Consider the following 57,671-nt stretch of genomic DNA (forward strand, 5'->3'; position numbering starts at 1 on the left):
TCTTTAATGTCGATATCATTTATCAAAGCGGCCGTGTAAGCATGTATATCCATCCCGTCTTTGAACGCCTTAAGCAATTTCTCGTCGCCGGATAAATGGGCCAGCACCCTTAATTCAATCTGTGAATAATCACAGGAAAGAAGCAGCCAGCCCTCTCTCGGAATAAATGCTTTCCGGATTTTTTTACCGTCTTCTGTTTTGACGGGTATATTCTGGAGGTTTGGATTGCTTGAACTTAAACGGCCTGTCGCTGTGCCGGTCTGATTAAATGTCGTATGAAGCCTGTCCGAGGCATCCACCAGCTCCGGCAAGGCGTCAATATAAGTCGAGATAAGTTTTGTCAGCACCCTGTATCTTCTTATATGTTCGACAACAGGATGCCTGTTTTCAAGTTCTTCAAGTACTTTATCGTCTGTGGAAAAACCGGTCTTGGTTTTTCTCGATATCGGAAGTCCCATATCCTCAAAAAGCACCTTGCCAAGCTGTTTTGTCGAATTAATATTGAATTCCCGGCCCGAGAGGCCAAAAATTTTCTTCTTTAAGACACCTACTTCTGTTTTCATTTCGGCGGATAAATCCTTTAAAATATTCCTGTCTATCCTTATCCCCTCGGATTCCATATCCGCAAGAACCGGTATTATTTTCAACTCGATATCTTTGTATAATCCGGTCATTTTTTCTTCTTTAATCAGGCATGACATGACATCACTCAGCTCCGGCAGCAATTCAAGGCATAAACAACAGTACGCGGCATCTCCCGATTCTCCCGGGATTAATGCCTTCTCCGGCATATATTTGAACATTATGCTGTCTATGGAATAACTTTTTAATGAGGGGTTTAACACATAAGCCGCAATTTCAACATCGGATTCTATCCCGTTAAGCCCGATACCGGATTTTCTTAACTCGATAATATCGTTTTTTAAACCAAAGCCCGTTTTTTTTATTTTTCCGCTTTCTAAAATACCCCTGACCGCCCTGGTTACCGGTTCCCCGGCGCTGCCGCCAAGCGCAAATGATACAGGGTCTGTAAGCGTGTTATACATACATAATACGGTAAATTTATCCGATTTATCTCTCAGGGTCTTAAAATATATTTTTTCAAGTCCCCTGCAACTTTCCAGATACTGCAATATCTCTTCCGGAGATGACAGCGATTTACAGTCTTTATGCTCATCCCGGCGCGTCCCGTATCTTTCCGCCAGCTTCTTAAACTCATATTGCCGGAAAAGGGTTGAAAGTAAACTTTTATCCGGCTCGGTCAGGGAACATTCGGAAAAATCAAACTCAATGGGAATATCTTTATCAATCCGGATCAAATCCCTCGAAAACAGCGCTTTATCTCCGTTATCCCTGAATATTCTCTGCTTCGAAGGACTTTTTATCTTATCTATATTATTAAGGATATCATCCAGTGAACCGAAATTGTTTAAGAGCTCCCGCGCCGTTTTAATACCGATACCCGGAACACCCGGTATATTATCCGAAGCGTCTCCCGCCAGAGACAGCAGATCCAGTATCCTTTCGGGATTTACTCCGAATTTTTCCAAGACTTTATCAGGGTCATAAAGGATGTTCTCCTTGATTCCGGGAGACAGGACGAATATATTTTTGCCGTCTACAAGCTGCAGCATATCTTTATCACCCGTCGCGATTAAGGCCCTGACGCCCGCCGATGAACTTTTCTTCGCCAAAGTGGCGAGAATATCGTCGGCTTCATAACCGGGACACTCGAATATCTTTATATTATATGCTTTTAAAACCTGTTTTATGGGGCCGATCTGAGGTATGAGGTCATCAGGTATGGGTTTTCTTGTAGCTTTATATTCCTCATACTTCTTATGCCTGAATGTCGGTTCTTTTGTATCGAAAGCAACGGCGATATAATCGGGCGGGTAATCCTTCAGGAGCCTTTCAAACATATTCACAAATCCGAAAATCGCGTTTGTCGGAAAACCGGAAGCTGTTTTTAAATCCCTTATGGCGTAAAACGCGCGGTAAACGAATGACATTCCATCAATCATCAAAAAAACTTTGTCGCGCATAATACGGATTTTTCCGATCAGATTAAACTAACTGTTTCATCCATTGGATAGAAGTGAGATTTATGAACTTGCCGGCCCGACTCCGGCCGGCAAGTATTATAATTTTAAAGATTTATTGTTTTACAAGCGGTTTTAAATCAACGCTGCTTTCTTCCGTTTCACCCATATATTCCCTGAGAAGGTCGCCGCGCGGAGTAATCAATTTTGCGGTCACGAATATAATAAGATTCATCTTCTGGTTAGACTGGGTCTCATTCCTGAAAAGCCTTCCCAGAAGAGGGATATCCCCTATAATAGGCACTTTATCATCCGTCCCTGTTTTTTCTTCCCTGATAAGTCCGCCCATAACAACCGTATCCCCGTCATTGACAACCACGCTTGTGCTTACATTCCTGGTCTGAAAAGTCGGCTGTCTTGCGGGAAGGGCTGTTGTTCCGTAGTTAATCCACCCGGTAAGGTCGCTCACTTCGGGTATCATCGCAAGGGTTATTGTTTTCTTGTCATTACCTACAGTAGGTATCACGCTGAGTAAAATCCCGATTTCCCTGGTTTCAAAAGCGCTCGGAATAATAACCGCGGGTGTAATAACCGTTCCCGCATCGTTGGTCGAAGGAGGAGTTATTTCAAACTCGGTAGGATAAATTATCTCATCTACAACCTTTATCTGAGCCTGGCTGTTGTTAACCGTCGTAACTCTCGGTGAAGAGAGAACGTTTACATCGCCTTTCTGATCCAGCGCATGCAGTATTGCCGAGAATTCGGCAACCCCCAGTACGGCTGATATTTTCATTATGTTGCCCGAGGGTTCTCCCGTTGTATCTTCGAGAAATCTTACACCCTTTGTCACGCCTTCCCTGCCCCAATTCGCGCCATACTGCCCGAATTCCGGATTACCGATGGAATCGGCCCACGGCCTCGGGTCCGCTACCAGTTTCTTGTCATGCTGCTTGAATAAAGTCATCTGGTCTGTCAGCATCCATTCAATACCAAGTTCTTTTGCCGTATCTTCGGTCAATTCAACAAACTTAGATTCAATCTCAACCTGATAAGGAACAATATCGAGTTTCTGAAGGACATCTTCGATTATACTCAGGTTTCTCGGGGTATTCCTTACGATAAGGATACCTGTCCTTTTATCAAGGAATATCTTGCTCCCGTCGGGGAAAGGAACACCCGATTCCTCAAGGACATCCTGTATTGTCTTTGTCGATTCAACTCCCGCCGCGCTTCCCATTGTAGTAGTTTCCCCGGCTTCTTCGGCAAAACTCGTAGTAAATGTCGAACCGCTTGTGACGCCGGAAGACAGCTGGTAATACCTTGTTTCCATTTCTTCATCTGAAACGTTCGCCGCGTCGGTAATTATCACCGCGTAATCGTCAATCCTGTAAACCAGCCCTTTTGCCCTTACAATATATTTTATGGCTTCCATAAGAGGGATATCGGTAAGAGAAATTGTTATGGTCTGATCCTCCATTCCCTGGGCGGCCGGGTCAAGAAGTATATTGACGCCGCTCAAACCGGAAAGGTGCTTGACTACGTATTTAAGGTTAGCGTCTTTAAGCTTGATTGAAGGGACAACCTGTTCAAGCTCCTTTTCCATCTTCAGTTTTGCGGCAGATTTTCTTTCCTGTTCGGATTCAGATACTTTTTTATAAGTTTTGTCGTCGCCTATCATTTTCTTTTTAACCATCCAGTGTTCTCCCACCTGGTTAAAATAAACATCCTTCTCATCATCCCATATCTTGTCTGTGGTCTGCCTGACATTGGCAAGAGACATCTTAAGATGTCTCGCGGCATTGGCGTGGTCGGGATTCAATTCAAGCGCTTTTTCAAAGAATGGGATAGATTCCTCATATCTCCGGTCTTTAAAATATAAATATCCTTCGGCGTAAAGCTGGTCTGATTTCTGAATATTATCCAGCACGATTTTTTCGCCCTCTACGGTTACTTCTTCTACTCCGAATTCGCTTTCCGCAGACAGCGCCGCTCTTGACTTTGCCATATATTTTATAGCCTGTTTATTGCTCGGATCTTTATCTATCACATCCTCAAAAATATTGACCGCATCGGCATAATTCCCTTTTTTATATTCATTTACGCCTTTGGACAATTTACCGGAAATTTCCCTTTTCATGGCTTTTTCTATGCCGGAATCAAGCTTTGACAACCTGACTTTCGCGTCTTTATTGCCGGGTTCAATTCCCAGAACCTGCTCGTATTCCGCCTTGGCCTCAATAAGCATCCCGCGGTCCTCATAATCAGCCGCGGCCTGCATATGCCGTTCCACTTCGGCTTTTCTCACCTGATTTTCCAACTCAAGCTCCCTTGCGTGCTCATTGGCAAGCCTTTCCGCTTCCATCAGGGTCCGGCTGTCAACCTGAGCAAAACCCAAACCTGCCGCAGATGCTATAAAGATCATAATAACCGCTAGTACCAGCGAATTTTTTATTGCTGTATTCATGATATTATCTCCCTTTTTCATGATTATTCCTGCTCCGCAGCAAATGCCTCGCCGGTAGGCGTGAGCAGATTTGCAGTTACAAATATAATAAGGTTTCTCTTGCTGTTCGATTCCGTTTCATTTTTAAAAAGCCTGCCAAGGAAAGGAATATCTCCGAGTATCGGCACTTTATCATCCGTTTCCTGCGCCGTCTCTCTCATTAAACCGCCCAAAACTATGGTTTCCCCGTCATTTATAATTACATTGGTGGTAACCAGCCTTGTGGATATTACAGGCTGGGGCAAATCAACATTGTACCCGATGATACCGTAATTAATCCAATCGCTTAATTCGCTCACCTCTGGAATAATCGCAAGGTTTATCGTTTTATTATCGGCGCCGACATTAGGTATTACCTTAAGTATAACTCCTATTTCGCGTGTTTCAAAACCTCCCGGGGCAACACCGGCGGACGTGATTTCCGCGCCTGTATCATCCCATGTGGGAGGAGTAATCTCATACTCGGTAGGATATATGAGTTCAGTTACAACCCTGATCGTGGCTTCCTGGTTATTAAGCGTTACGACTCTCGGCGACGAAAGCACATCGGCGCGGCCGTCCTGGGAAAGGGCATGTATTACGATCTGAAACTCCGGGCTCGTCAAAACACCGGAAAGGCTCAGCACATTACCGAGCGGGTTCCCCGTTGTATCCTGAAGGAACCTTAAGCCGCGCGTTATGCCGTAACCCGATGACGCGCCGCCGGGATATTGTCCGAAACCGGGGCCTGCCGCAATCTTATTAGTGGCGGGTATATTCGCCGGAAAAAGAGAGTTGGCATCCATGGTTACGCCCCTGCCCTGCCCGTCGGTTGTCAGGTGCCAGTCATTGGTAAGCATCCATTCAAGCCCGAGTTCCGATGCGTCAACTTCATTAAGGTCAAGGAATTTAGCTTCAATTTCCACCTGCAGCGCCGTAACATCCAATACCCTTAAAATATCATCTATTATCGCAAGATTAGTCGGGGTATTCCTCGCGATAAGCGTGCTTGTTCTCTCATGCAGGAATATCTTGCTCCCCTCCGGCCACGGCACCCCGCTTTGCTCAAGAACATCTTTAATGGACATCTGTTCGGTTGAAACATTACCGCCCATCACGTTCTTTTCTCCCGCTTCAGAATCCCCTTCAGTATGTATAAATGAAGTGAAAGCGCCCGTTCCGCTCTTAAGATGATAGTATTTTGTCTCCATCTGTTCTTCGGTAAGGTTTTCAGGGGTAGAAATAACCACCGCATAATCATCAACCCTGTATTTCAGGCCTTTGGCTTTAACAATATATTTCAACGCTTCCCTTAAAGGTATATTCCTCAGGGAAATAGTGATGGTATCATCAAAAACTGTTTCGCCTGTTCCTTTTTCAACTGTCTCTGTTTCTGTTACATCTGTTTCTCCTACTTCCTCGGCAAGCAGGGCTTCAAGTTCCGCAAGTTCCTGGGCATCTTTATCTTCAAGCAGCTGTTCCGCGGTCATATCTCCCTCAAGTATCACTTCTTCCGGGGATTTTTGTGTAGGAAAAACGCTTTCATCGAGGATAATGTTCACGCCGCTCATACCCGAAAGAGAAGTGATCAAATCCCTCAGATGAGCATTCGTAAAATCAATCAAAGGAATTATCTGGTCTAATTCTTTTTCTATTTTTTCCCTTTCAGCGCTCATTTCTCTGGGTTTTTCCTCATCAAGGCCCTCGGGTATTTCCTCTTTGCCGTAATCTTTCTTCGGGAACCATGATTTTCTCAGGGTTATCATTTCTTCCTTATTCAGGGTTATCTGGTTGTCATCAACTATGGTCCGGATTTTTTCATTACAGGCATCGATGTATCTCATGGCCGGAACATGGTTGGGATTATAGGCTATGATTTCCGAAAATGTGTCCCTTGCCTCTTCATATCTTGAATTCTCGTAAAGAACCTTCCCTTTTTCATAAATCTGATCTATTTCCTGAACGGTAATGCCCGGATATTTATCGGATGCGGCCTGCTTCTCCATAAGGACTATCTGGTTATCGCATTTCTGCAGGTATTCCTGGGCGCCGGGATATTTCGGGTCCGCATTCAAGATTTCAGTGAATAATTCGGCTGCCCTCTTGTAATTTTTCGCTTTGTAATTCGAAACACCGGCTTTGAACTTGTTCTTTATCAGGTATGTCTGGGCCTTGGCCAGTTCTTTCTCTACCCTATCCATATATTTCTGCGCATCCCTGTTTTGAGGATCAAGCTGAAGAGCTTTTGAGAACTCGATCTTTGCGCCGTCAAAATCTTTATTTTTATAAAGATCTATCCCATTGCTGACCGCGTGCTCAGCGGCAATGTTTCTTTCCTGCCGCCTCAACGCCGATTCAGTCTCAGTATCCAGCGATAAAGCAAAAGGCTGCGCCGACAATACGAAAGCAATCGCCATCCCTAAACTTATAATTTTAATTTTTGACCTTTTGGAAATACTCATATCAGTCTCCTTATTTTTTCAACTTTAAAATATACTGCTCGCCTTTTTTATTTAATATTACTTCATCCGGCCTGATTTCGACAATCTCAAAATTCAATTTTTTATCGCTTAGATTCATCCCGGCATTCCACATTATTTCTTTCTTTGTGATTTTATCGTAAACACGGGCAAAATATTCCTTGCCCTGTGTGACTTTTCCTTTCCGCAGCAGTATGGGGTCATCCCCTTTCATTTGTATAACGACTTCGGATTCATCAATTTCTTCGCCGGCGGGACGTCCGGGCCTGGGAGGCAGTATCCTGATTTTTATATCACACGACACAACCCAATAACCCTGTATTCTCCCTCTTGAAATAATATCATATTCATCTTTGAAAAGGCCCTGCGTTTCCCTGTAAAATAATATTGCGTCAGCCAGCCGCTCATCTCCGAAGAATTTAACGATATCCTTTTTGCCCGCGCTGTTCAGGTCCAGTTCAGCCGACAGAATATCTTTGACTTCCTGCAGCCTTGAAACCGGGACTTTGGCAATTTTCAGGAATTCCTTCAAATCCGTGAAGAAGCCGTTGTTTTCCCTGTATTCAACAATTTCCCCGGCGTTATCTTCGCTGACTTTTAAAAATGAGGTAAACTCATCCCGGGATAAGCTATTGACATTAGCTTCTACCGTTACTTTATCCATGAGTATTTCCGTTTCCGCTTTTGATATCTGTATAATATCCGCGACATCGGATACATTTTTGATAATTCCTTTATCGCGATAATCTATTATTGCCTGGACTATAGTGTAATCTATCTCGGGAATAATCAGGAATTTGTTTATTTTGCTCGCGTTAAGGCTCGGTTTCCCGACACTCAACCTGTCTTTTATCTCATTGAATTTATCTTCGGTAAAATGGAACCCTTCAAACGCGTCGGGTTGATTTTCGCTTATCCTCCAGACCCTGGGGAAAAGGCTCACATCACGCCAGTTAATCTGAAGGTCCAGATACTCCGGGCTCCACTGTGTATATCCCATAAACAACAGAGAAACGTTTTCGCGTGAAATATTACGCAGAGTATATCTCTGCAGCAGGTATTCCAATCCTTCGGGATTGCTTCTGGGGTTTGTCGGGTCGGTGCCCGCCTGATATTCCTGAAGATTTGTATAAGTATCTTTATCCATATCTTCAATGGCGTCGGAAGCTTTCCTCGGGTTCAATCCGTATTTCTTCTCCCACTGGTCAGGCATCCCGTCCTTATCCGTATCTACTATTTCAGGAGCCGTGATCCGGGTATCAACCTTCCTGTAACTTTCCTTGCTGAAAAGATCGCTGGCAATCCTGTCATCAATATCAGAATATCTGGTCTTCAATGTTTCGATATCGGACACAAGTCGGTCATAACCGCCAAAACCGATTTCACCACCCGCCGCCTGGTCCGTCTTCAGAGGCTGAAGCGGCCTGGTCTTAATATTTTCCCTGAAGAGTTTCAATACACAATTAATCAAAATAAAAAACCACATTATCACAAGGAAGAAAAAGACCACTTTTTCAATATTTTTCACCAGGTTATCAATAAATTTGAACCTGAATAAACTCCCCAGATTAAAATTTGATATGTCAGGTAGTTTCATTCTGTTCTTTAATCCTGTTAAAGTTAATCGCTTTTAAATATATGGTCACATTATTGGTTTTATCCGCTGTTACGGACATATCGTCAATTATCAGGAAAAATTTCTGGGATTCAAGGCCTGCCATAAATTTAATCAATGAATCCGTAGCGCATTCCATTTCAATCTCAAAATTAAGCTCTCCGCACAGGTCTTCTATCAACCTGCACTGTGTCATTTTGGTTTCTTTTCTTATGATTTTGGAAACTTTGTTAACCTTTGTTCCGATAAAGAGGTTCACCACCTCTTCTATTATATCCATTTGCTGCATTAAAAGAGGTATGTCCTCCTTTTGGGGGAGTGTGACGCCTTCATACTCTTCAAACCCGAGATTCTTCGGCAGCTCTACGCCCTTGGCCGTTGCCCTGTTAACCAATCTGGTTTCGTAAGACAACAGCGCGTCTTTAAACCTTATAGGTTCAAGGAATTCCACTTTTGCCGTATCGGCTCCATTGGAAAGAAGGGTTACCGCCCTGTCTCTTATTTCCTTAAGCCGTTTTTCCTGCTTCTTCAATAACGATACGGTGGCAACGGAAATATTGTCCGGGCTCCTTAAAAGCACTTTATATTCGGTAATCTTCTTTTGCAGCTCATCTTCCTTCGCAGACCTGTCGGAAATAGCTCCTTTTAAAATAAAGAGGAACACTATCATAACAACACACAATACGCCGAGCGTTATATAAAGCGTGACATCTTTTTTAATCTCTATCATTTATCCGCCTGTTCGCCGTTTTTTGAAAATTTTAACTCAAAGACGAATTTTCTTATATCTGTGCTGTGTTTTTCGGCTTCCACGATCCTCGTCCCCGCATCATCCATGAAGAAACCCGATTCTTTCAATTTGTTAAAATATTTATTAACATCATCAAAAACGCCTGTCGTATTGCCGGTTAAGACAAGAACATCTCCTCTTTCCCTCCCCGTTTCTTTTCCTTCTGAATCTTCGGCGCCGGCGCTCTGGGTTCTCCTGCTTCTTCTTGCCCTCGAAGTATTTTTCTCTTCTTCGCCCGCAACGCCGGTTTTGACAGACATTTTTGATATCCAGATGTTTTCAGGTGTTATTTTCTCAAGTTCAAGTATAAGATCTATCCAGAAAACACGTTCATCAAACAGCGACTTGTAAACCTGTAACTGGTTCTCATATTTGCCGATTCTGTCTTTCTGGTCATTTATCTGCTTGCGAAAACCCTGCATTTCTTCAATAAGAAGCACGTATTGGTTTGTCCTTGCGCTTATCATCCAGCTTACACCCTTCGAATAAAAAGTTAAGGTAAGCATGATTATATAAATGACCACGGCGGATAAAATGATATAACCTTTTCTTCTGGCGATTTCCCTCTGCCTGGCGATTTTTCTGGGCACAAGGTTAACCTGTATGGCGCACCTGTGGACTTTCCTTAAAGCAAGCCCTACCGCTTCGGAAAACATATGTTTTGAAGAAGCTAATTCCTCAAGGCCGAGAAAAGGATCTATTTCAAGCTGGCTGAAAGGTTCTACCATTTCGGTTGCAACATTAAGTTTTTTGCCGAAATAATCCTTAAGGTTCCTTAATTGGCTGGTTCCGCCCGCAAACACAAGTTTCTTTATTTCCGAACCGCCCGACTGGGTCCTGTAAAAACCTATCGAACGTGAAATTTCCGCGTACAATCTTTTAACAACTCTATCGATGCACACACCGACCTTTTTTTCCCTTTCCGTAAGATTTTCCTCATTCCCCATTAAAACAAACCCTTCGGTTCTTTTTAATTTCTCCGCTTCGGCATACGGAAGGGCAAACTCCTTCTGCAGCTCTTTGGTAATCATATTGCCCGCGATGGGAATGCTTCTTGTCCACTCATTATCGCCTTCGATAATAACAAAATTGGTTGTTTTGGCCCCTATCTCGAGAACACCGGTGCAGTCGCCGGAAATCGTCTGTTTCTGATTGAATATTATGCTGTTGCATAACGCCAGCGGCGCCACATCAACTATATCGGTATCAAGTTTTGCCACGGAAACGGATTCGATTAATTTGGATATTATTTCGGCTTTTATGGCTACAAGCACCACGTTTAATTCGGGGCTGTTTTTATCGCCTATTATCTGGTAATCCCATACTACTTCGTCTATAGGGAAAGGCACCTGCTGCTGGGCTTCGTAACTGATTATCTGGTTTATTTTATTTTCTTCTACGGCGGGCAGTTTTACATATCTTGTAAAAACCGACTGGCCCGGAACCGCGATAACCACCTGGGACGGTTTGATATTATTTTCAGCCAGCATATTCTGGATGGAAATTATTATCTGGTTGGTCTGGTCTATTGATTTGTCTTCGGGATCGAAATCGAATTCATGGATGGCGCAATTGACAAGCTTTACTCCTGTGGGTGTTTTTCTGAGTTCTACCAGTTTTATCGAGCTTGTGCCGATATCAAGCCCCAGAACAGGCTTATAAGGATTTAAAAAATCTAAATTAAAATTCATTGTTCCCGCACCAGTTCATATTCATTGAAATTGTCAAGCGCAAACGGACTCTCTTTTTTCGTTTTTAACAACCCTTTAAGCAGTTTTTTTTCTTTCCACCACTGTTTACCGCCCGCAAACCTGAAATTCTGGCTATCCTGCAGTTTATTCCGGTAATATATGTCAACTGTAATCTTCTGCACATCCCCGTACCTTGCCAGAACCTGCGGCGGAACATATATTACAGCTTTATGAGAAATACCTTTTTCCACATTCGCATAATTTTCTTCACCGTAAAGAATCTCAGACTTTGAACCGGCGCCAAGCGCGACATAATATACCAGCTTTACATCATCAGCCCACAGGGGAAGGCTTCTGTAATTTACGTATATTGCCGCCCAGAAATGCTTTTTGCCCAAAGATGTAACCGAATTAAGCCCGCCTGAACGCTGTCCTATTTCTTCGAGCTGCAGGTTAGTGTCAACCCATATTTTACGGATTTCAAAATCCTTCTGAGCCGAAACAGAGAAAGAACATATAATAACCGCCGGAAAAACAAAAAACGCTTTTAATCTTTTTAGCATTGAAAAATTTAACTTTTAACAAAGTCAATATCGATATGCGGTAACAAACGTTACCTATCCACCGGATGTGAAAACCGGTAACCCCGGCCCATTTTTGTTTTAACTATATCTAACTACAATTTAATTTGGGAAAGTATAACACCTTATTCTCTGACCTGTCAAGCCATAAATAGACGCTAACTATTTGAAACCCGGCAGTTTTTAATTTACATATTCCGGTAAAATAGTTTAATATTTAGCTTGATTTGAGGTAAGATACCTCATTTTATTGATCTTAAGATTAAAAAATAAAAGAATTTAAACCACAGATAACACAGATTTACACAGATAGGGAAAAGCATTAAATAATTAAAGAATAGAAACAGCAAAAAAGATAACTGTAAATGAATATAAGTTATTAAAGTTTTTTCTGTATTAAAATGGTATTTATCCCCGCCAAAGGCGGGCAAGTCTGATTATCCCTGCCTGCCGGCAGGCAGGTGTGTTATCTGTGGTCAAATTAAGTTTTTTAAAGTTTTATCCCCGCCAAAGGTGGGTAAATGTGGTTTAAGAATATTTTAGGCTGAAAGCAATGAAAATTATAAATGTTATAGTAGAAATACTGGTTCTGACCGGCGTAATCTACTTTTCTTTCCGCTGGTTCGAATGGAAACACATATTCTACCCTGATAAAAAGATATCGGATATCCCAAGTGATTTCGGCTTAAAATATGAGGATATCACCTTCTATTCCATTGACGACAAAAAGCTGAACGGCTGGTTTATCTCCGCCAACAAGCCCCTCGCCACAATAATCTACTGCCATGGGAACGCGGGTAATATTTCAGACAGGATAGACATAGCGAAACTGCTCCATTCCATGGGCTTTAACGTGTTTTTGTTCGATTACAGGGGGTATGGCAAAAGCAGGGGTATACCCGGAGAAAAAGGCCTTTATCTTGACGCCGAAGCCGCATATGACTACCTGTCCATGAGGAATGATGTTGATAAAGGCAGAATTGTCTTGTACGGCGAGTCCCTGGGCGGAGGCGCGGCCTGCAATCTTGCGCTGAAAAGAAAAGTATCCGCTGTAATAACTTTCGGCGCGTTCGCGTCCATCGCGGACATGGCCGATGTCGCTTTCCCTAAAATACCGCTGAAATATTTCATAACGATGAAATTCGACAACATATCAAAAGTAAAAGATATCAAATGCCCCAAACTTATAATTCACAGCGCCGATGACACAACGGTTCCCTTTGACCAGGCAAAAAAATTATTCGAAGCGGCGTCACAGCCGAAAGAATTTTTCGAAACTTCGGGCGGGCACACTAACGATGCAATCCTGGACAATCCCCTGGCCGCAAAAAAAATCAAACAATTCATATCACAATAAAAAAGTCCGAAAAAACAAATAAAAATATTAGCGACCACAGATTTGCTCAGATACACACAGATAGAAAAATAAAAAACATATAAATTATCAAGGCTTTTTTAATAGAATCTAAAAATAGTATTTATCTGTGATTATCTGTGTTATCTGTGGTTATAAGAGGTTCTTAGTTTTTCTATTGATTAGCGTACCACATATTTCCGGCAAGTGTCTGTCGTAATGTAAACGACTGGACATGGCCGTCAAGCAGCAGATAATTTGCCCTGTTTGCCCTGTGCCGTTCCGTATCGGCATTATCCCAGTTCGGAGCGATAGAAGCCGGTATGCATGCTCCCCATTCGGAAGCATCGGGCGCCGTCCTTTTTACAGGCCCGAGTAAAATGGTGGTTTCCCATCTTCTGTGGTATGAAGCTTTATGAAAACCGAGAGAAGTGCTAACGGGAGCCAAACCTTTATTACGCGCCCAGTTGCCGCTCATACCGTAAGTCGTCATCAAGGGAGCGCCGGGATCCTGGGTATATTCATAATGGTCGGTGATATACTTAGGGCACATTACGAGCTCTGATTTTTTTGTAGTCCATTCAGCCTGTATATAAGGATACATTTTCTGGTCCCAGCCGATACCACCGGCATTCTCGGGAGGAAGATACATCCTGTTTTCCTGCATATACATCTGAAAAGCAAGCCCGAGCTGTCTTAAATTATTTATGCATGTCGCCTGATGAGCCCGTTCTTTTGCCGCCCATATTCCGGGCAAAACAAGGCCGGCTATAATGGTTATTATAGCCATTACAACCAGCATCTCCATCAATGTATAAGCTTTACGTCCCACGTTTTTCGTCCTTCGTTTTTCTTATCTCTACTATTGCCACTCAAAATAGTTCCCCGCCTCCGCCGGAAGCAGCGATTCCACATGTCCGTCAATAAAAATATAATTCGCCCGGGGATCATGTCTCGTCCACGCGACATGGCCCCAGTTAACATTATAAACCGATTCCCAGTTATCGGCAATCTCAGTCCCTTCGTTCGCTTCCGCGGCAAGTATCGCTTCCGCGTAAGGAACCCTGCACCACTGCTTTTTTACATGTATGTCATTCGATGCCGCATCCCATGTCCCGTCACCGCCGGTTTTCCTCATAGAAGCGTTCATCCCGTAACTCCTCTTGATTGTGGCGCCCTGCCTTTTAGCCATTTTCAGGTGCCACGGGCAGATGAAAAGTTCACCGGGAGCCGCATCAACCGCGATATTCTTGTTGCTCACGTTGACATACCCTTTCCGAACGAGAAACACATCCCATCTGTAGTTGCTGCCCCCATCCGCGTTATACCTTATTTTGGGGTAAAAATAATTGCTGTCCAGGGTATAGAGCTCAAGAGCGCTGTGTATCTGTTTAAGGTTTCCTATACAGGCAACACTGCTGGCTCTTTTCTGGATAACAACGGTTGTGGGTATGATTACGGATATTAAAATAAACACGATAACAACCACGACAAGCATTTCTATTAATGTATAACCTTTCATTTTCCGTCCTTCGTCTTCACGTCCTACGTTTTTCGTCCTACGTTTTTCGCGTGAGCGACGTTGTCGCCCCGTGAGAGGGGCGTTGCCCTCAACGGGGGCTCACGTCCAACGCGACTCACGTCGTCCTTCGTTTCAAAGGCGTCCTACGTCGTCCCGCGTTACCCCGCGCGGAAGCATCACAGCCCATCATAGTCCGGCCATCCTCTTTTGTTGGGCCAGAAAACAACCGTCCCGTCAACAAACAGATAATTCCTGCCGTTACCGTGATATTCCTCCGTGCCGGTCAGAGGGTCATCATACATCAGAACTCTCTTTGAATCTATTTCATGTTCGGGACAGAACGGCATTCCCGCGACACCGTCGTCGCCTCCGGTGGAAGGATAATATTTTGCCATAACAACCTTTTCATTAGCGTCCATTTGCGCGGGGGATGCGGAAAAAGCGGGGTTTACCCTCGAAAAATAACTGTCATAATTATTCTGCGCGTCGGTAACATCAAACGCCGAAGGAATACCCGTGTAGACGTCCCTGAGCCCGTCTGAAGGACAAATGTATAGTTCAGGGGCTGTTATATACCCCAGCGGATAAAAGAGGCGGTGCCCCCTGTTCATAGCGGTTCCGGCAAGAGGGAAAATCCCGTAATCCGAATAATATATCCTGAATACTATGCCGAACTGCCTTAAATTATTCGCGCAGGAAGCCCTGTTGACCTTCTCCAGTACAAGCCTGTAACTGGGAACTATTATCGAACCGAGTATCGCTATAACGGCTATAACAACCAGCACCTCAATTAAAGTATACCCTTTTTTCTTCATATTTATTCAACCCATTCCAGGTATTTTATAGTAAACGGGAAAGTTCCCCTGTCGACAACGGCTCTCAGCCTTGCCCTGCCGATAATCCTGTCACCGTTAGAGGGGTTATAAACACCGTCTTTATCCACGTCTCTTATGACTTCTCCTACCGCAAAGACCTCGAATACATCGGAGTTTACCGTAACCAGCGGTAATATATCGCAGAATTTCGAGAAAGTAAGCCCCGAGCTTGTGGCAAGATCATTGAGATCGGAATAAGGCCTGTTGCTTATGATTGATGAAGCGTCTCCGGATGTAATGCCCGGCAGGCACTGCAAGACAGCTGACGTTGCGGTATTTACATTTATCTTTCCGTACATGCGGCCCGCTCGAGGAATACTGTCCTGGCTTCTCCATGAAGGAATGTCGGGTATATTTATTCCCGCGGGAATCAGGACAATATAGTCAAAATACGCGTAACCGGCAGGAGTATCCTCCTGCGCGCTGATAGTCAAAGTGCCGTCCTGAACTTTCACAGGGGTAAGGTCAACCGCGGAACCTACTGAACCCGAATACACGCCGCGGTTATCGGGCTGCAAATCAAGGTTAAATGCCGTGGTATCCCAGGTCAGTGTTACATCATTGTTATAACTGTCTTTTGCGGACGCATCATCGCCGCCGCCCATATTGGGATATGACGGGTCGCTGTCAACCCCGTCGGGGCCTATCCACCAATCCTTGTATTTGCCGTAGAAAATCAGATAATAAAATCCATCTTCAAGCCGCACACCGTTTACCCCGTTCTTAAATATCCATGTCCCCGCAGCCGCTCCGTTGGCGCAGACATATATCGGCGTTCCCGACGGGCTGACCTGCTCAAGCGTATCATACCACCAGCTTGCGCCAAGATAACTCGGAACATTTGTATAAGTTTTCCCGTAAACTGCCGCGGAAGCATCGGCAAGAAGCGTCCATCCCCCAAGCGTCACGGATTCCGCCTGTTCGGCCTGGATTATTATTTCGTTGCCGATAGTCACATATTGCGCAAGCTTTAATATATCGGCATTGCTCAGTTTATTCGCGCCGCTGGCCCTGTACACCTGCGCCAGTTCCTTAATGTTGCCTACAGGCCCGTCATTTATATAATAACCCTTTGCGGAATTAGAAAGCGCCAGTTCGAAGAAATTTCTTTTTCCCGGAGTCCCCGTGACACCGGAAGAAGCATAATTAGTGATAGCCCAGTTTGAGCTGAACGGGGTCGAATCCGGAAGCATGGGATTTACCAACTCCCAAGCCTCATTGCTGATACCGCCCGTTGCCGTCGGGGTATTATTAGTAAGTCCGCTCCAGGGAAGCGTAAAAGTAGCAGAAGCAGAATACATATCACACATAATACCGTAATCATACAAATTAACCCTGTCCAGTTTTCTCCATGTATCGGAATATTCTTCTATATTTACTATTCCTCTTGTGCGTACGCAGGCATAACAACCCTGGTTCCATCCATTCGCCGTTATACTTCCGCCGCTTGTCACACCGGGATTCTCTCCCATATTCTGTGCTACTCCGGGGTTGCTCCCTGCGCCCGATCTCTGACACAAATCCCATTCATAGACCCTGAAAGTTTCTCCTGTATTATTTGCGGGCGGGGCAGGGTCGTCGGATGTTCCCGGAATTCTGTCGGCTCCCCATCTCGTTTCTGTCCCTCCCGATAAATCCATAAACCACCAGGCTCCGTCAGTCGCTTTCCCCATTCTAAAACTGCCGAACCACGTTCTTGTATTTAGAAAGTCAGAGGCAGTCACACTCCCGTCAAGGTTTCTATCCTGGTCGCCCCATGCATCTTCAAAGTTCATATAATCATCCCAGTCATCCGCAGGGGTTTCATTGAACCTCGATTTTGTCGTCGCGTCCATATCCTGGCAGATTACAATCCGCTCGCCGGGATAGATTTTTCTTATAGCGGCTGAAAGGTTCTGCAATGCAAGCCCTGCAAGTGAAAAATAAGACGCCGGGGAACCCGTAGTTTCAGTCTGATCGGTGCTGTGCACCTGAAGATAATCATAATCTTTCACCAAATCAATAGTCTGATTTGAAAAATTGGTCAACTCTATATAATCACTCTGTCCGTTCTGCGAAAACCGTATCCACTGTATTGCCGCTGTATCATAAGCGGGCGCCGCTCCCCAGTCTTTGCTTACTCTAATCTGATTCGGGCCTTTGGGAAGCCAAACCATGACACCCGGGCACTCAACCCTCCAACCTGCATTATGAACCCCGACACCCCATATCGAATAATCGGAAGGATATGCTCCTGATAACGTCCTGTTAATATCTACCCTGAATTGTCTGTTAGCGGCATCGTCATAACACATAATCCAGATATAATAATTGCCGGCTCTCTTAAGATTAAATGATACATAATTTGACCATGTAGTCCCGCCTGCCGCGGCAGCGCGCGTCATACAATTTCTTCCGCCCAATGTGCCGGAAACCCAACTGCCGCCCGATACAACGCTGGAGGCTGCAAAAGCTTGATCCGAATTGGCAAATATTTCTGTAATACGCAGACCTTCAACCCCGGCCATCGTGGTACCGCCGAGAGTTTTTCTTGTCGGGAAAATATCTTTATCGATGTAGTCCTCTATATTTAACGCTATCTGGTTTGTAGCGGCGTCGCTCCCCCCGATTTTACTCGCCGGGTTATCGGTATTCCATTTTTCCATCATTCCGAGCAGTGTCGGCCCGCCGGGCGAATCCCCGGAATCATTTACCCTTCCCCTGAATGAAACCCTGGCAACTGTTGACTGAGTGGGTTCGGTAAGAGCCGTATATTCACGCCACAGAGGATAGTTAAGGTTAGCCTTCGGCCTCCAGTAATTATCCCTGTATGTGGAATCAGTGCCGTCAAGCCCGTCCCCGTCCGACGCGAACGCTATATTCCTGTCATATGAAAAGACCGTATAGTCATATCTCATATTATCCAGGTCCGTCGAAGATATGCCTGAAATCTCTTCGACATTATCAAGAAACGCAAAATCAATATCATCGCCTTCAGGGTACCACAGGAACTGTTCATCAGGCTCGTCAACTCCTTCGTTCGCCTCATCCACATTGGGCTCTCTATACACTGTTCCGGCTACATGGACAACACTGGGTTTTCCGTCCTGCCAGCCCCATTCATTGGCGTTATTGGAATCACTGGGATATCCTGTCCCGACATCATCTGTAGAAGGGTCCCAGTCCCCGTCATTATCAATACCGTCATTTTCCAAAATCTCATTGTCCCCGTCATCATCAACGCCGTTCGAACCCGGAGAACTGTCTGAGCCATACCTGTAACCCATGATATTCTGGGCCTGCGCCGATGATAATGCCGAGTGGTCATCCATCGCGACTGCGGCGGGAGAAAATCCCTGGGCAAAATTTCCCAGCGTCGAATCACCGGCCGTGTTCACATTTATCATACCGCCTGTGTCCCTTACCAGGACCGCATACCTGCCTACAATACCGCCCTGGGTCCCGTGGGTCGACCACATCTCTATCCATCTGGAATCAGCAGTCCCGTCGCCGTCAAGATCGACATCATTAGTGGTCGGGCCGCCTCTCGTGGCGTTATCGGCAAACATCACGGCCCAGTCTTCATTCAAATCATCCGCTATGCCGTTGGAGGGAGTTGCGTAATATGTCGTGAGGTCGTTTTTAAGGTCGCTGTACAGGGCCGCCGCCGCGTATTCCATAGCCGAACGGGCAAAAAACTTTGCTTCCATATGATGAAGGTTGTTTACCGCCATCTTTTCTTCCAGCCTCATCGTCACGGAAAATGTAACTGCAATCATAGACAGCACCGCCAGCACCATAAGCGTTATTACCAGCGCCGCGCCTGACTGGTGATGTTTCCTGTTTTTTATTATGGTTTTCATCTGTCCCACTTCCTTAACGGTAAATCTATTTCCGTTGAAAATATTTTTCTTGCCGACCGTCGGGCTGTGGCATCGCCTGCAAACTTTTTCGCGTCCGCGTCATTTAACATATATAAATCAACCCGCATTCTGGCGGGTAATTTTCCGCCGTATGAAGGAGGCCATTGGACTTCCGCGGCTACTGTCCCGCCGGAACCGTCCCACGTCTCGGTGCCTTCCGTCCAGTACAATACCGACATATTGACGGCATTATAAGCAATGACATCAACATTAGGATAACCGCTCGACCAGTTAGGCGCGCTGTCGCCCGCTGTCCCCGCCCATAACCTTTCAAGCGTTCCGTTGTTTATTCTGTATCCCACTTTATGGGCTCCGTCGCTTCTCATAGTCCAGAATATTACCTCATCAAGGGGGTCCTGCGCCGTTCCGCCGGAAATCCCGGAGAAATTCCTCAGGGATGAACTTGTATGCGCTCCCTGATATATAGCATTTGAAATATCTTCCGTCATAAGATCTATGGCAATCCTGGCATTTTGATAGACCTGCATTCTTTTCGCCGTTTCCTGCCAGACTTTATCTATCTGCCCGAAAATCACACCGATAGAGAATAATATTATCGCAAGCACTCCCATAGCCGTCAGAAGCTCTACAATCGTGAATCCTTTATTATTTCTCTTTCTCATAAAATTCACCTTCTTATAACGGATTTGTCAATGACACATAGTATGAAAAGACATAAAACGCCGGCACCCTGTCATCAAGCTCCGTCCATGTACCGGGCTTGTTATCGCCCTGGAACACAAATAAATCTATCCTGTATACTGCGTCTACAGGTGAATCAGCGTAGTCGGCCCCATTATATCCTGTCGGATCCTGCCTGTAATACAGGCTGTAATGCAGGATTGACCGGTAAGCCGCCCAGTAAAACTTTGGATGGTTCTTAAAAGGATAATACGGCATGTCCGAACTCCCGTCGCCGGTAATATCCGCTCCCGCCGTCCAGCCCGTAATATCCCATCTTATCCTCTCATACTGTGAGCCGTTCCAGCATATATAAGGCCCTAGGCCGTGGCCGGTCGCGCTTGTATCTCCATCGGCAAAAATAGAGCGCGGCCTGTCATAAAGTATCTCCGTCATCTTCAACTGCGCGAGCATGGCGGCAGTCGTCAGGTCATCAGCTCTTTTGTTCGCCTCTATGCCGACCGGGAAGAGAGACAGTATGCTGACAACGGCTATAACCAGAATAGCCAGAGCCGCTACCGTCTCGATTATTGTAAACCCTTCAATTAATCTTATTTTTTTCTTATTCATAATCATCCTTACGTATCATTTAAATCTTTTATCTGCACTCTTCCCGCAGAAGCCGATGTTGTTATCTCGTAAAAATCATATCCGCCTGAATTATTCTGCCTTCTGCTTGTCACCCTGATGGTCCCCGCCTGGCATGTTCCTCTTGAATTAAAGCTGATTCTCCCCCCGGCGCCGTACGCAGGAGTCGCATTCGTAATATCAACACTTACAGGAGGAACATAGGATTTTTCATACATACTGCCGTTTGAATCGCTTATATATATTGAATCCTGGGCCAGATTGACATCAACCCTGTATGTGGCGTTCATAGTTATCGCCATCTGCCTTGTAAGGCGAAGCATAGAGGCAACATTTTCAGCGGATTTTTTCAACTCCTGCCCGCTTCCGAATGTCTTCACAAACGGCACTATCATAGCCATCATAATAACCATAATACTTATGACAACCAGCAGTTCCGTCATCGTAAATGCATTATATTCTTTCTTTTTCATCGTCCTTTTCCCCGGACTGATTATTCATCCCAGTTGTTAATATCCCCTGTCTGCGTTCCCGAATTCGCCGAAGGCGTAAAATCGGCAGTGCCGTTGAAATCCGCGGTTGTGCCGTCCACACCCATCGAAAAGATATCAAACGAAAACCTGTTATGGTAAGGAGCGTCTCCCCCAGCTCCGTTATCATCATTCGATTCATAACAGATTTCATTTCCCCACGGGTCGACTATCTCATACCTGTTATCTCCGTCTCTGTCCGCCACACCTATCCTTTTATTCTTATCGCCCTTAAATTCCATATAAGGGCCCGCGGTGATACTGGCGTTCGTTCCGCCCGTCCACTGGGTGGTAAGGCTGTGATAGAGAGCTTCCGATGCGCGGTTATAAGCGGCGCTGCTCGCATGGTTATCATCCGGCGGAAAGTCGCCGAAATCCATCTCATACATTTTTATCGCCACGGCAATACTTTCTATCAAAGCCTTCGCTTTAACCTCAGCGGCTTTCTTCTGGGCGCTGCCGACAACGGGCATCAAAATGCCCGCAAGTATCGCTATTATGGCAATCACCGTCAGAAGTTCTATCAGGGTAAACCCGTTATATCTCTTTCTCATGACCAACCTCCGTTACCACCTGTTATAATTCGCAATATCGTCGCCGCTGCCGGCGGTTCTATCCGGACCGGCAGAATATATATCCACAGTAGCCGAATTATTCGCGGGGTTAATGGCGTCTATGCTGTATCTTTTTCCCCACGGATCCACCAAATTGCCGGCCGAATCCAGATCATTGGAAGAAACTTTCATATAAGGGCCGCGCCAGAAAAGTTCCGCCTCATAAATCTCTTCCATTGCTCCAAGATAATTTTGCACCATTAAAACACTCCCGTTAAGCGTAAAACCCGTAAGCCAGCTTATCAGCCAGTTTGTATTCTGCCCTGCGTTTATATTGGGATACCGCCCGAAATCCGACTCATACATGCTTATGGCAAGCTCCAGTTTACTTACCTCTGTTTTAGCTTTTTTTATCATCGCCGCCTGCTCAGCCCCTCTCAAAAAAGGGATTGTGATTCCCACCAGAATAATGATAACGGTAACCACCATCAGCATTTCAATAAGCGTGAACCCAATCAGAGAACTTTCATCTTTGATTCTCATTTCACTTCTTCTTTCTTCTGCTCTAATTCCTGTTTTTTCATTTCAATATAATTTGTCAGCGGCATTCCTCTGATAGAGGAAACTTTCCAGATATTTCCTGATTTTTTCATATCAACTTCTAAAAATACTTTATCATCATTAAACATGCTCTGGCAAAGGCCTGTCGCTGCGGCAATATATGAAAGATGAGCGTTTGTCCCTTCAATTGTTTCATTTTTTAACTCAATTTTTCCAAGAGATGCCCATACTGCGTCGGATTGAAGTCTTGTCTGGGACTGGGCATTTTGGGCAATTTCTTCCATTTTTTTCAATTCACGGAGAATGTCTTCGTTTGGCATTCCCTGATTTTTTAAAAACTTGGCATAATCTCTTTTTTGTTCTTCAATATCTTCTTTTGAAGAGCCATATGTATACTTTTCTACAGTCTTTTCTTTATTAAGTTTTAAAGCGGAAAGATAATCCCTGAAGCAATCATCGGGGCTCTTTGTTTTTGCGTAAGAAACACCCGGAAGAACAAACATAATTGTTAAAATAACGGCACAAACGATTTTTTTCATACCTTTTACTCCTTTTCCACATTATAAATAGAGCAATATTTATGCCAACTGAATTCTGAACTTAAACTACCTATATTAAATATACCATATTGTTACAATTTATCAACATTGTTACCAAATAGTAACATCAAAACATAAATCTTCTTGAGTAAATGGATTGCAGAAGACCTACGGCCACAAGCATGGTTATAAGAGATGACCCTCCATAACTTACAAACGGCAAAGGAAGCCCTGTTATCGGCATTATGCCTATGGTCATCCCGGCATTGATAAACAAATGCACCAGAAACAGCGCGCCTAACCCGCCGGCCGCAAGCCTCCCTTTTTCATCTCTCGACTCATTCGCTATTTTAAAAGCCAGAATAACAAGCACGGCAAAAAGGAATATGACAAGTATAGTGCCGAGAAAACCCCATTCCTCCCCGATAACGGAAAAAATGAAATCAGTATGGCGTTCGGGAAGAAAATCCAGTTGTGTCTGGGTCCCTTTAAGCCAGCCTTTCCCCAGAATGCCGCCCGAACCAACCGCTATTTTCGATTGTATAGACTGGTAGCCCACCCCTAAAGGGTCATGCTCAGGATTCAGGAATACTTTTATCCTCTCCTGCTGATAGGGTTTAAGCAAAAAATAACCGGGGACAGCGCATAACACGCCGGCAATAATAGTATATAAAATATCGACAGGCCTTGTGCCTGCGATATAAGCCAGGGCAAAAAAGACCGGTATCAGCACCAGGGCCGTTCCGAGGTCGGGCTGCTTCATTATCAGCACGATAGCCGGACCGATAAACAGAAAAGGGATTATTATGCAGTAAAGATACCCTTTCCTGTAATTGGGAAGTCCGGCATAATATTTCGCGAGAAAAAGTATCATTGTGATTTTGAAAAATTCGGACGGCTGAAGCCTGAAAAACCCGAATCTCAGCCATCTTTGCGCGCCAAGCGTTTTTGAACCGAAAAAAAGCACGCTTAAAAGAAGTATGATATTCACCGCGAAAAGCAAATACGCCGATGACACAAAATGTTTATAATCGATTTTCCATACCGCGAGGCAAAGGCACAGGCCTATTCCCGCCCACATTAACTGCCTTGTCGCAAATACGGATACAGGACCGTCGGGATGGTAAGAAGCGCTGTAAATAAACAGAAGTCCCAGGGCAATGAGCGCAAACACAGAGAAAGAAACCAAAAAATCACCGTGCCTGTACACATGGAATTTCTGCATTAAACTCCCAGCCGCCTTATAGAAAACTGCTAATTATTTTTAAGCTATATTTACCCGCCTTTGGCGGGGATAAAACTTTAAAAAACTTAATTTAACCACAGATAACACAGATAATCACAGATAAATACTATTTTAATACAGAAAAAACTTTAATAACTTATATTCATTTAATAATCCTTTGATATTCTATCTTAGGATAACTACCAAAGTTAATTAAAAACCCTAAACGGTTACCTGTAGCTTTTAAATAATTATGAATCTGCGCTTTGTGTTCTTCAGCAATAGCTTTTACCGCTTTTATTTCAACTATGATTTCATTAAAACATATGAAATCCGGTTCATATTTCTGATTTAGTTTATCTCCTTTATATTCTATCGTTAATAAAGGTTTTTCAATAAATGGGATATTAAAGTTATGAAATTCTATTTTTAAACATTCTTGATACACAGCTTCAAGAAAACCGTTGCCGATTTCATTATATACATCAAAACAAGCTCCAAGGATTTTATAGGCTTCATCTTTATATATAAACTCACTGTCTAACCCTATGTTTTTTACTTTTTTATTTATGTTCATTTACAGTTATCTTTTTTGCTGTTTCTATTCTTTGATTATTTAATGCTTTTCCCTATCTGTGTAAATCTGTGCTATCTGTGGTTCAAATATATTCTCTCTTTTTTGCTGTTTCTATTCTTTGATTATTTAATGCTTTTCCCTATCTGTGTAAATCTGTGCTATCTGTGGTTCAAATATATTCTCTCTTTTTTGCTGTTTGGATTAAGGAAATCACTCTACAAAACTTTCTGAATTATCAGGAAAGCCTCGACAACGAAGGGGTCAAAAAGGACGCCTTTGAATTTTCTGAGTTCATCGATCGCCGTTTCCAGAGTCAGCGCTTTACGGTAAGGCCTTTCTGTGGTCATAGCGTCAACCGTATCGGCGACATGAATTATCCTGGCGCCGATGGGAATGTCTTCGCCTTTCAGCCCTTCAGGGTATCCTGTGCCGTTAAATTCCTCATGATGATAAAGGATGCAGTCAAGCGCGTTTTCAAGAAACGAAAGGCCTTTCAACATTTTATAACCCTTTAAAGGATGCTGTTTGATAAGCTCGTATTCATCCTTTGTTAATTTGCCCGGCTTGAGAAGAATTTCATCTCTTATACCTATCTTTCCTATATCATGTAACAGCCCGGCCTGTTTTATGACTTCAATTTCCTTATGCGGAAGTTTCATGATTTCAGCTATCTGAACGGAAAAATCCGTGACTCTTTTTGAATGGCCGCTTGTATAATGGTCCCTGGCATCCAACGCTTCAGCGAGCACTTCAAGTGTGTTTAACGAGCTTTTCTCTATCTGCTGGTGGGCTAACTGGAGTTCTTTTGCATATATAAGGCTCTGCTGCCTTATTCTCTCCATCATTGAACGCGCCTTTTTCAGCTCATCATCGCCTGTTTTCATTGCTTTAAGGGCGTCGTTCAATTCTCTGGCGTATATCTTGGCCTGGTCGTAGCTTCTGCTTATCTCGGACTTAAGATTATCATAACTTTCGATCAATTTTGTATGTACATCACCTGTAATTTTTCCGGGCGCCGTGTTATTGTTTTTCTTTGTCATACACAACTCCACACTGCTGGTTATCCTCCAGTTTACACCGGAAAATCCCCCCAACTTTCCAAATGAACCGAAAACAGTTATATCCCTATTAAATTATACCACAAAAAAACGTCTTTTTAAGGCTCAGCTGCCCAGCAGGTCTTCGACTTTCTTTATTAGCTGAAGCGGGCTGAACGGCTTGACAAAATAATCATCGGCTCCAAATTGCTTGCCCTTTTCGATATCTTCCTCGGAGCCCTGGGAACTAAGCATAACAATAAAAATATTTTTGAATTCTTTGTCTTCTCTTATCCGGCGGCATACTTCAAAACCGTCAATCTCTCCCGGCAGCATAATATCAAGAAGGATTACATCGGGTTTTTCTTTTTTGATGATATTTATGGATTCTTTCCCTTCGCTGGCTTCCAGGATTTTATAGTTTTCATTTTTTAGGGTGATGGTGACTAACTCCCTTACTTCGGGCTGGTCATCAACTATCAGAATTTTTTTCAATTGTTCCTCCAATCAGATGCGGCCTAAAAATGGTAACCTTAACAATAGACTATTAAATATTACGCTATAAAGATATTTTTTTCAAGTAATTAGTCTGTTTTTCAGGAAAAAAATCACATTATTTTTTCTTATATCTCTCATAATATGACTTAAAAATACGTCCGGCAAGAGGAGCCGCCGAATGGCCGCCTGATTCTCCGCCTTCAATAAGCACTACAACAACAATTTCCGGGTTATCCCTCGGGGCAAACCCTCCGAACCACGCGTGCGTTCCGCTGCCTGCCTGGGCAGTCCCCGTTTTTCCGCAGACATCGAAACCCGGCGCCGCAGCCGCCGTTCCCGTTCCATGCGTCTCGTTAACCACCCTCCACATGGAATCCTTTATCATCTTATGTTTTTTTTCGCTTATCGGGAACGCGGACTTTTCAAACGGCAAAAACTCTTTGATCTTATCGCCCGTATTATGTTTTACCACGGAAAGAGCCACTCTGGGCCTGTACACTTTACCTCCGTTTGCGACCGCGGATAAAAAAACCGCGGATTGCAGGGGAGTTGTTAAAATATATCCCTGCCCTATTGACAGGTTAACCGTATCCCCGCTGTACCAGTTTTGCCCGAATTTTTCCTTTTTCCATTCCGCGCCCGGAAGATCGGGTGACACTTCGCCGTAAATGTCTATGCCTGTTTTCTGCCCATAGCCGTAATTTTCAGCTGTTTCAATTATCCTATCGACCCCGCAATTCAACCCCTCATTATAAAAATAAATATTGCACGAATATTTTATGGCATCCGTCAGGTCGACATAACCATGCCCTCTTTTTTCCCAGCAATTAAACACCCTGTCCCCAAAACTGAAACTGCCCGGGCAATGATGTTTTGTGTTTGCGGAAAAATCAGGCCTGTCAAGGGACGCCAGGGCGATAACCACTTTAAATACAGAACCGGGAGGATACATGCCGCCTATCGCCCTGTTCAGGAGAGGAAGGTCTTTACTTTTAATTATCAGGTCGATTTCTTCCTGCTCTACAAAACCCGAAAAAACGTTCGGGTCAAAATCGGGTTTTGACGACAGCGCAAGCACCTCTCCATTCCTCGGATCCAGGGCGATTGCTGCTCCTTTAACGCCGGACATAATATTTTCAACATCTTTCTGAAGGTCTATATCTATACTGGTGTATATGTCATATCCTCTAGAGGAAGGATGTGATTTCAATATCTTATCCCTGTAACCCCGGCTGTCAACCTGCACCTGCATACCGCCTTTTTCGCCTCTCAGATAACGCTCATATTCTTTTTCAAGCCCCGTAATACCGGTCATATCATCCGCGGAATATCCTTTGTCTTTATTTCTCTCATACTCATCCCTGCTTATCTTTCCGACATAACCTATAAGCGAACTTCCCGCATTGCTATAAACATAATTTCTCGCGGGGATCCTTTCTACGATGACACCGGGCAGGTCAAGCCGGTTTTCCTCTATTTGCGCAACTTCTTTTTCCTGTATATCCCTTTTAATCACAACGGGAGTATAGGGCCGCCACCTGTATTCCTTGAGTTTCTTCCGGACATAATCTTTGTCAAGCCCGAGAGCCTGTTCAAGGAAATACATGGTTTTATCCTTATCTTTAATATCTTCTTCAACCAGACAGACATTATACGAAGGCCTGTTGTCGGCAAGAAGCCTGCCGTTTCTGTCATAGATATTTCCGCGGAGAGGCATTGTCCTTATGATGCGGATCCTGTTATTCGCTGAATATTCACTGTATTTCGGATAATCCACAACCTGTATAATAAAAAGTTTAATCATCAGCACAAGTGCGAGGATTAAACCTAAAACAGCAATAATCCTCAGCCTGGGATGCATTTCATTTAACAGGCCCGGACCGATCATTTGTAGCGGACCTCTTTTTTGAAGATAAAGTCGAGCAGAGGAATTAAGATACAGCAGAAAGCAAGGTTAACAAACGCGAACGCGCTGAACTCTATATTCAGCATTCTGACTTTTCCGATGTCATGCATAATATTGGTAAAATTCACCGACACATACGCGAATATATACGAACAAAGCCATATCACGGTAAACTTTGTCGTCAAATGCTCCTTATACAGATGTTTCCTTATGAAAGTAATGACAAAAACGCTGATAAGAGACGCAATCATCATGCTTCCCATGGAACCGCCTGAAAAACAATCACTCAGGAAACCGGATATAAAAGCCACAAAACACCCTGGCCCGAATCCGAACAACAGCGCTGCGTAACATGTAATTATCAGCATTAAATCGGGTTTCACTCCCATTATCCTTGTCGGGCTTAAAAAAGCAACTTCGATGACCAACATGATAAGAATGATAATTATGAATTTTATTTTTAACATTAAGATCCCGCTTTTTAACTATTTTACTATAATCAGCACATTTTCTATCCTGTTAAAATCCACCTCGGGTTTCACCTTCGCGAATTTATTCAGTTCATCTTCTTCCGTATAAATGCTGATTATGGAGCCTATAAGAAGCCCTTTCTGGTAAATTCCGCCCATTCCCGAAGTAACAACGATATTATCTTTCTCAACTCCGGAGTTCCTGGATATATAAGACATTTTAAGCCCTCCGGCCCCGTCACCGGATACCATGCCCATATCCCTTGTCTCCTGTATCATAGCGCTGCATTTACTTTTAACATCATTAATAAGCAGGACACGGGAAATATCCTCATGTACTTCTATAACGTTTCCGACAAGCCCGGCTCCGGATACAACAACCATATTGCCCCTGATACCGTCCTTTGAACCTTTGTTTATGAGGATTGTCTTGTTCCAGTTTGAAATATCGCTGCCGATTACCTCGGCGGGTATGGTCTGGAACGGAACTCTTCTTTTAAATTCAAGAAGTTTTCTGAGCTGGGTGTTTTCGATTGCGGCTTCCCTGGATTCAAGGATATTTATTTTTAAGAGGTTATTTTCCTCTTTCAACCTTTCGTTTTCCGCGATTATGGACCTCAGTCTCGCAAAATCGGACAAGGACGAAATATTGTTCCTGATACTTTCCGTAATATTAAAGAAAGGATGGACGAGATTAACACAAAAATTCTTAACAGAGCCTGAAAACGGGCTGAAGGCAAGTATAAAAAACAAAGCGAGAATAATTGATAGTACAAAAGCCCTTTTCCGCCATAACATTTAAAGTCTACCTACGTTCCGCGCTTTCTCCGCACCTGAATTTTTTCAAGGAATTTCAGTTCGTCAAGGACCTTGCCTGCTCCAAGGGCAATCGCAGACAACGGGTCATCGGCAACATGTATAGGAAGCCCTGTTTCTTCGGCAAGAAGTTTATCAAGGCCTCTCATTAACGCTCCTCCGCCCGCGATAACTATACCCCTGTCAACAAGATCGGCCGCAAGTTCCGGAGGACATCTTTCGAGTGAAGTCCTTACAACTTCGATTATCGTGTTAACCGGCTGCATAAGAGCTTCCCTTATTTCTTCGGAACGGACGGTCAATGTTTTCGGAAGTCCCGCTATCTGGTCTCTTCCTTTGACTTCCATCGACACTTCTTCATCCAGCTTGTACGCGGAGCCGATTTTTATTTTTATATTTTCAGCGGTATTTTTACCGATGAGAAGATTATACTGGCGGTTCATATATTTTATTACGGCTTCATCCATTTCATCGCCGCCGGTCCTTATGCTTCTTGAAAACACTATACCCGCAAGAGAGATAATAGCCACTTCCGTCGTGCCGCCGCCGATATCAACTATCATATTGCCGGCCGGTTCCTGGACAGGAAGTCCCACTCCGATAGCCGCCGCCATAGGTTCTTCGATAAGGAAAACCTTTCTTGCTCCGGCATGCTCGGATGACTCAATAACGGCTCTTTTTTCAACCTCGGTAATACCCGAAGGGACAGCTATCACTATTCTCGGCCTGACAAGCGCTTTCCTGTTATGGACCTTCTGGATAAAATAACGCAGCATGTTTTCAGTTATTTCAAAATCGAATATCACGCCGTCTTTCATCGGCCTGACGGCTACAATATTTCCCGGAGTCCTTCCCAACATCCTTTTTGCTTCTTCTCCGACCGCCAGGACATTTGTCGTGCCTTCCTGTATGGCAACAACGGACGGCTCGCACAGTACAATTCCCCTGCCTTTGACATAAACCAGTGTGTTGGCTGTTCCCAGGTCAATACCTATATCGCTTGAGAAAAGACCGAAAATAGAATCCAGAAACATTTACTCCCCCTATCATGGAAGGCGTTTTAAAGCCGGTAGTTTAATTTTGAGTTTTTATCTGAAAACAGTTTATAATCCGAATTTTTTATACCAAACGGAACGGATAAAATCAACACTTTTTATTTTGCCGTTCTTCTTGTATTTTTTGAATTTTTTGTTTTTTTAGGATTCCTGCTGTTTGAATTTGTATTATTGCTGATATTTATATCTTTTTGGAACCTGGCGTAAGGGAATTTCTTTCCGGGGCATTCGGTGGATTCCCCTTTGATTTTTCCGTGAAAAAGAACCTTATTCTGAGGGATATTATACTTTTTCATGAGATCTTTTGTCAGCCATACCAGTGACCAGTACTGTTTTTCCGTCATGCTTTTTTCATTAAGGTTGCCGACTATGCATATCCCTATCCCCTGGATATTAAGCCATCTTTGCCTTACGTGCCCTCCTTCTATCTGGCGTTTCCATCTTGAACCGGTTTCTATCTGTCCGTTCCTTTTTCCGCTTGTCCCGTTATCTATCACAAAATGGTAAGCAAGCCCGTTCTTCATCCCTCTTCTCTTATGGGATTTGTCGAATATAGCAGCGTTTCCTGTAGCGGTAGCGCTGTGGTGTATGACTATATATTTCCAGTCGCCTTTTTGCGCTTCGGCCGGAACCGCGAAAACATCAGCGCGCAAGAACACGCATATCAATGCTAAAGAATAAAAAACACAGGATTTCAGATTGCGCGACATCCGCAGGATTCTCCTTTAGCTCTCTTTTCTTATTCAAAACAAGAACATTTTAATTTTTCAACCACAGATAACTCAGATTTACACAGATAGAAGACATTAAATACAAAAGAAAAATTTAAGAATTTATAGTTTTTTATTTTCAAACTATTTATATGTTTTTTTACTTTTTTATATGTGATTATCTATGTCATCCTCGCCAGAGGCGAGCAAGCAAAAAAGTCAAGCGCAGTAAAGCTCGGCGGGCTTTCAAGCGTCCCCGAAAAATTTATCCCTTAATCTCTCCCCCCTTAACCTCAACCTTAACCTCAACCTTAACCTATCTTCTATATCTCTTCATTTCAGCCGACAACCTTGCCGGCGTTTCGGCGATAATCACTATTTCATCATCCTTGTATTCGACCTTCTTTACATTTCCCATTTCATAAAACCTGTTTACAAGATGATAATCCCTGACGGGTATCCTGTATTCCTGCGTTACAAGGATTTTGTCTATCTCTGACTGGATTTTATCGTTAAGTTTTTCAAAACCCTGTTTCTTAAGGGCCGATATTTCTATCCCGTCGGGATAAAACCTCTTAAGCCCGGCGATATTACCCGCGGATGTTTCGATATCGCATTTATTGAAAACTTTTATTGCGGGCTTGCCGTCGGCTTTAAGTTCTTTGAGCACTTCTTTAACGGCTTTATCCTGTTCGAGCGCATCTTCACGGCTCGAATCAAGGATATAAAGCAACAGGTCCGACTCGGTGACTTCCTCAAGCGTCGCTTTAAAAGATTCGATAAGGCCGTGCGGAAGCTTGTTCAGGAAACCGACGGTATCGGTCAAAAGCACCTTCTGGCCCGACGGAAGAAAATACATCCTTGTTGTGGTATCAAGTGTAGCGAACAATTTATCTTCGACAAGGACTCCGGCGCCGGTCAGGGAGTTGAGTAATGTTGACTTGCCCGCGTTGGTATAACCTATTATGGATATGACAGTGACAGGGACAGCCTGGCGTTTTTTTCTTCTCAAACCCCGCGCTTCCCTCAGTTCCTTAAGTTTGGCGTCTAAATGATATATCCTCTCTTTAACCCGCCTCCTGTCGACTTCAAGCTGTCTTTCCCCGGGACCTCTCATCCCTATCCCGCCTTCCTGCCTCGAAAGATGGGTCCACGCCCTTCTCAACCTTGGAAGAAGGTATTCAAGCTGGGCCTTTTCTATCTGAAGTTTTCCTTCGGCCGTGACGGCGTGAAGAGCGAATATATCAAGTATAAGTTCGGTCCTGTCCAATACCTTTGTCTTGAGCTCTTCTGTCAGGTTCTTTTTCTGGGCAGGCGAAAGGTCGTCATCAAAAACAACCGTCGTCACACCCGCGCCTTCGCAAAACACCCGGATTTCCTCGAGTTTACCTTTGCCGACAAAATGAGCGGGCGTCGGGGCATTTCTCACCGTGGTAAATTCTTTTATAACGGTTCCGCCGGCGGTATATGCCAGCTGTTTAAGTTCTGCAAGGGAATCCCTGACATGCCATTTGTCTGAGGGCCCGTACTGCATGCCCACTGTCACGACTATCTCTTTTATTTTCTCTTTGCTGAGATCTACAATCTTTTTCAATATTACAAACCCTATTAACTATCAAAACACTTACTTTTAACCACAGATAACACAGATACACACAGATAAAACTTTTATTAAATCATCTAATAATTCTCTGATATTCTATTCCGGGATAGCTGCCAAAGTTAATTAAAAAACCTAAACGTTTACCTGTTACCTTTAAATAATTGTGTATTTGCGCTTTATGTTCTTCTGCTATAGATTTTACCGCCTTTATCTCAACAATAACTTCGTCAAAACATATAAAATCAGGTTCATATTTCTGCTTTAACTGTTCTCCCTTATACTTCACTGTCAATGACGGTTTTTCTATAAATGGAACTTTTCTTTTAGAAAACTCTATTCTCAAACATTCTTGATATATCGCCTCAAGAAAACCAGTTCCAAGTTCATTATATACCTCAAAACAAGCGCCAAGAATTTTATATGCTTCATTCTTGTATATAAATTCATTATCTAATACTGCGTTTTTTGTCTTGCTGTCTATATACATTTATTATTCCTTTTTATACTTTCCCCGGTTAATATTTCTTTTGCTCACTTGTCTTATATACTTATGTGCTTTTAAACTATTTTTATCTATCTGTGATTATCTATGGTTGCTATTTTTAATAGTGTTTATATCTTTTTTTATCTGTGTAATCTGCGTCATCTGTGGTTACTATTTTAAAGTGTTTATATATTTTTTATCTGTGTAATCTGTGTCATCTGTGGTTACTATTTTAAAGTGTTTATATATTTTTTATCTGTGTAATCTGTGTCATCTGTGGTTACTATGTTCTGATTTTAATACAGTTTTCAATTTTCTCCGCAACCTCCGCCGCCGTCATATCATCAACCTTTATCCAGTTCACCCATTTTTCCTTCCTGAACCATGTCATCTGCCTCTTCGCGAAATTCCTCGTATTCTTTTTAAGCGCTTCAATCGCCTCATCCAGTGTAACACTTCCTTCAAAACAAGGGATAAATTCTTTGTAACCTATCGCCTGCACAGCGGTGGAATCTTTAAAATCAGGGGATTTAATAACTTTTTCGGCCTCTTCAGCCAAACCGGCTTTAACCATTCTGTCGACCCGTTCTTCGATCCTCCTGTAAAGCCCGGCTCTGTCCATATCAAGCCCGAATACAACGCATCTTCTTCCGAATATCTCGGGTCTTTTTGCGGTATCCCAGTTCCCGTTTTCCGAAAATTTCTTTCCGGAAACATAATAGACTTCCAAAGCGCGGATAATCCTTCTCCTGTTATGGGGCCCGATCGATTGCGCCGCTTCGGGGTCAGTTGACTTTAACTCTTTATAAAGTTCTTTTGTGTCTTTCAACTCCGCTTTGCCCCTGAAATCCTTATCTCCGGGACAGGTTTCTTTCAGCCCGTAGAGCAGGCCTCTCGCATATAGTCCTGTCCCTCCCGCGACGATAACATTCTTCTTTTTCGCCAATATCTCTTTTATGCATTTTAAAGCGCTCTCGACAAAAATTCCGGCGTTATATTCTTCATTAATGCTTTTAATATTTATAAGGTGGTATTTTATTTTTCCTAATTCGGCGGAAGACGGCTTTGCTGTCCCTATATTAAGGCATTTATACACCTGCATAGAGTCTGCCGAAATCACCTCAGCGTCTATTTTTTCGGCAAGTTTAACGGCAATTCCGGTCTTGCCCGCGGCGGTAGGCCCGACAATAAATATAATGGGAAAATTTTTACTGTTTTTAATCTTTATAATCTCTTTTAAACCATTTTTGTATCATATCTTTTTCTATCCTCACTTTAACGGGCCTGCCATGGGGACAGGTGTCGGGATATTCCGTCTTCGATAATCCGTCCAGTATGCTTTTCATACCGAGCGCATCAAGCTTATCTCCAGCTTTGACGGACCGCCTGCAGGCAAACATCTTCGCCATTTTTTCGGTTCTCTCTTTCATATCCCTGTATTTTTCTCTTACCATCATATCCGCTAAATCCTTAAACACGATTTCGATATCGAACGCGGGAAGGAATGAAGGCATCCCCTCTATCCTGTAAGCTTCCTGCCCGAACGGTTCTATCTCAAAACCCATTGATGTAAGTTCTCCTTTTATCTCCGATATTTTCTCGAACTGGGCTTTTTGCAGCTCAAGTATCACCGGGCTTAAAAGAAACTGGACAGAAGGCTTATCCCCTTCAAGAGAACCGAGCAGTTTCTCGTAATTAATCCTTTCCTGCGCGGCGTGCTGGTCTATAAGAAAAAGCTCGCTGTTCTCTTCTATTATTATATACGTGTTATCGAACTGTCCGATTAACCTGTATCCGGGCATTTCCCTTGCCGAGGAAACAGCAAATTCTTCCTGTTTTTCTTTTACATGCGGGATATCCGCCGCTTCGGAAGAAGGCCGCCGCTTTTGATATGACGGAATGCCTTCCCTGATTTTATCTTCAAAAACCACGGAAACAGCTTCCGATACCAAAGACCTTATGCTTTTCTCATCTTTGAATTTTATCTCTCTCTTGGACGGGTGGACATTCACATCGAAAGCGGACGGCTCCAGTTCTATCATCAATAAACACACGGGATAGCGGTCTTTACCCATCGAATTCCTGTAGGATTCGGCCAGGGCATAGGAAAGAACGTTGCTTTTGACCGGCCTGCCGTTGACAAAAAAGAATTGCTGGCTTCTGTCCGAACGGTTTAACGACGGCCTGCCTGCCATGCCTTTAACGGAAATACTGCCGGCTGAAAAATCTATTGCCGCATATTCCTTCGCGAATTCTCCGGATATAAGTCTTGATGCGATATGCTCCAGTGAATCTTTTTCCGAAAAAACAAACGCCGGCTTGCCGTCTTTAGTGTATTTGAAAAAGACATCCCTGCGCGAAAGCGCGTATTCAGCCATTATCCTGTCGCACCAGTATTCTTCCGTCGCGGTGCTTTTTAAAAACTTTTTCCTGGCGGGAACATTGAAAAATAAATCCCGGATCCTGACCGTTGTCCCGCGCGAAGCTCCTGTTTTTTCCACAAATTTTATTTTCCCGCCGTCAACAAACATCCTGTCGCCTTCGCTCTTGCCGCGCCGCATGGATATTATCTCCGTTTTTGATACGGCGGAAATGCTGGAAAGGGCCTCACCCCTGAACCCGAGTGATTTTAATCTGTCTATATCGGCAAAATCTTTTATTTTACTTGTCGCGTGGCGCTCAACGGCAAGTATAAGGTCATCCCTGTCCATTCCTTCGCCGTCATCTTTTATAAGAATGGATGATTTGCCGCCGGCGGTTATCTCCGCTTCTATCCTTTTTGAACCCGCGTCAATAGCGTTCTCGATAAGTTCCTTTAAAACAGAAGCCGGCCTTTCGACAACCTCGCCGGCGGCTATTTTATTTATGACACTATCTGATAAAATCCGTATCTTGCCCATAATAAATATAATTACTGAGTTAGTAAGTTACCGGGTTATTGAGTATCTGTATCATTAAACTTTTCTTTAAGTTCCTTCAGTTTCAAAAGCCCCTGTATGGGGGTCATATTCTCTATATCTATTTTTTCAAGCTCTTCCTCCACCGGATGCTTGCCTCCAAGGAAAAGGTTCATCTGTCCCGCGTCAGTAACCTTCCCTGCCCTGGACTTCTGGATGGTAATATTTTCCCTGGCATTTTCCTCAAGCACCTCGAGTATTTCCTTTGCCCTGCTGATTACCTGCCGCGGAAGCCCGGCAAGCCGCGCGACATGTATCCCGTAACTTTTATCGGTCCCGCCCCTGACTATTTTCCTTACGAAATGGATTTCGTCATTCCATTCCTTCACGGCTATATTGTAATTTTTGATTCCCGGCAGAAGCTCTTCAAGTTCCGTCAATTCGTGGTAATGCGTGGCAAACAGTGTTTTGGCATGCGCTTTCCGGGAATTATGCAGGAACTCGGCAACCGCCCACGCTATGCTTATGCCGTCGAACGTGCTTGTTCCCCTACCTATTTCATCCAGGATAACAAGGCTTTTTGACGTCGCATTGTTAAGTATATTTGCCGTTTCTATCATCTCGACCATAAAAGTGGATTGGCCTTTCGATAATTCATCCGACGCGCCGACCCTTGTAAATATCCTGTCTGTCGTGCCTATCACGGCCCTGTCGGCGGGTATATAAATTCCCATCTGCGCCATAAGCACTACAAGCGCGGTCTGCCTTATATACGTTGATTTTCCCGCCATGTTAGGCCCGGTTATTATAAGCACCTGGTTCTCGGAATTATCCAGATAAACATCGTTGGGTATGAACTTTTCCCCTATAAGGATATTCTCGAGAACGGGATGCCTCCCCGCTTTGATTTCTATAATATCGTCTTCGTTTATTGCCGGGCACGTGTAATTGTTCTCCACGGCAAGCAGAGCCATTGAAGAGAGCAAATCAAGCAAAGCGACAGCGGATGAAGCTTTTTTTATCCTGGCCGCTTCATTCACGATTTTATCTTTTATCCCGAGAAACAGGCTGTATTCAAGTTCCTTCATCTTATCCTGCGCGTTGAGGACCTTTGTCTCGTGCTCCTTAAGTTCCGGCGTAATAAAGCGCTCGCTGTTAACAAGCGTCTGCTTCCTTATATAATTTTCCGGCGCCATATCCAGGTTCGATTTAGTGATTTCGATATAATATCCGAACACTTTGTTATACCTGACTTTCAGGCTTTTGATCCCTGTCTTTTTAATTTCCTCTTCCTGGAGTTTCTTCAGCCAGTCTTTTCCTGAAGCCGTTATCTCCTTCAGGGCGTCAAGTTCGGCATTATACCCTTTTTTAATCATTCCCCCGTCTTTTACGGATACGGGAGGCGCGTCTTCAATTGATCCCTCTATTAATCCGGTGATATCATCAAAATCAGATATATCATTCTTCGCCCCTTCGGCAAGAACGGAAGAATAAATCTTCAGGTCTTCTTTTATTCCCGGAAGAAGAAGCAACGCGTTTCTGAGGGAGATAAGGTCTCTCCCGTTGGCATAACCGCAGCTTATCCTGCCGAGCGTCCTTTCAACATCTGTCATCTTTTTCAGGCTGTCTGCGATTTTTCTTGTAACGCTCAGGTTAGAAATAAACTCCGTGATGGAATTCTGGCGGTTGAGGATATCGTCTATCCTCACAAGGGGCTGTTTTATCCACTGCGAAAGCAGTCTTGAACCCATTGAAGTGGCCGTCCTGTCAAGCACGGCAAAAAGGGTGCTCTTTTTTTCTCCCCTTGAATTTTCCAGCAATTCAAGGTTTCTCTGCGTCGCCGTATCTATCATCATAAACTCGGACGACGCGTACAGCCTGAATGTCTTAATGTGGTTAAGCTGTTCTTTGAGCTTATCCTGCGCGTAATGGATAGCCGCCCCCGCGGAAGATATGGCGGGAAACATCCCCTTCGCGCCGAAACCGTCAAGCGACTTCACTTCAAGCAGGTCGGCTATCGCGGAATAAGCGGAGGAATAATCAAAAAGCCAGTCTTCAAGGACGGCTTCGGAGATATTCATTTTCTTTCTCACTCTCGAATATTCTTCATCGTCGGCGAGTTTATCGCTGATAATAAGCTCCGAAGGTTTTATTTTTTCAAGTTCGTTGATTACATCTTCGATATAGGAAAACTCGGTCGCCAGAAGCTCCCCCGTGCTGACATCAAGAAAAGACACCCCCCAAACTCCGCCGGCTCTGCATAAAGCGGCAAGGTAATTATTGCTTTTCTCATCAAGCACCGACGCGTTGAGCGCTGTTCCGGGAGTAATGACTTTTACGACTTCCCTTTTGACGATACCTTTCGCCTTCGACGGGTCTTCCATCTGCTCGCATATGGCGACTTTAAACCCCTGCCTGATAAGTTTTGCTATATATGACTCCGCGGCATGATAGGGAATACCGCACATCGGCACGCTGTGGCGCGCGGTCAACGCCAGATTGATAGCTTTTGAAGCCGTCTTGGCGTCGTCATAAAACATCTCATAAAAATCACCGAGCCTGAAAAAAAGGATACAATCGGGATGATCCTTTTTGATCTTCCTGTATTGCTGCATCATCGGCGTCAGGTTGTTATCTTCCGTCATCTGGCTATCATTGCTTCCGGGCTTTTGGGATAATTTTTTTTCAGCATTTTTACATAGGCCTCGGCATTCGATTTTTCTCCGAGGTTTCTAAAGCATTCCGATATCATAAACAGCAGTGTCGAACTGATTTCGCATTTGGGGTTCATATTATATACCCATGTGTAAACATTCAGCGCCTTGCGGTAATCTTTATCAGTAAAATATGAGTCTCCTATTCCCGCCTGGCTCAGAACCGCCATTCCCGAATTCGGGTAAATATCCATCGAAAGCTCAAAAAACATTCTCGCTTTCTCGCCCTTCTGCATTCCCAGACAGCACTGCCCCATCCAGTAATATATTTCGGATTTGACGGAATGGTCTTTTACTTCTTTGGCTTCGCCCTCGTAGATATCAAAAGCTTTCTGGTATTCTTTACGGCTGTAATAGCCTGCCGCCTTTTTAAAATCCGCGGGGCCCGCCGATACCACAGCCGGGAACAATACAGCGAAGACAAAAATTAAATATTTATGTTTTAACATCATTTATCCGTTAATTTTCCGCGAAGGACCGACGAACTTGCCGAACCGGGAACAAAACCGGCTACATCGCCTTTAGCGTGTTTACCGGGCTCGAATAAGGCTATAACATTCTGCCTTGTCCTTCCCGTTGAGATGTTTTTATCTTTTCTGCTCGGGCCTTCGATAAGGACTTCCAGTTTTTTTTCGATAAGTTTTTTATTCTTCCGTACGCTTATTTCATCCTGGAGATCGAGCAGTTCCCTGTTTCTCTCAAGCTTGACTTTAGAAGGGACATCATCATCCAGTTCAGCGGCTTTCGTTCCGCTCCTTGGCGAATATTTAAAAATAAAAGAGCTGTTAAATTCTATCTCCTTAAAAGCTTTTACGGTTTGCCGGAAATCTTGTTCGGTCTCACCCGGAAAACCCACGATTATATCAGTGCTGACTGCAATATCCTTAACATTTTTCCTGAGTTTATCAACAATTTTCAGGTAATCCGCGTAAGTGTAACCCCTGTTCATCAGTTTTAGTATCTTATCAGAACCTGATTGCAAAGGAAAATGTATACTTTCACACACCTTATCAAGCGCCTCGACCGCTCTTATCAGCCTGTCCGAAATATCTTTGGGATGAGAAGTCATAAACCTTATTCTTTCAAGCCCGGATATTTTATCTATCTTTTCAAGAAGCCCCGTGAAATCTATTTTCTCATGAAGCCCCCTGCCGTATGAATTTACATTCTGCCCCAGCAGGCACACTTCCTTATAGCCTGAATCCGAGAGCTCCTTTATTTCATCAATTATTTCAAAAGAAGGCCTGCTTACCTCGTGGCCCCTCACGTAAGGCACAATGCAGTATGAACAGAAATTTTCGCATCCCCTCATCACGTAAACAAAAGCCTTTACGTCATGCATTCTTTTATATACCGCCGGTTCGGTTATTTTTCTCCTGCCGCAAAGGCGCGATATCTGCCGCCTTCCTGCCATCGCTTCGGCTACCAGTTCCGGGATTGCATCTATTTCCCTTGTCCCTACTGTAAAATCCAGGTGTTTGAACCTTCTTAAAAGCTGCTCGCCTCTCTGCTGGGCAAGGCATCCCGCCACGCCTATCACCAGTTTTTTATTCGCGTCTTTCAGTTTTTTGAGAGCGCCTATTTTCCCCAGCGCCTTTTTCTCCGCAAGGTCCCTCACGGTGCATGTGTTAAGGATTATCACATCCGCGTCTTTCTCTGAAGAAACCGTCTCATAACCCAGCTCCGACATCGCCCCCGCCATCGCCTCCGAGTCGAGCTCGTTCATCTGACACCCATAGGTCTTTAAGAAAACTCGAAGACCTATGGGTGTCACTCCGAACTCAGGCGAGCAAAATGTCGAAGCCTTTTTTTGCTGAGAGATTTTGCCGCTGTTTTGAGTTTGGAGCAAACCGCTATCAATATTTATATTTGTACGTTCTTTTTTCATTGTCATTTTTTAAATGTATCTAACAATTTCTGTTTTTGCCATCGTCTTAATTTCTTGATTCTACTCTCCTCCGATACCGCCCTTTTAAAATACCTATACTCTTTAGTATAGACAACTTTAAAAGGCTTCTTTCCGCGCAGGTATTTAGCTCCGCGTTTATTGTCCTTATGCTCCTTAATCCTTTTTTCTAAATCATTCGTATACCCGGTATAATATGTCCCGTCTTGACATTCAAGTATATAAACATAAAACAGCTGTTTGCGAACAAATTTTTTCTTCATGCCTTCACTTTATATGCCTGAATGTCATGCCGAATCCTGATGAGAAAAATATCGAATACTTTTCCGCACATACCGCAGGGTCAGACCCGGAAAACGGAAAACACACCGTCGACCCTCTTCCTTAAACGTTTATCCTCATTTAATAAGCCGACAACCATCTTATTTATCTTACCTACAGCTGAATCACTTATATCAAAACGGCTTCCAATTTCTTTATTAGTTAAAGCGGTTATGTTTTTAGCAATATAGATAGCGATCTTACGTGTGTTCGATTGGCTGTTTTTTTTAGCAAATACAGTCTCTTCAGTCTCATTAAAAACCTTAGCAACAGTATTTACTATATCATCAATTGATACGGTTGACTGAAGTTTTTTCTTATGAGCAAAATCGCCTGATTCTATCTCAGGCCTAAATTCATTCAGCTTATCTTTAATAAAGTCTTTGGTCCCCAGAAAAAAACTAGCGTAAACCTTATCAAGCAAAGCATTATTCTTGCCTATCTCGCTTAAAACAAAATCCTTATAATCAGTCGGTTTCATACCTAAATAGCTGTTAAGCTCGGGATAATCGATATACTTATCAGTTTTAGGCTTTATGAATCCTTTGAAGCTAGACCATCGGTATTTTTGAGGTAAATCTACCATTTTAGCTCTTACCGGGTTAAGATGTATATAGCGGGTAAGTTCCATAAAATAGTTATCTTCATCAACTAATAATGATTTATACCTACCTTGAAATAAGTGGCCAGTCTTATTGTGCTTTTTGTTGTAATATACTGTATAAGCAGTATTAAGATACTGCATTATCTTTGACAAATTAGGCTGTAATATTTCAATAAATAAATGGTAATGGTTAGACATTAAACAGTAAGCGTAAAGATTAAACTTATATTTGTCCTTGGCTTGTAAAAGATACTCGAGGAATTTCTCAAAGTCATAATCACTTAGGAATACATTCTTGCGATCATTTCCCCGGCTGGTTATATGATAAAAGCAGTTTTCGGCCTGTAAGCGACAAGGTCTAGCCATGCAGAAATTTTAATGCTTTTTAAGTTGGTTGTCAACTATTTTCCGTTTTCCGGGTCTGACCCTATATTCCCTATTCCCTATATTCCTAAGCTCTCTTTCCCAATCTCCTCAATTAATGTCCCGAGCCGCTGTCTGGGTTTGGCATGATGTTTATAAAATTTCACAACTTTTTCCACAATATGCAAAACCTCATCTTCGGTATAAACTTTATCACTCTTAATACCGGCTTTAGGTTCTCTGCCTCCGCAACCTCCAACATAGACTATATAGCCAATCTCTTTTGTGACGCTATCAAGCTGGCCATGCACCCCTATTTCGGTGGCTTGGGGCCGAGTGCAGGCATTAGGGCAGCCGGAGATAGCTATTTTGAATTTATGAGGCAAGTCTAAACCACTCTTCAAGCCCAATTCTTTTTCAATTCTAGAGGCTAGAGAAAACGTATTTATAAGTCCTTGTTTACACCAGTTATTGCCGGGACATACTGTGGTAGCCCTGAGCCGGGGACCGCACGCACCCACACTGATACCTGCGAATACAGCTTCTTTTTCAATTTTAGGTATATCCTCATATTTAATGAACGGTATCTCAAGCCCCTGCCGCGTCGTGGCATGCACAATCCCCTTGCCGTATTTTCGCGATATTTCACCCAAGGTCGTAAGTTGTGCGGCGGAAAATACGCCGGTTGACGGCATTATAACCCTTAAAACAAAGAATCCCTCCTGTTTTTGTTTTAAGAAGCCGCGTTTTTTCAAATTATCGTAATCGATATTTTCCGGCGTCATTTTATAACCCTCCTAAATGCCGCATCGGCGGCCCTTACGGTGTCTTCGATATCCTTTTTAGTATGCGCGAACGAAAGAAAGTTTGCCTCAAACTCGGAAGGCGCCAGATACACGCCTCTTTCCAGCATTGTCTTATAGAAGAGCTTGAATTTGTTCTTTTTTGCAAACTTCAGGCTGAACATGCTACCATACGAATCTATTATTAAAGCTATTTTATATTTTACCGACATCCTCCAAATATCAAAAACAAGCTGTTTCGTAATATTCTCCAGCGTTGTGTAATCATCCTTTTGTTCTTTCAGCGCCGTTAGGGTGGCAAACCCTGACGCCGCTACGATGGGGTTGCCTGCAAACGTCGACGCCTGATATACGTTACCGGACGGCGCAAGATGTTTCATGATAGCTGCGTTGCCCCCATACGCGCCTATCGGAAGGCCGCCGCCTATAATCTTGCCCAGCACGATGAGATCCGGGATAATACAGAAACGCTGAGCAACTGAACCGAATCCGAAACGAAAACCGGTAATGACTTCATCGAATATTAATAAAGCCTTGTATTTCACAGTCAGCTGTCTTAATCTTTTTAAGAAATCTATATCAGGCGGTAAAACACCGTAATTGCCACCGACCGGCTCGGCCAATATAGCAGCGATCTCGCGGCCGTGCTTTTTAAATACATGCTCAACGGCTTCGGTATCATTTAATGAAACTATTATCGTATGTTTTATAAAATCTTTTGGGATGCCGGCACTCGATGAAATCCCGAGGGTCGCGAGCCCTGAACCGCTTTTTGTAAGCAGGTAATCTGCGTGGCCATGATATGCGCCCTCAAATTTTATTATCTTATCTCTTCTTGTATAGCCTCGGGCCAGCCTTACCGCGCCCATCACGGCTTCAGTGCCGGAATTGACAAATCTTAACCTTTCGGCAAACGGTATCGCCTTTCGGATCAATTTCGCTAATTCTACTTCTTTTATATTAGTCGCGCCAAAGCTCAAACCGTTATGGGCAGCATCCTTGACCGCATTCACAACGCCAGGAAATGCATGGCCCAGGATAAGGCTTCCCCACGACAGCACATAATCGATATACGCATTGCCGTCATGATCGTAAACTTTTGAACCATGGCCCTTTTTTATTATAAGCGGATCACAACCTACATAATGAAAAGCGCGCACGGGACTATCGACGCCGTTCACTAGATATTTTTGAGCCTCATCAAATAATTTAGAATTTATCGTTCTTTTAGCCATCGCGCAATGTCCTTCGCATGATAGGTAATAATTAGATCCGCACCGGCACGTCTGATTGAAGTTATTATCTCAAATACTATTTTCTTCTCATTCCACAATCCAAACTTTGCCCCGTTTTTAACAAAAGCATATTCACCGCTTACGTTATAGGCAGCGAGCTTTGTTCTAAATCTCTCCCTTGCTCTATAGATTATGTCAAGATACGCCAAAGCAGGTTTAACCATAACGATGTCGGCGCCCTCTTTTATATCATCCGCTATTTCAGTGAGAGCTTTTTCGGCATCCTTATAATCGAGCTGATAACCACTCCTGTCGCCGAATTTAGGGAACGAGCCTGCCGCGTTCCTGAAAGGGCCGTAAAAGGATGATGCGAACTTCGCTGAATACCCCATTATCTTAGTATTCTTAAAACCGTGGGCATCCAATGCTTTTCTTATAACGGATACCTGAGCCTTTGCCATGGCCGAAGGCGCAACATAATCCGCACCGGCTTCAGCGTGCGACAGTGCCATCCTGGAAAGCACATCAAGAGTAGCTTTGTGAGCGATTGACTTTTGTCCCGGCCTGACGATACCGCAATGTCCATGGGACGTATATGCGCAAAGACATACATCCGTCATTGCAATGAGGCCGGGGACTTCGCGCTTTAAATTTCTTACAGTACTGACAACCGCGCTGTCCTTTTTATAAGCACCAGTTCCATCACTGTCTTTTTTATCCGGCACACCGAATAAAAGAACAGCTCTTATACCTTGTTTCTTTATCTCTCTGGCCTCCCGAACAACGGTATCAGGAGAGAACCTGTAAATACCAGGCATGGAAGATATCTCCTCCCTTATATCTTTGCCATTCTTTATAAATAAAGGATATACGAGATCTTTCGCATTTATGGCAACACTGTTATATTTTCGCATAATTTATTACCTCACCTACGATCAGAACGGCCGGTGGTTTCACTTTTTGCCTTGCTGTCTCTTTTACAATGGTCCCTATCGTCGCTTTAACGATCCTTGCCGACTTCATGGTTGCCCGTTCAATGAACGCACATGGAGTTACGTCAGGAAGTCTGCTTTTCCTTAGCGCCTTTACTATATTTCTGATATTGGCTACACCCATTAGATATATAAGCGTAGGGCAATCCGGCGCGTCGATCTCGGCGTCCGGGTCCTCTTTGCGTCCTGTCAATACGGCAAATGATTGTATTTTGTTCTTTACGGTAAGCGGTATGCCAAATGATTCAGGGCCCGCTATGGCTGACGTTATCCCCGGAATCACTTCTGTCGGAACACCGCGCGCCGATAAATATCTCTCTTCTTCAAAACCGCGGCTGAAGACAGCCGGATCGCCTCCTTTAAGGCGTACAACATATCTGTATCTGCCAAAATTATCATAAAGCAGTTTGTTTATTTCGTCCTGTTCCTTAAGATGTAGGCCATCCGTTTTCCCGACGCATATTTTTTTAGCTCCCTTTTTAACATGTTTCAAAAGCGCAGGACTCGACAAAAAGTCATAGAGTACGCAGTCAGCCTTTTTAAGCGTCTTGAACGCTTTTACGCTGATAAGTTCCGGATCACCTGGTCCGGCACCGACAATATATACTTTTCCCATTTTAATTTTCATTTATACTCCTGAAAATACTTAACAAATCCTGCCTATCACTCCTGATTTGAACGGCGAGACATCCCTGTAAAGGGTGTGGTTCCATAATCTCCTTCGGTATGATCTTGGTTATTCTGTGCTCAAGATTAAGCCTAATCAGGGCAGCGTGCGCTACTATAATGGCATCGAATCTCCCATCATCTAACTGCTTCAGTCTTTCATCGATGTTGCCGCGTATATCTTTCACAACAAGGTCGGGCCTGAAACCGGTCAAAGCAACTTTGCGCTTGCGGCTGCTGGTGCCCACAATTGCGCCGCTCTTTAAATTTCTTAGAGAAAAGTTATCTCTGGACACCAGGCATTCGAAAGGACTTATCGATGATGTTATGGCCGCTATGACAAGCCCCGCGGGCATGTCAATCTCGATGTCCTTGGCGCTGTGTATTGCTATGTCTATAGATTTACCCAACAGGGCCGACTCTATTTCACGGGTAAAGAAATCGGTCTCTTGCTCGTTCCATAGAGAAGAAACTTTATCCTTATCCCCCCGCGTACGGATAACAGCCGTCTCAAGACTGATACTCGGCAGGCGCTTCTGTATCTCTTCAACCTGCTTCAAAGCTAACGGACTCGGCCGCGTTCCAGCTTTATAGGTATGCATTATGAACGACATCCTCTCCCATTTTTAAAACGTTTTCTATAAACTCGGCCGCCAATCTTACGCGCTCCCGCTTGGATTCATTATGCCGGCTAAAGATACTGCGCAGATCATCCAGATTCTGTAAAAATATGCCATCAAGAACCGCTATCTCCGACTCTACGTCTCTTGGAACCGCAAGGTCATAAATATAGAGCGGGTGGCTACGTCGTCCTGCCGTCAATGCCTTAAGGTGGCTTCTGGTTATGACATAATGCGGGCTCGATGTTGCGCATATCAAAACGTCCGCTCCGGTTACAGTATCCGGTATATCTTCTAAATGAATTGCAGTGCCGCCTGTGCGAGAGGCTAATTTCTCTGCCTTTTTATAATGCTTATGCGCCGCAAACCTTATATGCGCTTCAGGCGGGCGATTCTTTGCGATTATCTCCGCGACTTTGCCGGTGCCGACTACGATGATATTATACGTTTTACTCTCTCTCAACCTGTTGCGTATATCGTTGAAAATCAGTACAGCAAGATTGTCATTGTCCTCTTCAAGCCTCGAAGCGGAGCGTATTTTCTTCGATATCGATATGGCGCTGGACCACATGTTCTTAATAGAGTGCGACAAAATAGCATGTCTCCAAATGTCGAGTTGCTTCAGAATCTCTTTTTCCCCCCGAAGCTGCGACTCCAGTCCGGAAGCTAATCGTAGCGAATGGCGGAATACTTGAGCCTGACCGTATTTTATATATGCATATTTGGCGAAATCAGGAAAACGCTCGGAAAACCGGCGGATATTGCTAAAGGCATCGTCTGGATCCAAGGCCACGCCATATACTTCCAGCCGGTTGCAAGTAATGAGTATGGCATGCCCTTGCGAATCTATGTCTCTCCAGAAATCGGCAATGGCCTTCCGCTCGCGATAGATCCCTTCCCGGACATCTATCGGCGCTCTTTTATAATCTATCCCTATAAGATAAAAATACATCCCATTGCTCCTTAAGGAAATTTTTAATGTCCCTGCTCAAAACAGGATCCCGGCCGTGCGTGTACACGGCCACAACAGCGTCACTCGCATGAAAAACTGCCGGCGAAATAAAGCTGCACAGAGCAGGATTATCCACGACATTTACCTGTATGCCCGCCCTTTTGGCCAGCCTGCTTACATTTTTGTTCACGGTTACATCGGAAGTGGCAGCTATGACTATATCCGCACCCTTTATATCCGAAGACCGCACAACCCTCCTTGTCCATGTGATGCGGCGAAATCGGGACAACTTCTGCAGCCGTGCTGTTAATTCAGGCGAGATAACGCGAACACACGCTCCGAACTCAAGCAGCGTTTGTACCTTTCTCTCGGCAACCTTTCCACCGCCAACGACAATGGCGGTTCTGTCTTTCAATTTAATGGCTATCGGATAATATGTCTCTTCCATTGAATACCACCCTGCTTAAAATTCAAAATATTGGGCCGTCGAAAAATATCTTTCTCCCGTATCGGAGAATACCGTGACAACCCTCTTGCCGGGGCCTAATGCCTTTCCGACTTTTAATGCGGCCACAAGCGTCGCGCCTGAAGATAGGCCGCAAAATAGGCCCTCTTGTTTTGCCAATAGTTTAGCGGCTTCATACGCATCGCGGTCACTTACCGTTATAATCTCATCTATTACGCTTCTATTAAGAATATCCGGGACAAAGCCTGCGCCTATGCCCTGTATCTTATGCATCCCGTGCTCTTTACCTGACAGGACAGCGCTCGTTTCCGGCTCGACTGCTATCACTCTTATTCTATGATCATGCTTCTTAAGGATTTCACCAACACCCGTTATGGTCCCGCCGGTACCTACGCCTGCGACAAAAGCGTCGAGTGCGCCCTTGGTTTGCGCAAGAATTTCGCGCGCAGTCGTTTCTCTGTGTACTTGTGGATTTGCCAAATGCTTGAACTGCTGAGGCATAAAAGAGTGAGGCATTTTTCTGTGTATCTCTTCCGCCTTTTTTATGGCCCCTTTCATCCCTTGGCCGCCGGACGTTAAAACCACCTCCGCGCCATATGCTTTCAGTATATATATCCGTTCAAGGCTCATTGTCTTTGGCATAGTAAGTATGCACCTGTAACCTTTGACCGCGCACACCATAGCCAAACCTATCCCCGTATTCCCGCTCGTAGGCTCTATAACTGTCCCATGCGGCTTAAGAATGCCATTCTTCTCCGCGTCGTTTATCATAGCAACGGCTATCCTGTCTTTCAAGCTACCTCCAGGATTCAACGATTCGACTTTAGCCAAAACTTCTGCCATGCCAATGCCAGGAATACGATTGAGCCTTATGAGCGGGGTCCTCCCTATGACTTCGAGAATATTCTTTGTTATTTCTATATCTTCGCGCATAGCAGTGTTCTCCTATTATAAATTCAGCCATTTGGAAAATAAAAAGTGCAGACTAAAGCTAAACAATACTGTGAAAATAGGCACCAGTATCCATACCCATAATATTTTTTTTACTAACGTTTTTCTAAATGTGTTTTTGAGCCCGTCTTTCGAGCAGCTTATTCCCAATAACGAAAATGTCGCAAACTGAACGTAGGGCGCCGGCAGCCCCAATAACGACGCGATAAGCACAAAAGTGGATGTGATGACAGATACTATACTGGCCGAAACCTCTCCTACCGGCACTATATCCTTCGACAATGAACGTATCACTCTTTCCCCCCAAAAATAAGCCCCCAAACCGAAAAGCGGACTAAGTGCTAACAACAAAAAAAGATTTCCTGTGCCTAACAAAACCACAAGCGGCGCTACGACATTGGCAACATTGTTTGTGCCAACTCCGAAAGCCGAATACATATCTGTGTAAATAATAAATTTTCTAAATTTTCCCCTGTTAACAAAGAACTTTTCATAAAACCTAAGGTTGCCATGCCGCGGGGGATAAAGCCCGTGTTTAATCGTTATAGTGAGGACAAATGACACCGCAGAGAAAATGATGGCAAATGCCAAAATTTTTCCCACAGTATACCAATTGACCTTACCATAAAATAAACCTGATCCAACAAAGCTTGCGACGGTTATGAAGCTTGTCGATTGCGGTACTTTTAAAATATTACTCAAGAACATGGTTACAGCGCACGAGACGAGTATTATTACGCTTGAAACTACATTCAACTCCGCAGATGAAATCTTGCGCACCAGCGTCTCCACTACCCGCGGGCCAACCAAACAGGCCCCAGCTATTACGCAAAAGCCGTAGAGCAATGCCGCTCTATTCTTCTTAAGTATATCACTTCCGAAAGAAGGCGCGAATGACACTGAAAAACCGCTAATACCCATGTTCATCGCAAGAAATACCGCAATTACTATCGTAACCGCTATTATCATTTATTCTCCTTTAATGGCCGCGTGTGTATACCGCATTCACCGCCGCACTTACTCGTTCCTATCCAGCGTCCGGCGCGCTCGTTATCGTCATTGGTAATCTTCGAGCATGGTGCGCAACCGAGAGACCGATATCCTTCCTTATATAGCGGGTTTACCGGAACTCCATAGAGCGCGAGATACTGCCACACTTCGCGTTCTTTCCAGATAAGGATAGGATTCAGTTTTATGAGCTCTTTGTCCCGCTCCTCGACTTCCAGGAAGTCGGTGCGTGTCCTGCCTTCCGTACAGCGAAGACCGGTCACCCAACATGTAACGTCGAGCTCTTCTATTGCGCGCCTCACCGGTTCAACCTTAAGGATATCGCAGCACAGATCCGGTTTCGTTTCATACAGTTTTTCCGGTATCTCAGAATCATTCTTATATACCTTTAGCTTCGGGTACCTTTGAACGGTTTCATTCATGAAACGTACCGTCTCAGTTGGTTTAAATCTAGTAGTTACTATAAACCCGCGTATTTTCGGATTCACCCTTTTCGCGAGATCCCATACCGCAACCGAATCCTTTCCCAAGCTATTAGCTACGACAAGGCTATCCCCGTATGCTTTATACGCTTCTCTTATAAGAGCCTTCGACCTCTCTACTTTCTCCTTAAAATTCAGCTTCTCCACCAACTCCTTAAGATCCTCTTTCGTGTTTAACAAAATCATCTTCTACTCCTTCTTTTTATTCTCTGTCGTAATAAAAAAACCACTGCCCGCTCTAAACTTCCGGCAGTGGCTTTATGGTCATGTAAACATTTTAGCGTTTTCTACAGAGACGACCACCTCCTGCCGGATAGGCTGCACATAGCCATACAACATATCATTTTCGTACAGTTGTTAATAAAATGGCTTCTCATTAGTATTCCTTAGATTGAATATGCTAAAACCTGATTGCTTGAATTGACTTCTGATGCCAATTCCTCGAACGTCACATTATCAACGATGTCGGCTGTTGCCTGATAGACCTTGTTCCAGAGTTTTTTAAATACACATCTATTAATATCTGCGCAGTTTGAATATTTATCTTTTAAACAAGCAATCGGTTCGATCGGGCCGTCAATATATCTGACTACTTCACCCACTGATATCTTTCCTGGCGGCCTGGAGAGCATATATCCGCCAATATTACCGCGCCTGCTTTCTATAAAACCGCCTTTTCTTAATTCCAGCAAAACCTGCCCCATGAATTTTATAGGCGCGTCAATACGCTGAGCCATATCATGACCAGTTACTAATTCAGCGTTATAGTGAAGCGCTAAATCTAACATTGCCTTCAATGCATAATCGCCCTTATATGAAATTCTCATATGCTCTCCTCTGTCTAGACTATTTCCATTGGATAAGTAGAGTATACCAAATAAATAAAATATGTCAAATGTTTTTTAAAGATTTTCGATAAAACAGTGCAATAAAGAATCGCCTCCGTCGATTTTATAACCTTCGAAGGCGCTTCCTTATTATGTTAAGAGGCAGAAGAAGTTATGCGCCGGGAGCCAAAGCCTTAATTATTTGCTGGGCAGCCTTTCTTCCTGAGAAAAGCATCCCTGCAAAAGTAGGACCCATACGCGGTATGCCGAACACTGTAGATACGGCCATACCGATTGCATAGAGCCCCGGATAAATTTCGCCTGTCTTTTCTACAACCTGGTCTTCTGAAAGAACAACATCCATAGGACCGTAAGTCTGTAATTTCAACAGACCCCTCTTTTCAAGACTCTTTGCTACCCATGCATCATGACCGGTGGCATCGATTATTACCTTTGATTCCAAGGCAATCGGGTCAACGCAGGTAATCTGCCGTGGCAGTGCTGAAACAGGCGACCAGTTAATGACTGCTCCTTCCACTCTATTGCTACGCAACACCACATCATCGAACTTTGTCAGGTTAAGTATTTTTGCACCCGAATCACATGCGGCAGAAATAAGTTTTGAACAGGCGTTCGGCCCATCGGCGACAAATAATCCTTCTTCTATTTCCTTATGAGGTATTTTCAACTCATTAAGGATTTTATCTGCCGGCGCCCGAAAGGTGAGCGTATTCATAAAATAACCGCCGATCCAGAAACCTCCCCCTATGTAGTTATTGCTTTCAATTATCAAAGCCTTAAAACCCGCATTGGATAGATCACGAGCTGCCATAAGGCCGCTCGGTCCGCCGCCGATCACAATAACATCTGAAACGATGTATTCCTCAAACCACTTGGTAAATTCACTAACAATCGCACGGCTTATTTGCGCTTCTGTAATCTTACTGAACATTTTCAATCCTCCTTTTCGTGTTTTTTCTGAAAAGGATATCCTGCCATAAAAGTAATAAAAAAACCCTTATGCCATACGCATAAGGGCTATACATTCAACCTCCTCTCCCTCCGCTGGCATTATCCAGATCAGGTTCATCGGGTAATCCGCTTTCCTCGCGGAACTCTCAGGCCGAATTCACGACCTCCCCGTATTTATATTATTAATTTAATTTAACCATGCTTCCAATCCTATGTCAATATTTAATCCGCCCCCGCGCCTGAATTTCGAGGAAATTCGTGGGTTTTAACCCCCGCATTTCTCTTTATCTTTCGCTTCTTCACAAGTAACGCATTTTATCACAGGACTTCAGGGGTTACAACTGAAAGGCAACGACGGTTCGCTTCTCCGCTCAGATGCCCGGGGATAAGGGATTCTGCTGTTGTTCTTTTATGATATCCATGGCTGCTGTTATCCAGGTCTCATCATGAAACCTCTTTTTACGGAAGATCCAGTACTCCGATCCCCAGAGAAAAATTGTGCCGATATTTAAAGAGCGTAGTTCATTGAAATATTCCGGAAAATTTTCTGCCCCGCATGTTATCGCCTTTTCTTCCCTTGTATGAACCAGTTCGCCGGGTTCCCATGGTTCAGCCTGAAGTTCCGTAACCCATAAAGATTTCTTCTCTGACCGGGCATAATCGACAAACTGCCTCAGGTATTTTATCCTTTCTCCGGAATTCGTCCAGAAACATACTTTGTTTTTTAATATCTCATGCCCTATGGCCGGATAAACGTTAATAGCCGGTATCCGCGCGATATCAATAGTTTCATAAACCGGATCTTTTCTGTATATAAACCTGGTCAGAAACCGGAGGAAACCATTTGCATAGGTCATGGCATTAACTACAACGGGACGATCCATATCATCCAGTTCTTTTACCAGATCGATCTCGTTTTGGAGGAAATCCTTCCGTATCCACAAATCTTTCGGGCCCGACCTGCTCAAAGGCTCATTCTCCACCTGCCACGCGATGATTATATTTTCATCTTTATACCGGTTAATGACTTCCCGGATGAATATCAAAACGCCCCGGCGGACGGATGGTTTATCGGAAACCGCGCTGCCGGACCGCAGGCTTGTTTCTTTTTCGAGCCAGTCCGGAATAAAATATTCCGGCCACCGCGGGGCTTTCATGCCGACGGTTAAAAGCACCCGGATATTTTTTTCCCGCGCTTTTTTAATCTGCCAGTCAAGTTCGCCGAAATCAAACTCCCCCCTGCTTTTTTCAATCCTGTTCCAATAAGCGCCGAGGCGGATTATATCGAACTTCATATCGAGGACTTCCTGATAGGTTTCTCTCCAGTCCAGGCCCAGATACCCGCACTGAACCTGGCTGAACGTTGTGCCTATGTTTTCCGCGCAAAGCATCCTATTCACCATAAAGAAGAAACATAAAAAGAAAACGGCTTTTTTTTTCATAACTGTTTTTTGTTTTTTCTGTATTTCTCAGTTACCCAGAACTCCATGTACCTGCCGAACATAAGACGGGTTTGCGCGTCAAGCGCCGGCAGCGCGCTCAGGAACAGGAGAATAACCGGAATAAACAGCCATTCAAAAATATGCCTGACCCTGATTATAAAATTGTATTTCACCTTTTTCCGGGGAAGCAGCAACAGGCTTATTATCATGCAGATAATAATTCCGCTGAACGCCAGCGCAAACATGATACTGCGTATACGGGGAGCCGTATAATATACAGTGGAGGAAGCAAATTGCCTTGACGCGAAAAACGAAGGAAGCCAGCTTCCGAATAACAATAAAAATGACCATGTAGACCATGAAATAAATGAATCGAGAAGTTTATAACCGTAGCTGATTTTCTGTTTCCATCTGATTTTCTTTGATTTTACAAATGCCCTGATAACAATCGGGAAATTTTCCACTCCCCATGCCCATCTCCTTTTCTGTTTGTAAATCGCGCCGAATGTTTTTTTAAGAGTCGGCCCGGTCGCGATATCCATGGAAACCGTGGTATAAATGGGAATTACATGATAGTTCCCGTCATAATGTATAAACGCTTTCCAGAATATCGCCGAATCGTCGGAAATTATATCAACCGGCCAATAGCCGACATCCAGCAGGGCTTTGAAACTCATGCTATGGCTCGAAAATGTGACAAGTTTGCTCGGATTGGTCGCTTCAATCAATTGGAAAAATGATGTTCCGATATCAATTATCCTGGCAAAAGCGGGGGTATTCCATATGTTATTGTGATATACGGGAATCGGCTGGTAACTTGTGTTCAGCCTTTCGGGAGACACCATAAAATAATAAGTCAGACATGCGAAATAGCGCGGATTGGGAACAGTATCCGCGTCAAAACAGGAAACCGCCACGTTTTCAGCCGGAATACCGCGTTCTTTGAAATATGCTGCCGCCCGTTTTGCGGCGCATGTCGTGTTGGCTCCTTTTACCCTGGCTTCGCCGGGCTGGTTCGCCGGATGGATTACTATTAGAAAATCGAGAAAAGAGTTTTTATATTTTTCTGCTATTTTTTCCATATCACGCTTAACCGGGTCTGAGGCCGTTTCTTCAAGCGCGATTATCACCAGAAACCTTTCTGAAGGATACAATCCTTCTTTTATCGCTTTAACGCCGGGCTCAACTACTTCCGCGGTTTCCCGTATCACAGGTAAAATAACCAGATGATATATATTTTCGGATAGAGGCGGCATTTTCCCGTTTTCCCTGAGCTTCAGCACCTGGCGGCAGTGCATGCGGGCCGATATTTTATTTTTAAAGCTCTTAATCGCATCGAAATCGCAAAAAAGAGGCTGGCGAGATTCCAGTTTATCAACAGCCGCGATACGTTCCATCCAATCGGTATCCTTTTCTATCTCAAGGCGCAGATAGGAAAGAACAAGAAAAATATTCATATAAATAAGCCTGATCAGCCAGTATAAAAGGAAAGCAAGCATAATAACTGACGCCGCAAGGGGCTTCAGGATTGAAATCACGCATATGCCGATGATAATTGTCCAGCTCAGCGCGCCCGGCGCAATTTCAAGAAACCGTTCGAGTGTTTTTTCTTTTCCCTCTATGCCATGCCGGGAATATTTATAATCCATCGCTGTCCATCCTGTTCTGTACCGCATCGGTGAAAGGAGCGAGAATTGTCTTTTTCGCGGTAACAATCTTCAGTTTCATCATGCTTCCTTTCTTGTCCAGATAATACAAACATCCGGTTTCATCTGAATAAAATATGTCGGAATTATTTTTAACATCCGTAATATATTCGATATGATGTTTCCCGTCAGGCATCAATTCAAATAAAAATATCCTGTCTTCATCTCTCAATATGATGTGTGTCCCGTTGTAGGCCCAAAAACATTGTAAAATATCTTTTCCGTTTTCATAGACTGCCCGCAGGCGGATTCGGCCCGAAAATAAAACGTCATCCTCATTATCTTCATTGAAATCAGCTATCCAGACATTATTGCCTGTCCAGAACATAAGCCTACGGCTCCGGTCATGAAAAGCCGTTCCCGTCACACCTTCAGATGACATCACATAAGGCGGTACGGTCGTTACTAAATCGCCGTTATTCCCCCAAAAAAGGAAAATGTCTTTTTTGATAAACTGTATCCTGTAAAATCGCGATTTATTAAAAAGGTTTTTACCCAGATATTTATCCTCAAATAATGTTGTGAATTCCTGTTTTTCCGCCGTTGTCCTTGAAATCCGGTCTTTTGTGTCTAAAATATACAGCCATTTCCCGCTTAAACCGAAGCCTTTTACATTTTCCAGATACTTAGGGTATAAAGACATGTCGCTAAGATTTAACCGATTGATATAATCATCATAAACAGCGAAACAATCGGTCTGATATGAAGCGCCCCATATAAGCATAGCGGGTTTGCCGTCAAAAAACCCGCTGATGTCGGATATATTCTGTGTTTTATTTTCAGGATCGATTAAATAAAATTTCCTGCTCCATAAAGAACCGCCGCCAATGATAATCCGTCTGCTTCCATTCGCCGAATAGATATCGGAAACAGGAAAATCGCCGTAGGAGACATTGTCTTTCAACAGGCTTTCCGATTCCTCTTTTTCCCGGTCAAAAAAGAAAAGATCTTTAAGGCGGAGGCTTCTTTTCAAAATCAGCGTGTCGGTATCCCGGAGTAAGGACAGGCTCTGGAAATCCGCCCCGGGGACCAGGAGATCCGGCTTTAATCTTTCGGGCAGGAGGATAATATCGTCAAAGTTCACGGCTTTCCCTTCCTCAACCGATACTTCGTGATTCCATGTCCTGTATCCCTTAATTCTAAGGGAAATCTGGTACCGGCCGGGAAGAAGCTCCGGGATAGACGCCGGAGTCTTATATTTATAACGGCTTTTTCCCATGTATATATCAGCTCCTTCGGGAGCGGACGCGATGTGGATTAAACCGGTTTGTGAAATCTGCCTATTTGACGGATGCAGAATGAAACCGAAAGAATACAATATGAGAACAGGACAAAGAGCGCAATATATCAACAGAAATAAATAAAACAGGATTTTCCGCGCGATTATCATTTTAGACTGATGGTTTCTTTAATTGTTTTTCCTTAATCCAGCAATACAGCACCGGAACCAAAACAAGGTTGGATAATGTAGCGGTGACCAAGCCCCCTACCGTGGGAGATGCCATCGGTTTCATTATTTCAGAGCCGGTGCCGGTGGAAAACATAACCGGCATAAGGGCTATTATGGTTGTAGCTGTGGTCATCATTGCGGGCCTTACTCTCAATAATCCCCCTTCAATAACCAAACTTCGGATGCCCTCGATCGTCTTCGGCGCTTTTTTCTTAAACAGATCTTCCAATGTTGAAAGAAGAACAACCGCGTTATCTGTAGCCACGCCAAAAAGAGCTATAAAACCGACCCATACGGCGGTTGAGAACCTGAATCCCAAAAGAAATAGAAGTATAATGCCTCCCATAAGTGATACCGGAAGGCCCGTGGACAGGATTAGCAATACGCTGAAGTTCTTAAACGCCACATAGAGAAGAATGATGATGACGGCAAGACATATTACAAGTGACGGGATTAGCTTCTTACGCGATTCCATTTCAGATTCAAACTGTCCCGACCAGGAAATAAAATATCCTGACGGCAGTTTAATATCGCCTGATTTAATTTTATTTTTTACTGCGTCCTGAGCGTTTTTTACAAAATCGACCAGCCCGACCTTGCTTTGATCGACATTGACAAAGACCCTGGCATAAGTGAGAGTATTTTCGGAATTGATGACGGCGGGCCCCGGAACTTGTTTTAACTCGGCAATTTGCGCTAAAGGAATATGCTTACCGCCCGCTGCCGGGATAAAAATCCTGTTCAGCGCCTCAGGCGTATCTCTCAATTCTCTCATATACCGTATCCGCACCGGGTAGCGCTCTCTGCCCTCTACAGTTGTGGTTAAATTCATTCCGCCAATCGCTGTCATAATGATGTGCTGAATATCGCCGACTTTAATGCCGTAGCGGGCCGCCTTTTCCCTGTCTATCTCAATTTCAAAATAAGGCCTGTTTGACGTGCGCTCGGCATATGGGCTGACAGCTCCATCCACTCCGCCTACTATTTTTTCTATTTGCGTGGCGATTTCCACGATTTTATTCAAATCCGGCCCGAAGACTTTAATGCCTACGGGTGTCTGAATACCCGTTGCCAGCATATCAATTCTGTTGCGTATTGGCTGGGTCATTATAGGGCTCACCCCGGG

Annotated in this window: 52 protein-coding genes and 1 riboswitch (2 of these 53 cut by a window edge); of the genes, 1 reads left to right on the forward strand and 51 read right to left on the reverse strand. The window is 43.9% G+C overall.

Going from position 1 to position 57,671, the window contains the following annotated elements; genetic code table 11:
• The 7 genes from polA to M0R36_00620 all read right to left on the reverse strand — a co-directional run.
• Positions 1 to 2,045, reverse strand: the 5' portion of a protein-coding gene (gene polA / locus M0R36_00590) for a DNA polymerase I (protein ID MCK9554306.1). Its footprint begins 541 nt before the window's first position; the window shows 2,045 of its 2,586 coding nt (coding positions 1-2,045); it begins with the start codon at positions 2,043 to 2,045; its stop codon lies off the left edge, out of view.
• A gap of 112 nt (positions 2,046 to 2,157) precedes the next feature.
• Positions 2,158 to 4,506: a tetratricopeptide repeat protein gene (locus M0R36_00595; GenBank protein MCK9554307.1), complete on the reverse strand. Its 2,349-nt coding sequence runs from the start codon at positions 4,504 to 4,506 to the stop codon at positions 2,158 to 2,160.
• A 23-nt stretch (positions 4,507 to 4,529) separates the two neighbouring features.
• The gene (locus M0R36_00600) at positions 4,530 to 6,986 is read right to left on the reverse strand and encodes a hypothetical protein (protein ID MCK9554308.1); all 2,457 of its coding nucleotides are present in this window, start codon (positions 6,984 to 6,986) and stop codon (positions 4,530 to 4,532) included.
• A gap of 10 nt (positions 6,987 to 6,996) precedes the next feature.
• Positions 6,997 to 7,668 (reverse strand): helix-hairpin-helix domain-containing protein, encoded by a 672-nt coding sequence (locus tag M0R36_00605; GenBank protein ID MCK9554309.1) that lies wholly within the window; start codon positions 7,666 to 7,668, stop codon positions 6,997 to 6,999.
• 919 nt (positions 7,669 to 8,587) lie between these two features.
• On the reverse strand, positions 8,588 to 9,349 hold the full coding sequence (locus M0R36_00610; protein ID MCK9554310.1) for a type II secretion system protein M: 762 nt from the start codon (positions 9,347 to 9,349) through the stop codon (positions 8,588 to 8,590).
• Positions 9,346 to 11,100, reverse strand: a complete 1,755-nt coding sequence (pilM, locus tag M0R36_00615) for a type IV pilus assembly protein PilM (protein ID MCK9554311.1) — start codon at positions 11,098 to 11,100, stop codon at positions 9,346 to 9,348. The genes M0R36_00610 and pilM overlap by 4 nt, the downstream gene beginning before the upstream one ends.
• Positions 11,097 to 11,663 carry a hypothetical protein gene (locus M0R36_00620; GenBank protein ID MCK9554312.1) on the reverse strand — a complete coding sequence of 189 codons (567 nt, stop codon included), beginning with the start codon at positions 11,661 to 11,663 and terminating at the stop codon, positions 11,097 to 11,099. The genes pilM and M0R36_00620 overlap by 4 nt, the downstream gene beginning before the upstream one ends.
• A gap of 571 nt (positions 11,664 to 12,234) precedes the next feature.
• On the opposite strand from M0R36_00620, the gene M0R36_00625 reads away from it, so the two are divergent.
• Positions 12,235 to 13,038, forward strand: a complete 804-nt coding sequence (locus M0R36_00625; GenBank protein MCK9554313.1) for an alpha/beta hydrolase — start codon at positions 12,235 to 12,237, stop codon at positions 13,036 to 13,038.
• A gap of 172 nt (positions 13,039 to 13,210) precedes the next feature.
• Here the strand turns inward: M0R36_00625 and M0R36_00630 are convergent, their stop codons facing one another.
• From M0R36_00630 to M0R36_00845, 44 genes are all read right to left on the reverse strand, one after another.
• Positions 13,211 to 13,867, reverse strand: a complete 657-nt coding sequence (locus tag M0R36_00630) for a type II secretion system GspH family protein (protein ID MCK9554314.1) — start codon at positions 13,865 to 13,867, stop codon at positions 13,211 to 13,213.
• A 30-nt stretch (positions 13,868 to 13,897) separates the two neighbouring features.
• Positions 13,898 to 14,557 (reverse strand): prepilin-type N-terminal cleavage/methylation domain-containing protein, encoded by a 660-nt coding sequence (locus tag M0R36_00635; GenBank protein ID MCK9554315.1) that lies wholly within the window; start codon positions 14,555 to 14,557, stop codon positions 13,898 to 13,900.
• Between the two features lie 176 nt (positions 14,558 to 14,733).
• Complete coding sequence (locus M0R36_00640) at positions 14,734 to 15,372, reverse strand: type II secretion system GspH family protein (GenBank protein ID MCK9554316.1); 639 nt, start codon at positions 15,370 to 15,372, stop codon at positions 14,734 to 14,736.
• 2 nt (positions 15,373 to 15,374) lie between these two features.
• Positions 15,375 to 19,274, reverse strand: a complete 3,900-nt coding sequence (locus tag M0R36_00645) for a helix-hairpin-helix domain-containing protein (protein MCK9554317.1) — start codon at positions 19,272 to 19,274, stop codon at positions 15,375 to 15,377.
• Positions 19,271 to 19,957 (reverse strand): prepilin-type N-terminal cleavage/methylation domain-containing protein, encoded by a 687-nt coding sequence (locus tag M0R36_00650; protein MCK9554318.1) that lies wholly within the window; start codon positions 19,955 to 19,957, stop codon positions 19,271 to 19,273. Before M0R36_00650 ends, M0R36_00645 begins: the two co-directional genes overlap by 4 nt.
• 13 nt (positions 19,958 to 19,970) lie before the next feature.
• Positions 19,971 to 20,585, reverse strand: a complete 615-nt coding sequence (locus tag M0R36_00655; protein ID MCK9554319.1) for a type II secretion system GspH family protein — start codon at positions 20,583 to 20,585, stop codon at positions 19,971 to 19,973.
• Between the two features lie 8 nt (positions 20,586 to 20,593).
• On the reverse strand, positions 20,594 to 21,076 hold the full coding sequence (locus M0R36_00660; GenBank protein ID MCK9554320.1) for a GspH/FimT family pseudopilin: 483 nt from the start codon (positions 21,074 to 21,076) through the stop codon (positions 20,594 to 20,596).
• Positions 21,077 to 21,096: 20 nt separating this feature from the next.
• On the reverse strand, positions 21,097 to 21,687 hold the full coding sequence (locus M0R36_00665; GenBank protein MCK9554321.1) for a prepilin-type N-terminal cleavage/methylation domain-containing protein: 591 nt from the start codon (positions 21,685 to 21,687) through the stop codon (positions 21,097 to 21,099).
• A 12-nt stretch (positions 21,688 to 21,699) separates the two neighbouring features.
• Positions 21,700 to 22,230 carry a type II secretion system protein GspG gene (locus tag M0R36_00670; protein ID MCK9554322.1) on the reverse strand — a complete coding sequence of 177 codons (531 nt, stop codon included), beginning with the start codon at positions 22,228 to 22,230 and terminating at the stop codon, positions 21,700 to 21,702.
• Positions 22,227 to 22,787 (reverse strand): hypothetical protein, encoded by a 561-nt coding sequence (locus M0R36_00675; protein ID MCK9554323.1) that lies wholly within the window; start codon positions 22,785 to 22,787, stop codon positions 22,227 to 22,229. Before M0R36_00675 ends, M0R36_00670 begins: the two co-directional genes overlap by 4 nt.
• 127 nt (positions 22,788 to 22,914) lie before the next feature.
• Positions 22,915 to 24,012 (reverse strand): rod shape-determining protein RodA, encoded by a 1,098-nt coding sequence (rodA, locus tag M0R36_00680; GenBank protein ID MCK9554324.1) that lies wholly within the window; start codon positions 24,010 to 24,012, stop codon positions 22,915 to 22,917.
• A 163-nt stretch (positions 24,013 to 24,175) separates the two neighbouring features.
• Positions 24,176 to 24,589, reverse strand: coding sequence for a GxxExxY protein (locus M0R36_00685; protein MCK9554325.1), 414 nt, complete (start codon positions 24,587 to 24,589; stop codon positions 24,176 to 24,178).
• Positions 24,590 to 24,804: 215 nt separating this feature from the next.
• Positions 24,805 to 25,629 carry an HD domain-containing protein gene (locus tag M0R36_00690; protein MCK9554326.1) on the reverse strand — a complete coding sequence of 275 codons (825 nt, stop codon included), beginning with the start codon at positions 25,627 to 25,629 and terminating at the stop codon, positions 24,805 to 24,807.
• A 123-nt stretch (positions 25,630 to 25,752) separates the two neighbouring features.
• A complete protein-coding gene (locus M0R36_00695) occupies positions 25,753 to 26,121 on the reverse strand; it encodes a response regulator (GenBank protein ID MCK9554327.1) in 369 nt (122 codons plus the stop codon).
• Between the two features lie 118 nt (positions 26,122 to 26,239).
• Entirely contained in the window at positions 26,240 to 28,012 is a 1,773-nt protein-coding gene (mrdA, locus tag M0R36_00700; protein MCK9554328.1) for a penicillin-binding protein 2, read from the reverse strand.
• Positions 28,009 to 28,497 (reverse strand): rod shape-determining protein MreD, encoded by a 489-nt coding sequence (gene mreD, locus M0R36_00705; protein ID MCK9554329.1) that lies wholly within the window; start codon positions 28,495 to 28,497, stop codon positions 28,009 to 28,011. Before mreD ends, mrdA begins: the two co-directional genes overlap by 4 nt.
• An 18-nt stretch (positions 28,498 to 28,515) precedes the next feature.
• Positions 28,516 to 29,298 carry a rod shape-determining protein MreC gene (gene mreC / locus M0R36_00710; GenBank protein MCK9554330.1) on the reverse strand — a complete coding sequence of 261 codons (783 nt, stop codon included), beginning with the start codon at positions 29,296 to 29,298 and terminating at the stop codon, positions 28,516 to 28,518.
• An 11-nt stretch (positions 29,299 to 29,309) separates the two neighbouring features.
• On the reverse strand, positions 29,310 to 30,350 hold the full coding sequence (locus tag M0R36_00715) for a rod shape-determining protein (GenBank protein MCK9554331.1): 1,041 nt from the start codon (positions 30,348 to 30,350) through the stop codon (positions 29,310 to 29,312).
• 119 nt (positions 30,351 to 30,469) lie between these two features.
• Positions 30,470 to 31,081, reverse strand: coding sequence for an N-acetylmuramoyl-L-alanine amidase (locus tag M0R36_00720; GenBank protein MCK9554332.1), 612 nt, complete (start codon positions 31,079 to 31,081; stop codon positions 30,470 to 30,472).
• A gap of 316 nt (positions 31,082 to 31,397) precedes the next feature.
• Positions 31,398 to 32,675 (reverse strand): GTPase HflX, encoded by a 1,278-nt coding sequence (hflX, locus tag M0R36_00725; protein MCK9554333.1) that lies wholly within the window; start codon positions 32,673 to 32,675, stop codon positions 31,398 to 31,400.
• Positions 32,676 to 32,757: 82 nt separating this feature from the next.
• A complete protein-coding gene (locus M0R36_00730) occupies positions 32,758 to 33,171 on the reverse strand; it encodes a GxxExxY protein (GenBank protein ID MCK9554334.1) in 414 nt (137 codons plus the stop codon).
• Positions 33,172 to 33,451: 280 nt separating this feature from the next.
• Positions 33,452 to 34,324, reverse strand: a complete 873-nt coding sequence (gene miaA / locus M0R36_00735) for a tRNA (adenosine(37)-N6)-dimethylallyltransferase MiaA (protein MCK9554335.1) — start codon at positions 34,322 to 34,324, stop codon at positions 33,452 to 33,454.
• A 61-nt stretch (positions 34,325 to 34,385) separates the two neighbouring features.
• The gene (mutL, locus tag M0R36_00740; protein MCK9554336.1) at positions 34,386 to 36,068 is read right to left on the reverse strand and encodes a DNA mismatch repair endonuclease MutL; all 1,683 of its coding nucleotides are present in this window, start codon (positions 36,066 to 36,068) and stop codon (positions 34,386 to 34,388) included.
• Positions 36,069 to 36,103: 35 nt separating this feature from the next.
• Entirely contained in the window at positions 36,104 to 38,710 is a 2,607-nt protein-coding gene (gene mutS, locus M0R36_00745) for a DNA mismatch repair protein MutS (GenBank protein ID MCK9554337.1), read from the reverse strand.
• Positions 38,707 to 39,231 carry a tetratricopeptide repeat protein gene (locus M0R36_00750; GenBank protein MCK9554338.1) on the reverse strand — a complete coding sequence of 175 codons (525 nt, stop codon included), beginning with the start codon at positions 39,229 to 39,231 and terminating at the stop codon, positions 38,707 to 38,709. The genes mutS and M0R36_00750 overlap by 4 nt, the downstream gene beginning before the upstream one ends.
• Complete coding sequence (miaB, locus tag M0R36_00755; GenBank protein MCK9554339.1) at positions 39,228 to 40,667, reverse strand: tRNA (N6-isopentenyl adenosine(37)-C2)-methylthiotransferase MiaB; 1,440 nt, start codon at positions 40,665 to 40,667, stop codon at positions 39,228 to 39,230. The genes M0R36_00750 and miaB overlap by 4 nt, the downstream gene beginning before the upstream one ends.
• Before the next feature lie 2 nt (positions 40,668 to 40,669).
• On the reverse strand, positions 40,670 to 40,948 hold the full coding sequence (locus tag M0R36_00760) for a GIY-YIG nuclease family protein (protein ID MCK9554340.1): 279 nt from the start codon (positions 40,946 to 40,948) through the stop codon (positions 40,670 to 40,672).
• A gap of 80 nt (positions 40,949 to 41,028) precedes the next feature.
• Positions 41,029 to 41,976, reverse strand: coding sequence for a transposase (locus M0R36_00765; GenBank protein ID MCK9554341.1), 948 nt, complete (start codon positions 41,974 to 41,976; stop codon positions 41,029 to 41,031).
• 77 nt (positions 41,977 to 42,053) lie between these two features.
• Positions 42,054 to 42,758, reverse strand: a complete 705-nt coding sequence (locus M0R36_00770; GenBank protein MCK9554342.1) for a hypothetical protein — start codon at positions 42,756 to 42,758, stop codon at positions 42,054 to 42,056.
• Positions 42,755 to 44,011 carry a glutamate-1-semialdehyde 2,1-aminomutase gene (locus M0R36_00775; protein ID MCK9554343.1) on the reverse strand — a complete coding sequence of 419 codons (1,257 nt, stop codon included), beginning with the start codon at positions 44,009 to 44,011 and terminating at the stop codon, positions 42,755 to 42,757. The genes M0R36_00770 and M0R36_00775 overlap by 4 nt, the downstream gene beginning before the upstream one ends.
• On the reverse strand, positions 43,993 to 44,925 hold the full coding sequence (hemB, locus tag M0R36_00780; protein MCK9554344.1) for a porphobilinogen synthase: 933 nt from the start codon (positions 44,923 to 44,925) through the stop codon (positions 43,993 to 43,995). The genes M0R36_00775 and hemB overlap by 19 nt, the downstream gene beginning before the upstream one ends.
• Entirely contained in the window at positions 44,912 to 45,631 is a 720-nt protein-coding gene (gene cobA, locus M0R36_00785) for a uroporphyrinogen-III C-methyltransferase (GenBank protein MCK9554345.1), read from the reverse strand. Before cobA ends, hemB begins: the two co-directional genes overlap by 14 nt.
• Positions 45,621 to 46,271: a hydroxymethylbilane synthase gene (gene hemC / locus M0R36_00790; GenBank protein MCK9554346.1), complete on the reverse strand. Its 651-nt coding sequence runs from the start codon at positions 46,269 to 46,271 to the stop codon at positions 45,621 to 45,623. Before hemC ends, cobA begins: the two co-directional genes overlap by 11 nt.
• Positions 46,258 to 47,241, reverse strand: coding sequence for a hypothetical protein (locus M0R36_00795; protein ID MCK9554347.1), 984 nt, complete (start codon positions 47,239 to 47,241; stop codon positions 46,258 to 46,260). Before M0R36_00795 ends, hemC begins: the two co-directional genes overlap by 14 nt.
• On the reverse strand, positions 47,210 to 47,689 hold the full coding sequence (locus M0R36_00800) for a bifunctional precorrin-2 dehydrogenase/sirohydrochlorin ferrochelatase (protein ID MCK9554348.1): 480 nt from the start codon (positions 47,687 to 47,689) through the stop codon (positions 47,210 to 47,212). Before M0R36_00800 ends, M0R36_00795 begins: the two co-directional genes overlap by 32 nt.
• Before the next feature lie 15 nt (positions 47,690 to 47,704).
• Positions 47,705 to 48,628: a cysteine synthase A gene (gene cysK / locus M0R36_00805; GenBank protein ID MCK9554349.1), complete on the reverse strand. Its 924-nt coding sequence runs from the start codon at positions 48,626 to 48,628 to the stop codon at positions 47,705 to 47,707.
• 27 nt (positions 48,629 to 48,655) lie between these two features.
• Complete coding sequence (locus tag M0R36_00810) at positions 48,656 to 49,627, reverse strand: inorganic phosphate transporter family protein (protein ID MCK9554350.1); 972 nt, start codon at positions 49,625 to 49,627, stop codon at positions 48,656 to 48,658.
• Positions 49,624 to 50,334 carry a phosphoadenylyl-sulfate reductase gene (locus M0R36_00815; GenBank protein ID MCK9554351.1) on the reverse strand — a complete coding sequence of 237 codons (711 nt, stop codon included), beginning with the start codon at positions 50,332 to 50,334 and terminating at the stop codon, positions 49,624 to 49,626. Before M0R36_00815 ends, M0R36_00810 begins: the two co-directional genes overlap by 4 nt.
• A 200-nt stretch (positions 50,335 to 50,534) precedes the next feature.
• Positions 50,535 to 50,975, reverse strand: coding sequence for an Rrf2 family transcriptional regulator (locus tag M0R36_00820; GenBank protein ID MCK9554352.1), 441 nt, complete (start codon positions 50,973 to 50,975; stop codon positions 50,535 to 50,537).
• Positions 50,976 to 51,147: 172 nt separating this feature from the next.
• A complete protein-coding gene (locus tag M0R36_00825; protein MCK9554353.1) occupies positions 51,148 to 51,852 on the reverse strand; it encodes a sulfide-dependent adenosine diphosphate thiazole synthase in 705 nt (234 codons plus the stop codon).
• Between the two features lie 163 nt (positions 51,853 to 52,015).
• Positions 52,016 to 52,128: riboswitch (TPP riboswitch) on the reverse strand.
• A gap of 190 nt (positions 52,129 to 52,318) precedes the next feature.
• Entirely contained in the window at positions 52,319 to 53,350 is a 1,032-nt protein-coding gene (locus tag M0R36_00830; GenBank protein MCK9554354.1) for a beta-galactosidase, read from the reverse strand.
• Between the two features lie 35 nt (positions 53,351 to 53,385).
• Complete coding sequence (locus tag M0R36_00835; protein MCK9554355.1) at positions 53,386 to 55,038, reverse strand: glycosyltransferase family 2 protein; 1,653 nt, start codon at positions 55,036 to 55,038, stop codon at positions 53,386 to 53,388.
• Positions 55,028 to 56,446 carry a PEGA domain-containing protein gene (locus M0R36_00840; GenBank protein ID MCK9554356.1) on the reverse strand — a complete coding sequence of 473 codons (1,419 nt, stop codon included), beginning with the start codon at positions 56,444 to 56,446 and terminating at the stop codon, positions 55,028 to 55,030. The genes M0R36_00835 and M0R36_00840 overlap by 11 nt, the downstream gene beginning before the upstream one ends.
• A 40-nt stretch (positions 56,447 to 56,486) precedes the next feature.
• On the reverse strand, positions 56,487 to 57,671 hold the end of the coding sequence (locus tag M0R36_00845) for a CusA/CzcA family heavy metal efflux RND transporter (protein ID MCK9554357.1). The gene runs 1,956 nt beyond the window's last position; the window shows 1,185 of its 3,141 coding nt (coding positions 1,957-3,141); the start codon falls outside the window, past its right edge — the gene reads right to left on this strand; it ends in the stop codon at positions 56,487 to 56,489.

This window comes from bacterium, assembly GCA_023228325.1.
GTDB lineage: Bacteria > Auribacterota > UBA6266 > UBA6266 > UBA6266 > UBA6266.

Coding starts and splice junctions, on each gene's coding strand:
- M0R36_00795 (MCK9554347.1), bottom strand. CDS start 47,241: ATGTATTTTTATCTTATAGGGATAGATTATAAAAGAGCGCCGATAGAT.
- M0R36_00775 (MCK9554343.1), bottom strand. CDS start 44,011: ATGGCTAAAAGAACGATAAATTCTAAATTATTTGATGAGGCTCAAAAA.
- M0R36_00685 (MCK9554325.1), bottom strand. CDS start 24,589: ATGAACATAAATAAAAAAGTAAAAAACATAGGGTTAGACAGTGAGTTT.
- M0R36_00655 (MCK9554319.1), bottom strand. CDS start 20,585: ATGAATAAGAAAAAAATAAGATTAATTGAAGGGTTTACAATAATCGAG.
- M0R36_00835 (MCK9554355.1), bottom strand. CDS start 55,038: ATGGATTATAAATATTCCCGGCATGGCATAGAGGGAAAAGAAAAAACA.
- M0R36_00650 (MCK9554318.1), bottom strand. CDS start 19,957: ATGAGAAAGAGAAATAATAAAGGATTCACGATTGTAGAGCTTCTGACG.
- M0R36_00830 (MCK9554354.1), bottom strand. CDS start 53,350: ATGGTGAATAGGATGCTTTGCGCGGAAAACATAGGCACAACGTTCAGC.
- rodA (MCK9554324.1), bottom strand. CDS start 24,012: ATGCAGAAATTCCATGTGTACAGGCACGGTGATTTTTTGGTTTCTTTC.
- M0R36_00720 (MCK9554332.1), bottom strand. CDS start 31,081: ATGTCGCGCAATCTGAAATCCTGTGTTTTTTATTCTTTAGCATTGATA.
- M0R36_00715 (MCK9554331.1), bottom strand. CDS start 30,350: ATGTTTCTGGATTCTATTTTCGGTCTTTTCTCAAGCGATATAGGTATT.
- mutL (MCK9554336.1), bottom strand. CDS start 36,068: ATGGGCAAGATACGGATTTTATCAGATAGTGTCATAAATAAAATAGCC.
- M0R36_00660 (MCK9554320.1), bottom strand. CDS start 21,076: ATGAAAAAGAAAGAATATAATGCATTTACGATGACGGAACTGCTGGTT.
- M0R36_00625 (MCK9554313.1), top strand. CDS start 12,235: ATGAAAATTATAAATGTTATAGTAGAAATACTGGTTCTGACCGGCGTA.
- mrdA (MCK9554328.1), bottom strand. CDS start 28,012: ATGATCGGTCCGGGCCTGTTAAATGAAATGCATCCCAGGCTGAGGATT.
- miaB (MCK9554339.1), bottom strand. CDS start 40,667: ATGAAAAAAGAACGTACAAATATAAATATTGATAGCGGTTTGCTCCAA.
- M0R36_00820 (MCK9554352.1), bottom strand. CDS start 50,975: ATGAGAATTTCATATAAGGGCGATTATGCATTGAAGGCAATGTTAGAT.
- M0R36_00595 (MCK9554307.1), bottom strand. CDS start 4,506: ATGAATACAGCAATAAAAAATTCGCTGGTACTAGCGGTTATTATGATC.
- M0R36_00605 (MCK9554309.1), bottom strand. CDS start 7,668: ATGGATAAAGTAACGGTAGAAGCTAATGTCAATAGCTTATCCCGGGAT.
- M0R36_00640 (MCK9554316.1), bottom strand. CDS start 15,372: ATGAAGAAAAAAGGGTATACTTTAATTGAGGTGCTGGTTGTTATAGCC.
- M0R36_00600 (MCK9554308.1), bottom strand. CDS start 6,986: ATGAGTATTTCCAAAAGGTCAAAAATTAAAATTATAAGTTTAGGGATG.
- mreC (MCK9554330.1), bottom strand. CDS start 29,298: ATGTTATGGCGGAAAAGGGCTTTTGTACTATCAATTATTCTCGCTTTG.
- M0R36_00750 (MCK9554338.1), bottom strand. CDS start 39,231: ATGATGTTAAAACATAAATATTTAATTTTTGTCTTCGCTGTATTGTTC.
- hemC (MCK9554346.1), bottom strand. CDS start 46,271: ATGCATACCTATAAAGCTGGAACGCGGCCGAGTCCGTTAGCTTTGAAG.
- M0R36_00770 (MCK9554342.1), bottom strand. CDS start 42,758: ATGACGCCGGAAAATATCGATTACGATAATTTGAAAAAACGCGGCTTC.
- M0R36_00665 (MCK9554321.1), bottom strand. CDS start 21,687: ATGAGAAAGAGATATAACGGGTTTACCCTGATAGAACTTCTGACGGTG.
- M0R36_00815 (MCK9554351.1), bottom strand. CDS start 50,334: ATGATTTTGTTAAACACGAAAGAGGATCTTAAGGAGTTGGTGGAGAAG.
- mreD (MCK9554329.1), bottom strand. CDS start 28,497: ATGTTAAAAATAAAATTCATAATTATCATTCTTATCATGTTGGTCATC.
- M0R36_00670 (MCK9554322.1), bottom strand. CDS start 22,230: ATGAGAATCAAAGATGAAAGTTCTCTGATTGGGTTCACGCTTATTGAA.
- cobA (MCK9554345.1), bottom strand. CDS start 45,631: ATGAAAATTAAAATGGGAAAAGTATATATTGTCGGTGCCGGACCAGGT.
- M0R36_00675 (MCK9554323.1), bottom strand. CDS start 22,787: ATGAAAAAAATCGTTTGTGCCGTTATTTTAACAATTATGTTTGTTCTT.
- M0R36_00810 (MCK9554350.1), bottom strand. CDS start 49,627: ATGATAATAGCGGTTACGATAGTAATTGCGGTATTTCTTGCGATGAAC.
- M0R36_00690 (MCK9554326.1), bottom strand. CDS start 25,629: ATGACAAAGAAAAACAATAACACGGCGCCCGGAAAAATTACAGGTGAT.
- M0R36_00760 (MCK9554340.1), bottom strand. CDS start 40,948: ATGAAGAAAAAATTTGTTCGCAAACAGCTGTTTTATGTTTATATACTT.
- M0R36_00620 (MCK9554312.1), bottom strand. CDS start 11,663: ATGCTAAAAAGATTAAAAGCGTTTTTTGTTTTTCCGGCGGTTATTATA.
- mutS (MCK9554337.1), bottom strand. CDS start 38,710: ATGACGGAAGATAACAACCTGACGCCGATGATGCAGCAATACAGGAAG.
- pilM (MCK9554311.1), bottom strand. CDS start 11,100: ATGAATTTTAATTTAGATTTTTTAAATCCTTATAAGCCTGTTCTGGGG.
- M0R36_00635 (MCK9554315.1), bottom strand. CDS start 14,557: ATGAAAGGTTATACATTAATAGAAATGCTTGTCGTGGTTGTTATCGTG.
- M0R36_00610 (MCK9554310.1), bottom strand. CDS start 9,349: ATGATAGAGATTAAAAAAGATGTCACGCTTTATATAACGCTCGGCGTA.
- M0R36_00645 (MCK9554317.1), bottom strand. CDS start 19,274: ATGAAAACCATAATAAAAAACAGGAAACATCACCAGTCAGGCGCGGCG.
- M0R36_00730 (MCK9554334.1), bottom strand. CDS start 33,171: ATGTATATAGACAGCAAGACAAAAAACGCAGTATTAGATAATGAATTT.
- hemB (MCK9554344.1), bottom strand. CDS start 44,925: ATGCGAAAATATAACAGTGTTGCCATAAATGCGAAAGATCTCGTATAT.
- M0R36_00800 (MCK9554348.1), bottom strand. CDS start 47,689: ATGGAAGAGACATATTATCCGATAGCCATTAAATTGAAAGACAGAACC.
- M0R36_00765 (MCK9554341.1), bottom strand. CDS start 41,976: ATGGCTAGACCTTGTCGCTTACAGGCCGAAAACTGCTTTTATCATATA.